This is a genomic window from Aeromonas enterica (genome assembly GCF_054052465.1).
The window spans coordinates 1-57,671 of the sequence record NZ_JBSTYL010000010.1; the positions used below are offsets into that span (position 1 = coordinate 1).

Sequence of the window (57,671 nt, forward strand, 5' to 3'; positions counted from 1 at the left end):
GAAAGGCAGGGGTATCCATGATGGTAGACCTCAAGGAGATGGCCTACTTCAAGATTAGCCTTTCAACACGTAATTGGGACAGAGCCTTTTTATTGGGCGTAGTTGGCCTGATCAGATGGCAAACTCTTCGAGGGATTTACCGTCGGCAACGGCCTTGGCAATGGCGGAAGGCATACGGCCCTGACCGGTCCAAGTTTTCTCAATACCGTTATCCATATAACGGTATTTGGCAGGACGAGGTGCTCGTTTGCCTTTGGCAGCCTTGGCCGGTTCGGCAACTACGGTGTTCACCAATTCGGCCGGATCAATACCGGCGGCCTTCAACATTTCAGCATATTCGTTAATTTTGCGCTGATGTTCTTCACGAGCCTGACGTTCAGCTGCGTCATCTTGCTGGCGTTCAGCAACAATAGCAGAGAGTTTTTCCAACCCTTCTTCCAATTGCTCCAGTGTCAGCTCACGGCAAGCTGCGCGCAAGCTACGGATATTCAGTAGTACTTTCAAAAATTCGTTCATAGTGTCCACCACGCGAGCAAAGGAGTGAATTAAATAAAAAGAGTAATTTTGGGTAATTTATACGGCAGTTTGCTATTAAGTCAAGATAAGCGAATTAATAAATTTAGAGTGAAAATTAAGTGAACTATTTCAAATTCAGGCTGGATTCAGCCATATTGGCCGATATCATACTCGACTGAGTTCTTGGTAGATGAAAATAGCGACAAAATCAAAATGCTTGCACCATTTGACTACCATTTCGCCATTTTAAAACGCCCTGTATGGGGATTTAATCAAAAAACTTGCTATAACGTGTCGGCACGATAAAATGTGCCTTGAATACCTTTAAGTAGAGGCGCGCTGCCTATGACTACTCGTGCGGAGGGTGATGCCTGTGATGCATGAGGAAAGGAGTCAGCGCCGAAGTGGCCAGGCCATCATACCGGGCTGCTGGTTCTGCATCGAACAGGTGCAGGACTGCCATAGTCATCCACTATGGAGCGCTACCTGAAGGGGCTGAGGAGTATAACCTCCCCATGGGTTTTGTTTCTTTATCCTCTCGGTAGATCTCCACCTGCTGTCTTTAGGTGCAAAGAGATCATGGACATCATTCATTACGCCGACTCTGGTTGGTCTGTCATTCCCCCTTTACTGGCCGTCGCTCTGGCGATCATCACCCGTCGCGTCCTGGTGTCGCTGGGGGTAGGTATCGTTGCCGGCAGTCTGCTGCTCAATCAGTTTTCCCCGCTTGATTCCCTGCATTACATGTTGAATACCGTGCTCAAGATCTTCTGGGTCGACGGTGCACTCAATCGTGACAACGTCAATATGCTGTTGTTCATGCTGCTGCTGGGGGGGCTCATCAGCCTGATGAGTGTCTCCGGTGCGACCCGCGCCTTCGCCGAGTGGGCAGAGCGTCGTGCCAAGACCCGCAAGGGTGCCAAGGCGCTCACCGGCATGATGGTGTTTGCCTTCTTCATCGATGACTTCTTCCACAGTCTGTCGGTGGGGGCCATCTGCCGTCCGGTCACCGACCGCTTCCAGATCTCCCGTGCCAAGCTGGCCTATCTGCTGGATTCCACCGCGGCGCCCGTCTGCGTGCTGATGCCCATCTCCTCCTGGGGGGCCTACATCATCGCCCTGGTGGGTGGCATCATGGCGGCGCACGGTCTGACTGATCAAAGCCCCATCTCCGCCTTCGTCGAGATGATCCCGATGAACCTTTACGCCGTGTTCACACTGATCATGGTGCTGGTGGTGATCGCATTCCAGCTCGACATAGGCTCCATGCGTCAGCATGAGCAATGGGCGCTGGAAGGCAAGCTGTGGGACGAGTCCAAGGGCCGCCCCATCGGTCTGGACATGGAGAGCCCGGAAGAGAGCAACGGCGGCATGATCGACATGGTGCTGCCGATCCTGACCCTGACCGTCGCCACCGTCTACTTCATGATCCACTCAGGCGCCGCCGTGCTGAGCGAGAAAGGGCTGCCGTTCAGCGTGCTCGGTTCGTTCGAGCACACCAACGTCGGTTCTTCCCTGGTTTACGGCGCCCTGTGCAGCCTGGTGGTGTCCATCGGGCTGGCCATGCGCCTCAAACTCGGCGCGAAGAACTGGATGAAAGCCGCGCCGCAAGGGATCATGGCCATGCTGCCTGCCATCAACATATTGCTGTTTGCCTGGACTATCGGCGCCGTGGTGCGCGATGTGGAAACCGGCAAGTATTTGGCGTCACTTGCCAACGGCAACCTGCCGGTGGAAGTGCTGCCAGCCGTGGTGTTCGTGCTCTCCTGCGCCATGGCGTTTGCCACCGGCACCAGCTGGGGCACCTTCGGCATCATGCTGCCACTGGCCGGTGACATGGCGGCCGCCAGCGACATCAGCCTGATGCTGCCTATGCTGGCCGCCGTGCTGGCAGGCTCGGTATTTGGCGATCACAGCTCGCCCATCTCGAGCACCAGTATCCTGTCGGCCACGGGGGCAGGGTGCCATCACATCGATCACGTGATGACCCAGCTGCCCTATGCGCTGGCCATCGCCTTCGGTGCCGCGCTCGGTTACCTGGTCATGGGGCTGATGCATTCCGTGCTGGCGGGCTTTACGGTCAGCGGGCTCTGGTTTGTGATCTTCTCCGGTTACCATCTGCGCAAGGCTCGGCTCCATCGAGAGCTGGCCATCGCATAAATAGAACAAGGGGCCCACGGGCCCCTTGGTTTTGGCAGGGGCTTTGGTTAGCATGCGCCCCATAAATTCAGTTTTGGAACAACACCATGGCTTCACTGCACTACAAATTTGCCACCATGAATTCAGGCAAATCCACCCAGCTCATCCAGGCCCACTTCAACTACCTGGAGCGGGGCATGCAGCCCCTGGCCATGACACCGGCTATCGATGACCGCTTCGGCGTGGGGGTGATCAGTGCCCGGGTGGGCTTGGAGCTGAAGGTGGATGTGTTCAGTGACAGCTGCGATCTGTTCGAGATGGTGAAGGCGCGCCATGCCCAGAAGCGTATCGATGTGTTCATCGTCGACGAAGCCCAGTTTCTGACCCGCGAGCAGGTCTACCAGCTGGCGCGCATCGTCGATGAGCAGGATATTCCCGTGATGGCCTACGGCCTCAAGACCGACTTTCGCGGCGAGCTGTTCCCCGGTTCCTACCATCTGCTCTGTCTCGCCGACAAGTTTGAAGAGCTGAAAAGCATCTGCTGGTGCGGCAACAAGGCGCACATGAACTCCCGGGTGAACGCCGCCGGTCAGGTGATGCGGGATGGTGAGCAGGTAGAAATAGGTGGCAACGATCGCTATGTGTCGCTGTGCCGCAAGCACTATCTGGAAGGACGGGCCTACAAGTGATCCGGCCGCGATAAGAGAGAAGGGCGCCAATCTGGCGCCCTTCTTGTTTTCTACTCAGTCGATCTCGATATCCACCGGGGCAATGATGGGATCGGCCACCGGCAGGCGTTGAAACAGCTGGCGAAAATGCTGTTGTACCCGGCCGATATCGACCAGTGACATGCCGGAGGCAAAACCGAACCAGACGTAGAGGCCGGTGAGATCGCGAAACATCGGCGGCAGGTAGCGGGGGGCGGCAATCAGCCCCTCCAGGTAGTGCTGATAGAGCACAGGAATGTCGTCCAGGGTCACCTTGCCGACGAACAGCATGGGCAGGATCTCGGGGACCCCTTCCAGCACGGCGCTGCGGATGAAGTTGACCGTCTCCACGTAACCGCGCACGTAGGAGAGATCCTTGGTAAAGCAGGCGCCTCCATCGACCATGCCGCCACGAAACACCCGTTGGGTGATCTTGTAGGCGTCGTGTTCGCTGGTACCTTGCGCCACAAAATGCTGGAACACCTCGACAAAATCGGCACCTCCCTCGGCCATGTCGATGGCCATCACCCGATCCGAGATGCGCTTGGCTCGATCCGGAAAGGAGCTGAAGGTGAGCGTCTCGATCAAGACCGCCAACCCCTCCTGACAGGCGGTGATACGCGGCGAGCCGGCGCTGAGCCAGGTGGCGTAGGGCTGCTGACGGCCGTTCAAGGTGGTGCCTACGTGCACCCAGCCTTCGTGCACCTCCAGCACCTGCAGATCCAGCTCGGAGAAACGGGCGTGGGAGTTGAGCTTGATGTAATCGCCGCCGGCGGCGGCGTCCGAGACGATGCCATCGCTCAGCTTGACCTGTACCGTGCCGTCGCTGAAATAGCTCGACAGCTTGCCCTGCAGCTTGGCGACTGCCGCTTCCCCTTCAAACTCCTTGGGGTAGGGGCGCACCAGATGACGGGCGCCGGGCAGGGAGAAGATATCGCACAAGCGGGCTCCCAGCTCCTTGAGGGTCTTGCGATCGCCGCGCAGGTGATCGCTGGCCGAGCCATACAGCAGCTGGCTGTAGCGCAAGAAATCAGGTTGCCCGCGTTGGCGCAGCATCTCGATCACCACCATGTACTGATCGACCGTCTCTTGCAGTATGCGGCCCAGATCGTCCTGAGGGCCCAGCCGACGCCGGATCCTGTCCCGCAACTCCTTGAGCTCAAGATACTTGTTGCGGGGATCGAAGCCGAGGGGCAGGGCATCGTAGAAGTGCTGGTCGATGGCGGGCAGCGTTCGCCCCCCGTTGGCCAGAAAATCAGCCTGTAGGTGACGGGGCCATTTGATGGCATCCAGAATGCGAATGGGCTTTTGCAGGGCCAGCAGTTCATCCGACAGGGATTTCAGATGCAGGCGGTACTTTTCTTGGATGGTCATCAGGCCTTCTGTGGGGTGAAGGTGGGGCGAGAATGGCTGAGTATATGCATAGTGTTTGCCAAAAAGAAGCTGGCTCCCTGCTTATCCCGCCACTGCACTTTTGGTTGCCGGAAAATTGGTTTAGACTGCGCCCCTTGATCCTTATCGTGTCGTGGAAATGATGAATATCCCCAGCTCTGAAATGATAATGCGTTGGTTGCAGCAGGCTCGTATCGAGCACTATGTCTGCGATCAGTGTCATGGCATCCATATTGTCTCCCTGCAGTCCGTCGACGGCATCCAGGAGAGCCGGATCTTTGTCGAAGAGGAAGGGCTGCTGTTTTCATCCGAGCTGGAAGTGCGTCCCTCCTCGCTGCTGCCGCTGATGGCCGAACTGGGTCGCCTCAACATGCAGTACCCGTCGCTCAAGGTGTTCCTCGACATTATCGATGACAACCTGCCGCGCCTCATCGTCGGTCACACTGTGTTCACCAAGGCGGGTCTCTCCGTGGAACAGTTCCTGCTGTTCGTCGAAAGCACCACGGCCGCGACCCATGAAGTGGTGTCCGAATGCGAGCGCCTTGGCTTCCTGAACCTGCCCGAGATCCTGGTCGCGCCGGAATGCGTGCACTGATTTGTGCGTTTAATGTGCGAACGATCCGTCAAGCCAAAAAAAGCCGTTGACGCCGGCGGGGCTTTCCCCTAAATTACGCCCCGTTCCAGCGCAACAGCGCAGCGAATCGTGTTGGCTGAACACGTTAAGCAACAGACCAAAATTTGGTGATGTGCCCAGGTGGCTGCCAGCCGATGACATCGGCAAGCAAGCACAAGCACATGACTAAAACAAATTGGTGAGGTGTCCGAGTGGCTGAAGGAGCACGCCTGGAAAGTGTGTATACGGCAACGTATCGAGGGTTCGAATCCCTCCCTCACCGCCAAATAAAGCAAAAGGGCCTGTCGAAAGACAGGCCCTTTTGCTTTTCCCGTGATCGCTGGTGCGACCCGTGTCCAGATCAGGCAAGCGGGCAGGAGCCACTATGCCGGGTAGCCGAGGCAACCCGTTGGGTGATAGCCCGTTGACGGCGGGCGTATCCCGGCCAAATGTCATCTTGAATAACCGACCTTATGGTCGGTTTTTTTGTTTTCAGGTTTGTCATTTTTCACAGCTTGCCGGGGGAAGATACACTCCTTCGCCGAGCGCTGGCGTCATTGTTTGCGGATCTTCTTCTCGTTGCTGCTATCGCAAGCCATGCTGCTATTGAGTCCGGCCACTGGCTGCGCGAGGCGGCCTATGCCAGCCGCGCCTGCGCAGATCATGCATGCAGCTCCGCGACCGTCATGGTGAATCGCAACGGGCTGTCACTCTCGTTTGAATAGGCATGCGGCACATCCGTGCGTGCTACCGCCGAACAGCCCTGACCAATGACCTGGGTGGTTTCAGCCACCATTAGCGTCAATGAGCCAAGCTCGACGTGAAACAGCTCACATGTCCCTGCCGGATGGCCCTGCGAGCTGAACCGCTCACCCGGGTGCATTTCCCAGCGCCACAGCTCGATCATATCGGGCCCGCTGGTGCCGGCCAGCAGGCGGGCGGACCCTCCCTGCGGGCCTGTCCACAGGGTCGGGATCGCCGAAGGTTCAATCAGATGTACGGTCGGCGTGCTGGCCACGTCAACGATGTCCGCCACCGAGAGGCCAAGTGCCGCGGCTATCTTGCACAAGATGGCAATGCTGGGATTCGCCGTCCCCTTTTCTATCTCGACCAGCATACCCTTGCTCACGCCGGCGCGACGTGACAGCTCATCCAGCGAGATTTTTTGCTGTTTTCTATGTTCCTTGAGCCTGCGAGACACGGCTTCGGTGACGGTGTGAACATCGGCGCCCGCACCGGTCAATATGTTGACTTTCTTGGTCATCGGTCATTATCATGAAATAAAATGGTCAATATAAGGATGTTCCATGAAATCAGTTCTGCCGTCAATTGATCCCCGGATTGCCGCACTTGCCCCGGGCTTCAGGGCCTTGAGCATCACAGTGATGGCGGGCGAGATAGTCAACCCGGCCGTTGCCGATGCCGCGTTGGCGCGAGCCTGCCAGTCGCTGCCCGGCGCCCCTGCCGTGTGGGCCGAGGCGCATCTCTCGGCCTGGGCACGGGTGTTCAAAACGTTCGGGGCCAAGCCCCAGCGGACGCCCTGCTCGGCAGATGCCCTGCGCAAACGGGTGCTGCGGGATGGCAGCCTGCCCAGCATCGATCCCATAGTGGATCTCTACAATGCGATCAGCATAGAGTTCGCCATCCCGGTCGGTGGTGAAAACATCGCGGCCTATCATGGCTCACCACAACTGGTCATTGCCGATGGCACCGAGCTGTTTGACACCATGAAGGAGGGGGTGCTGGCGCAAGAACATCCCGAGGCAGGAGAAGTGGTCTGGAGAGACGAGCAAGGGGTGACATGTCGTCGCTGGAACTGGCGTCAGGGGGTGAGAACCCGGCTAGGAGCCGAGGCAAAGCAGATGTGGTTTATCCTGGAAAGTCTGCCAGAAATGCCGCTGGCCGCACTCCATGAGGCGGGGGCCCGGTTGACGGAAGGGCTGCAACTCATGATGCCTGACGCCTTGATCACGCAGACGCTGGTCGGGTTTGATATCGACTAGCCAGAACAAGACTCCGGGATCTGCAGGGATCAACCGGTCCAGGCCCGGGCGGCTGACCATGGGGCGCGTGAGCCAGCCATCACAGGCTCACCCACACCCAGCGCAGTCCGGTTGCGCCGGGAGTTTCCTATATGACGCTATGTCTTGTGTCTAAATGGAGACGAGGGATCCTGTGCTAGGCCGTGACACGCTGGGCGTGGCCTGTATATGAGGGCATAACGGCGTCTGCCAGAGACTGTGTATTGGCGCTGGGCTGGGCACGCGCAACGAACACCCGGGAGGTGAGGCGGGTCAGCAATTCATAGGGGATAGTCCCTATCTTCTCTGCCACCTGTTCCACCGGCAGACCTTCTCCCCACAGGATCACCTCATCCCCGCACTGATCGCTGGCGCGTGGCCCGAGATCGACCGTGATCATGTCCATGGAGACTCGACCGACGATGGGCACCCGGCGGCCATTGACAAGCATGGGTGTCCCCTCGGGAGCCATGCGCGGATAACCGTCACCATAGCCGACAGCGACCACCCCGAGAGTGGTGTCGCGATGAGCCACCCAGTGGGCGCCATATCCTACCGATTCTCCCCGCTTGCACTCTCTGATGGCAATGAGCTGGCTCTTGAGAGTCATGACGGGGCGCAGCCCATGATCGGTGGCCAGTTGACCTCCGAAGGGGGAGGCGCCATAGAGCATGATGCCAGGTCTTATCCAGTCGCTGCGTGAATCCGGCCAGGCCAGGATCCCGGCCGAGTTGGCCATGGCTCTCTCGCCCGGCAGCTGGGCGGTGAGCACCTTGAACGCCTCGATTTGCTGTTGGGTGGCTTGGCTCTCCTGCTCATCGGACTGGCTGAAATGGGTCATGAGATGAAAAGGCTGCACCACGTTCTTGCATCGGCCAAGCCGCTCGACAAAGGCGGGCAGCTCCTGCGCCCTCACGCCCAGCCGGTTCATTCCGGTATCAAGCTTGAGCCAGACCCTGATGGGAGCCGGCAATTTGGCTTGCTCGAGCAGGGCCAACTGCTCCCAGGTGTGCAATGTGGTCTGCAACTCATGGGCTGCCAGCAGAGAAAGCGCCTCGGCCGAGAAGAAGCCACCCAACACCAGAATGGGTTTGGTGATGGCATTTGCACGCAGTACCAGCGCCTCTTCGAGTCGTGCTACCGCATAGGCATCCGCCTGGACCAGAGTGTTGGCGACCTGCAGCAGGCCATGACCATAGGCGTTGGCCTTGAGGACTGCGATGATCTTGCTGTGGGGGGCGTGCCGCCGCACGACGGCAAAATTGTGATGGAGCGCATCGATATCGATACTGGCCGTAACTGTATTCATCATGGGATCGGGTGTCTGCTCGATGAGGATCGGGGTTGGCTGTTTATCTCAATGTTGATCAGCTGGCTTGGGCGCCTTGTGTCGGGTCACCGGAGACCGCGCCACGAATGTTGGTTTATATGCTTTTAAATGTACCGAGATGTTATCAGTTGTTTTTTGTTTGGTAAATTACGTGGGGAGTGAGAGTGGAGTAATGGCATTAATACGGGATATTCTTCTGTGTAAATGTGCTTGCCAACGCTTTGTTTTGCTCCCTATCACGCGATATTTATCACTGGTTACACCCCTCCAAAAGGCAGGGATTAATATGGCGTTTCAGTGAATTGGCGATCGGGCATTATGCGTGTTGATACGTTCTGACAGGGATTGTGGGAGCCGAGACTGGTCGGGTGAAGGCACGGGGGAGGGGAAAAGCAGGGCTGCCGTGAGCATGGCAGCCCTTGTTGGCCTGTTACACCTTGAAGAAACCTATGCCCTGATTGAGCTGATGGATGATGTCGGTCAGCTGGGAGGCATCGTGGTTGACGCTCTCGGCGGCGGCCACGTTCTCCAGCGACATCTGGGTGATCTCCTCGACCGACTGGGCGATCAGCTGGCTGGCGGCAGCCTGCTCATGGAGCATGGAACTGATCTCCTGAATAAGGCCCACCACCTTGCGGGAGCTCTGATCCACCTGGGCCATGGTATCGCTGGAGCTGTCGGTGGTTTCGCGCACTGTGCTCATGCTGTCGGCACACGCATTCATTCCTTTGACCGCGCCCGTGGCTCCCTGTTGGATCGACTTGAGCATCTCGTTGATCTCTTGCGTCGCCTGGGTCGTCCGCGCTGCCAGAGTGCGCACCTCGTCGGCCACCACGGCAAAGCCACGGCCCATGTCACCGGCCCGGGCCGCCTCGATGGCGGCGTTGAGTGCCAGCAGATTGGTCTGATCCGCCACCCCCTGGATCATCACCGAAATCTGGCTGATGCGGGTGATGTCATCGAACAGCCCCTGCACCTGTTTGGCCGAGTCGTTGACGGCGGAGGTGACCCTGAGCACCTCTTGCGAGGCGTGCTTGACCTGCTCTTCCCCGGTATGGGCAATCTCTCCCGATTGCATCACCACGCTGTTGGCCTGGTTGGCGAAGGAGGATAGCTGGGAGACGGAGGTGGTCAGCTCTTCGACTGATGCAGCTGTGTTGGCGGTCGCCAGCGATTGTTGCTGGGAACTGGTGTTGACCTGCTGGGCGGCGGCGACCAGCTGGGAGGAGCTGGCGGTCAACCCTTCGGCGGCATGCTGCATGGTCGAGACTATGTCACGCAAGCTCTGGCGGGTGCTGCTCATGGCTTGCTGCATCTGGGTCAGCTCATCGTGGCCTTCTGTACTGTCCTGGGCCGTGAGATATCCCTGCGCCAGCTGCTTCAGTTCGTTCATGATGCTGGAGAGTGGCTGGTTGATGCTGGTGCTGAGCAGCCAGCCCAGCAGCAGGGAGAGCATCACGGAACCGGCGAGTATGGTGTAGGTGGTGGTGGTGATATCAGTGACGATCACGTCGCTGTCATCATAGGCCTTCTTGCCTATTTCCTGATTGATGTTCACCAGTTTGCTGAGCAGGTCATCGACTACCTGAAAGCTGGCAGCGGCTTCGCCTTTCATCAGTTTGACGGCCGTGTCGTTGTCACTGGCATAGCTGGCGGCCATCGCCTTTTTTGCCACCTCCTTATAGATTGGCCAGGCTCGGTCAAAATCGGCCAGCGCGGCTTTTTCAGGATCGGTCAATTCCGTTGCCCGGTATTTGTTCAGCAACACATTCATCTGTTGTTCGTAGCCATCCATCTGGCTGGTGATCTTGTCCATGCCGGATTGCGTTGGTTCGATGACATAGTCAAATAACGATCGGTTATGGTAGATGGCCTGCATATTGGCATTGGCAATATCCGTAATAGGGAGCAACTGGTTGAGATACATGTCATTGAGCATGTTGTTGACCGTATTCGTATTTTGCTTACCATATAATCCCACTCCGATCAGAATAAGATTCAGCAGCAAAAACGAGACAATAAGCCGAGTCTTGATGGAGATCCGGCGAAGTAAATTGTTCATGGTAGCCTCATGCTTGTTTTATTTGCGTTCCTTGCAGCGATATCAAGACTGCTCTCTCTTATGTCATCTCACCCCTTATTCAGGTGAGTACCACAATATGGTTGATGGCGGCTGCTTATTTGTTTTTGGCCTGCCACTCTGCAAACCATGTTTCAATCTGCTCAACGGGCAACGGGCGGCTGATGTAGTAGCCTTGGGCCAGCTCGCATCCCAGCAGCGCCAGCTGCTGCCAGTCCTCCTCGCTTTCAACACCCTCAGCGACCGTCTTGAGCCCCAGCTTCTGACTCATGACAATGGCTGATGTCAATATAGCCAGCTTCTTCGGACTGTTATGTGCATCGTGAACAAATTCTTTATCTATCTTGATCTCGGTAAAGGGACAGCGAGATAATTGCTTCATGGAGGAGTATCCGGTGCCATAATCATCCATTGCGATGCCGAAACCTCTGAGCCGCAAACGAGCCAGAGTACCCAATGACATGGAAAGGTTGGACATGAAGGTTGTTTCGGTGACTTCAATAATAATGGCATGACAAGGTAGTTGATGTTCCTGAACGATGGCAATCATGTTTTCAACTAATTTATCGGTGAGTAATAAATTGACCGGTAAATTAATTGAGCAACTGATGGGCGTGGATAGACTGGTTAATTTATTGAGCGCGTCACAGGTGGCATGCAGAAAATGATAAAAGAAGTCCAGCGCCAACTGCCCCTCTTCCAGATGATGGACAAAACAGATGGGGGGAATGACACCGTGCTCGGGATGGATCCAGCGCACCAGAGCCTCAAAACCATAGAGGCGGGCGTCGGCCATGATCACCTTGGGCTGCAAAAATGGCACCAGTTGACGGTTGTCCAGCGCCTGTTGCACATCCTCGGTGGTGAAGGCGAGTTGCATCCACTTCTTGTTCTCCCGATGCACCAGCGGATCGCAATGCTGCAACATGTTGTGCAGATCGCTCTGCTTGAGCGGTTTTGACAGGACGCCGATCACTTCCAGGGTGCCAGCGTCGGCAATGGCGTGGATCACGTCCAGCACATCCCGCTCTACGCCACTCATGACCGCGACAAACATCCGGTAGTGGGTATTCTTCTCCAGGTTGCTGATGAGCTCCACCCCGTCCATGCCCGGCATGTTGAGATCGGTCAGCAGCAGATCGATGCGATCCAGTTGCTGCAACTTGTCCAATGCATCCTGACCATCGTGGGCCACATGGATCTGGCCAAATCCCAGTTCCTGCAGCAGGCAGGTTACCTCATACAGTTGGGTACGGGAGTCATCCACCACCATGGCACTGCGGCCTTGCCATTTTTCCAACGACATAATTACACGCCTCGTTGATCCGGACGGCCAAGCGTCTGGGTTATGTGTGTGAGTGACATGATTTCATCCACGCCGCCATGGGCTATGGCCTCTTTGGGCATGCCAAAAACCACGCAACTGCCTTCATCTTGAGCGATGGTGCGGGCCCCGGTGTCGTGCAGCTCTTTCATGCCACGGGCACCGTCGTCCCCCATGCCGGTCATGATGACGCCAAGTGCGTTATGACCTGCGCTCACGGCCACCGAGCGAAACAACACGTCCACCGACGGGCAGTGGCGGGAGACCGGCGGGCCCTCTTTCACCTCGGCCAGATACTGGGTGCCGCTGCGTTGTATCAGCAGGTGCTTGCCCCCCGGCGCTATGATGGCGACGCCCGGCAGCAGGCGATCGCCGGTGACGGCTTCCTTTACCTCCAGCTGGGAGAGGCTGTTGAGTCGTTCGGCAAAGGACGCGGTGAACCGGGCCGGCATGTGCTGGACGATGGCGATCCCCGGGCAGGTGGCAGGCAAGCGGGAGAGCAGGTACTCCAGCGCCTGAGTGCCACCGGTGGAGGTGCCCAGTGCGATGATTTTCTCCGTGGTGCGAAACGAGATCCGCTCGGAAGGCGGGGAGAGCATCTCATCGGCATTGTGGCGCGGAACAACCGCTATCTGGTTGGTCGCGGGCAGCAGATTGCGCAACTTGGCGCTGACGGCGCCTCGTATCTCCTGAATGAAGTCGTTGGCCGACTGCTGCAGGAAACTCTTGATGCCGATGCTGGGCTTGGTAACGATGGAGATGGCGCCCGCCGAGAGGGCCTCCAGAGTGATCATGGCGCCCTCCTCGGTCAGGGAGGAGCAGATGATGACCGGCGTCGGGTGCTCGGTCATGATCTTCTTGAGGAAGGTCAACCCATCCATGCGTGGCATCTCGATGTCGAGGATGATGACATCGGGCCAGCACTTCTTCATCTGTTGCATGGCGAAGATGGGGTCAAAGGCGGCGCCAATGACCTTGATGTCTGTGGTTTTGTCCAGCATCTCGGTCAGCACTTCCCGCACCAGGGCCGAGTCGTCGACGATCAATACCCGTATGGTCATAGCGGATCCTTTGCCGATGGCGGCAGGCGGCGGTAGCGAGAGGGCGCTTCCTGCACCAGGGGAAGATCCTGCTGGCGAATGATCTCGGAGTGGCCGACCAGCAGATAGCCATCTGGTCTGAGCAACTGGCAGATCTGGGACAGGACCCGGGCCTTGGTGGTTTCATTGAAGTAGATGAGGACATTCCTTAAAAAAATCACATCGAAGTGACGTTCCTGATAGTCGCCACACGACAGCAGGTTCAGATTGGCGAAGGAGACTTTTCTGGCGAGCGCCGGTTTGACCCGGATCTTGCCTGCGTATTCGTCATGACCACGCTGAAAATAGCGCAACCACAGATGGGGTGGCACATGCTGGGCACGTTCAGTCGAGTAGACGGCGCGTCGGGCAAAAGGAATGACCCGGGTATTGATGTCGGTGCCGTGGATGCTCCAGCGTTCGTTGATGCCAAACTGCTCGGCCAGCACCATGGCGGCAGAATAAGCCTCCTCGCCGGTGGAGCAGGCCGCTGACCAGACGCGAAGTGGCTGGCTGCGACTGGCGAGCAACTGCTCGGCATGGTGCTTGAGCCAGGTGAAGTGCTGGGTTTCACGAAAAAAATAGGTCTCGTTGGTCGACAGCAGGTTGATGGCGAGTTGGCGTTCCTGAGGGTCGAGGGGCTGGTTTATCCGTTCCCAATAGGCTTGGTAGCTGGTAAGGCGCAACGCCCGCAGGCGCTTGGCGAGCCGGGACTGCACCAGCGCCCGTTTGCAGGGAGCGAGATCTATGCCCGCCGTGTTGAGAATGAAGCGCCGAAACAGATCAAATTCACTCTGGCTGAGGGTCGGGACCAGCTCCGAGGTGAACAGCGGCGCCACCATGTTCATCCGCCTTGCTCTTGCGAGAACAGCTGGCCGGTGGCGGCTTCGGCCATGGCGCTCAGTTCGGCGATGGAGAGGGCCTTGTGCATGTCGAGCAGGATGGCGAACCGCTGATCTATGGTCACGACCCCCTGAATGAAGTCGCCCCGGATGTGGGTACCGAAGGTCGGTGCCGGCTCTATGGTGTCGGTTCGGATCTCCAGCACCTCGCATACCGCATCCAGCAGCATGCCGATCTCCTGCTCCTCCCCGTTGCTGTTGGGCAGGGAGAGAATGGCGACGCAGGTAGTGGACAGCAGCGGGGTCTGTGCCCTGCCAAAGCGAATGGAGAGATCGATCACGGGCACCACGGCCCCCCGCAGGTTGATGATGCCTCGCACGAAGCGCGGCATCATGGGGACCGGGGTCATGCCTTCGAACTCGATGATTTCACGGATGCAGCTTATGTCTACCCCATACAGCTCGCCCTCCAGCATGAAGGTGACGCAATGGAAATGGGAGACAGTGGCGGCAGGAGCAAAGGTATCTCTCATCGGCCGGCTCCTAATAGTTGGTGAACTTGCCGTCGTCGATTTCCCGCTCCAGATCCTCTTCGTGGAAGGGGGGCGTACGGGCAAACCCCTTCTTCGGTTTGGTGCGTCTGGTGGCGGAGTAGGTAGCGCTGTGCAGCGGATGAGGTTGGCGGTTGTTGCCGCCCCTGAGCGTGAATTGCTGCATCAGTTCCTGCAGTTGCAAGGCGGTGGAACTCAGCTCTTCCGAGGTGGAGCTGAGCTCTTCCGCCGAGGCGGCAGAGGCCTGCATGCCATCGCTTATCTGGGTCACGGCTATGTTGATCTGGGAGACGCTGGCCCGTTGCTCGCGGGAGGCGGAGGCTATCTCCTGCACCAGAGTGGCGGTCTGATCGATGCCGGGCAGCATCTCGCGCAACAAAGAACCGGCCTGTTCGGCAACGCTGACGGATCGACCCGCCAGTTCACCTATCTCCTTGGCGGCGGTTTGTGACCGCTCGGCCAGTTTTCTCACCTCGGCGGCGACGGTGGCAAAGCCTTTGCCGTGCTCACCCGCCCTGGCCGCTTCGATGGCGGCATTGATGGCCAGCAGATCGGTTTTGTTGGCAATGTCATTGATGACGGTGATGCGCGAGGCTATCTCCTTCATGGCATGTACCATTTCGCCAACCGCCTTGCCACTGTCGGTGGCGCTGCTGGCGGCCTTGGTCGAGATGTTTTCGGTCACCCTGGCGTTGTCGGCATTCTGGCTGACGGTGGCTGTCATCTCCTCGACCGAGGCGCTGGTCTGTTCGACGCTGGAAGCCAGTTCGGACGAGGTTTGGGAGAGGGCATTGGCGGTGGCGGCGACCTGTTCTGAGGCCGAGCCTATCGCCTCCGACATGGCACCCACCTCGTTGAGGGTATCGGAGAGGCGGTGAGCCATGCTCTTGATCGCATAGAGCAGGCTGCTGGTGTCGTCGGCTTTGAGCACCACAGGGGTAGAGAGATCGCCGTCGGCAACCCGGGCCACCACCTGTACCGTATAGGAAGGGTCTCCCCCCAGCTGGCGCAATATGCTGCGGGTCACCAACAGGGCCAGAACGAAGCAGATGAGAAAGGCGCAGCTGGCAATGGCGATCAAAAGTTGCAGGTTGTCCTGATAGATAGCCTGGCTCTCTTCCAGAGACTGGCCGGCCAGCTCGGCGTTGATCCTGACCAGATCGCTGAGCAGGGCGTCGGCGGCGTCGAAGGCAGGGCGCCCCTTCTCGCCCATCAGCCGGAAGGCGTTACGCTCGGCTTCCCCATCCTGGCCCGGTGTCTGGGCCTGCTTGAGGATCTCGGTGGTGTACTCTTGGTAGGCTGACCAGGCTTGATCGAAGCGGGCCAGCAAGTCCACCTCACGCTGGGTAAGAGAGGTCTTGCGGTAACTGGCCAGAAAGTCCCACATCCCTTTCTCGAATTTGTCGATATTGGTCAGTGCCTGACTCTTGAGGTCGGTATCCACCTCGCCAATGTAGCGATAGAGGGCCCGGTTCTGGTAGACCGCATAGATATTGGCGTTGGCTATGTCCTTGATGGGTAATAGCTGATTGGCGTGCATGTTGGTGACGAGCTGCACCATGGTCTTGGTGGAGTAGTAGCTGGTGAGTGTCAGCACCACCAGCAGCACCATGAGAATGGAAAACGAGAACACCAGCTTTGTTCTGACTTGCAAGTTGTGAAACCAGTCCATGGCTCTACTCCGTAAATCCTGTTAATGACAGTATGGTCTGTGGTCAATGTCTGATGGTGAACAGGGCATCGGCCTGCTGATGAAGCAAATGTTGCTCCCGCCGCCACGCCAGCTGGATGAGCTGGGGCACGTCGAGAATGAGCGCCGGCTGGCCATTGCCCAGAATGGTGGAACCGCTGACGTAACGCAGGGATTTGAACAAGTCTCCCAACGGCTTGATCACCGCCTGTACTTCGCCTATCAGGCGATCCACCACGATACCGGCACGGTTGTCGGCGTAATCGACCATCACCACGAACTCGGGCTCGGTGGCGGCCGGCAGTGCAAACAGTTCGCGCAGGACAATGAAGGGAACCCACTCCCCGCGCACGTTGATCTGGCGACTCTGGCTGTGCAGGGCATTCGGCGGCAGGTCGATGCACTCGACCATCATGTCGAGGGGGATCACCAGGGAGGCGTGATCCACCTCAATCCGGAAGCCGTCGATGATGGCCAGGGTCAGGGGCAGCCTGAGCCGGAAGGTAGTACCCATCCCCAGTCGACTCTCGATGGTGGTTTCGCCGCGCAGAAATTCCAGGTTGCGCTTGACCACGTCGAGCCCGACGCCCCGCCCGGAGAGGTCACTGACATCGGTGGCGGTCGAGAACCCCGGCATGAACAGCAGCTGGAAGATCTCCTGCTCACTGAATACCTTGCCCTCCGGCACCATGCCCTGGGCGTGGGCCTTGGCGAGGATCTTGTCGCGATCTATGCCCCGGCCGTCATCGCTCACTTCCACCACCACGGCACCGGCGTCGTGGTAAGCATTCAGGGTGATCACTCCTTGTGCTGGCTTGCCGGCCGCCAGCCGCACAGCCGGATCTTCGAGGCCGTGATCGGCGGCGTTGCGTACCAGATGCATCAGGGGATCGGTCAGCTTCTCGACCATCGACTTGTCGATGTCGGTGTCGGCGTTGCGGATCTGCAGCTGGATCTCCTTGCCCGTCTGCTGGGAGAGTTCGTGCACCAGTCGCGGGAAACGATTGAAGATCTCGTTGATAGGCACCATGCGCAGGGTCAGTGCATCGTCACGTATCCCCTCCACCAGGGTGTTGACGGTGGCGACTGATTCGATGAGCTCCGCATCCCCCCTGAGCCTGGCCTGCAGTGTGGTGGCCGAGGTGGCGATCACCAGCTCGCCGACTCGGTTGATCAGGCGATCCAGCTTGGCTGCCTCGATCCGGATGTAGTGGCCTTCGGCGCGCAGTTGCGGCTTGGCCTGAACCAGAGGGGCAGGAATGGGGGCCGGCTCGGGCTCCATTGGTGCCGGCGTCGTGGTGGCACAGGGCAAGTCGCCGCTCGCGATACGGGCTGCTTCCGCTTCGGTCAGTGCCTGGGCGGCCACCCAGCGTTGCAGCTGGGCCGAGAGCGGTTCATCCCGCCATGCTGCCAGCCGTTGGCCCTGCTCGGCAAACAGCACCAGATCCTGATGGGGCGTAAGCAAACTGATGAGGCTGGCATGGGCGACAAAGTCGAAGGTACCCAGGATCCGCTCTCTGGGTTCGGCACTGAGCAGGCCTATCTCGTAGCCAAGAAAGCATTCGGTGGGATCGAGCAGTTGCAGCGGCGGCCACTCGTGCCAGACTGGCTGGATGAAGTGGATCTGCCCCAGATTGGCCAGATAGCGGATGAAGGCAAGCAGATCGAAGCCATCCTGATACAGGGCCGGATAGAAGCGCAGGGAGAGGTGCCAGGGACGCAGATCCTGTGGGATGACGGGGGCAGGCGAGGGCATGGCCAGCGGCTGGCTGGGCAGGGTCTGATGACCCTGCAACTGGGAGAGCAGAGCCAGGATCTGCTGGGTTTCGGTCTGCTGCAGTTCGGGATTGTGCTCGGCGCCCTGCAACAGATCGCGCAGTTGATCGTTGCAGGCCAGCAACAGGTTGATCAGGTGTTCATCCAGCGCTATCTCGCCGCTGCGCAGTCGCGCCAGCATATTTTCCATGGCATGGGCGAAGCGCACCAGCATGGTCAGCCCCAGCATGCCCGCCGACCCCTTGATGGTGTGAGCGGTGCGAAACATCAGGTTGTAGGTGTCGGGGTGGGCCGGATAGGTTTCACGATCCAGCAGGGCATGTTCCAGGTTGTCGCATTGCTCATAGGCCTCTTCGAAAAAGAGGGCGCGGGCCTTATTGATGTCCATGAACCGCCCCCTTTGAACCAACGTCTGTCCACAGCCCCAGCTCGGTCAATACGCCGTGGGCGACACACTCATCGCTCGCCAGCAGTTGCAGCCGCTTGCCCTGCTGGCTCGCCTCCTGCTGCAGGATGGCGATGAGCTGGGCGCCACAGCCGTCGAGCACCTCCAGCGGGTTCAAGTCCAGATTCAGGTCGGCAAAGTTGAGCAGGCCGAACAAATCGTCCTGCAGATCCCCGAGTGTCATGATGCTCAGTTCGCCGCTCAGGGTGGCGGTGGGGGGTGTTTGCCGGGTATCGAGTTCCAGACTCATGACAGTCGCTCCCGCGTCATGGTTGCACCACCTTGTAGACATCATCGAGCAGCTTGAGCGGCTCGAACGGTTTGGTCAGCCAGACCCGGGCGCCGGCCTCGAACCCCTCTCGCTTGATCTGAGCGGAGTCTTCCGTGGTCAGCATGATGAAGGGGAGATAGCGGGTCGTCTGCTGTGCCTTGACCCGTCTGAGCAGCGTCATGCCATCCATGCCGGGCATGTTGAGGTCTGAAATAATGAGGTGTACGCGTCGGTTGTCCAGCTGGATGAGGGCAGCCTCGCCATCGCCTGCTTCGATAACGTCAAACCCTGCGCTGCTGAGTGTCATGGTGATGGCCGCCCTGATCCCCACTGAATCATCCACCACCAGTATGGTTTTGCTCATTGGTCATCCTCATCGACTTCATGGACCCTTTGCCCCCAGAGCCAAGGGCAGGGCCCGTGCCGGGCCCAGTGATAATTGTTGTTCAAGAGTCTGATGTTGGAGAGATTTTTTATGTCATCACTGACCAATAGCGGCAAATGGCACCAATTGTGCAAGCCCGGTGCCGCAAGTGGCAGGGTGAGAGGGGCGCGGCCATCTGCAGCACAGGAAGGCTAGTGAGAAACGGGCAGGCGCCGCGTTGGCACCAGTTAATTAATCAAGTGATGGAGTTCTATCTTGAATAGCAGGGCGGATTATATTCTCAAAGCTGATAATAAATATCGTTCGCGCGTTTATTTCGGTTGGTTACATATAATCATACAAATCGGAAAGGTATATATTGTTAGCCTCTTTTGGCGCGGTTAAATAATCCATGGTTGGTAACATAAAGACCATGTCAAATAGTGTGACAACGCTTTCATTCTGATTATTTAACATCACAAATTAACGGATAATTTAAATGAATTTAATTATTAAAAGTGTAAATTTACCCCCTACGGGGTATTTGTTGGCTTTGGTGTGGTTTTGTAAGTCTATGCTACATATGGAGTTTTTAAATTAATTATGATGGGTTTTATATTTGGATAATGTCCCGTCACTTGATGGAGATCAACGCAGGTCAGGGGGGGAGTACTTAGCATTTCCGCTATTAAGCATTTATCAAACAAGTGCTCACTAACGGGAATAAGAAGAATGGTCGAGGATACTTTTTTATCGGCTCATGGAATTAATCGCCGTGACTTTATGAAATTGTGCGCCGGGATGGCCGCAACCCTGGGATTAAGCCAGAATGCCGTGGCCAAGATGGCCACCGCGCTCACCAGCCCCGAGCGGCCGCCGGTGATCTGGATTGGCGCGCAGGAGTGCACGGGTTGCACCGAGTCACTGCTGCGCTCAACCCACCCCACCATCGAAAACCTGATCCTCAACACCATTTCGCTGGAGTACCACGAGGTGCTCTCGGCGGCCTTTGGCCATCAGGCGGAAGAGAACAAGCGCAACGCCATCGAACGCTACAAGGGCAAGTATGTGCTGGTGGTGGATGGTTCCATTCCGCTCAAGGATGGCGGCGTCTACTGCATGGTGGCCGGTGAACCTATCGTCGACCATATTCGCCGCGCCGCCAGTGACGCCGCCGCCGTCATCGCCATCGGTTCCTGCTCTGCCTGGGGCGGGGTGCCTGCCAGCGGTGGCAACCCGACCGGTGCCGTCAGCCTGGAGGAGGCCCTTGGCAATATCGGTACCCCCATCATCAATATTCCCGGCTGCCCGCCCAACCCCCACAACTTCCTCACCACGGTCGCCTACTACATCACCTACGGCAAGCTGCCGGCGCTGGATAGCAAGAAGCGTCCGCTGTTTGCCTATGAGCGGCTCATCCACGAGAACTGCGAGCGCCGCCCGCACTTCGATGCGGGGCGTTTTGCCAAGGAATTTGGCGACGAGGGCCACCGTCAGGGCTGGTGCCTCTACCATCTTGGCTGCAAGGGGCCGGAGACCTACGGCAACTGCTCGACCCTGGAGTTCTGCGACGTGGGCGGCGGCATCTGGCCGGTGGGCATAGGCCATCCCTGCTACGGCTGCAACGAGCAGGGGGTGGGTTTCAGCAAGGGGATCTTCCAGCTCGCCAAGGTCGAAAATCCGACTCCCCGGGTGGAGAAACCCGACGTGGCCATTCAGGAGGGAGGATATATGTCGCCGACGGCCACCGGCCTCATCGGTGGTGCCCTCGGGGTGCTGGTCGGGGTGAGCCTGATGACGGTGCGTGAACTCGGCCGCCAGCAGAAGCGCCACGAAGCCGGGCAGCCCCCATCACGGGAGGAGTGACCGTGAACAGACGCAATTTCCTCAAATTTGCCTCTGCCAGCGCGCTGGCGGCAGGGGCTGTTGCGCCCGGCAGCGCCATGGCGGCGGCCAAGAACAAGCCGCCGATTCCCGGATCGCTCGGCATGTTGTACGACTCCACCCTCTGCGTCGGCTGTCAGGCCTGCGTGGCCGAGTGTCAGCGTCTCAACGGCAACCCGGTCAATCCGGCGGGGGAGCAGACCTGGTCCAACAACGACAAGCTGACCCCCTACACCAACAACATCATTCAGGTGTGGAAGAGCGGCACGGGTGAGCACAAGGATCAGCTGGTGGATGGCTATGCCTACATCAAGAAGCAGTGCATGCACTGCGTCGATCCCAACTGCGTCTCCGTCTGTCCGGTGCAAGCCCTCAAGAAGGATCCCAAGACCGGCATAGTCCACTATGACCCGGACGTCTGCACCGGCTGCCGCTACTGCATGGTGGGCTGCCCGTTCGATGTGCCCAAATACGACTACGACAACCCGTTCGGGGCCATTCACAAGTGCGAGCTCTGCAACCAGAAGGGGCTTGAGCGGATCAATCAGGGCAAGTTGCCCGGCTGTGTCGAGGTGTGCCCCACCGGCGCCGTCATCTTCGGTACTCGTGAGGATCTGATGTCCGAGGCCAGGCGCCGCCTGCTGGCGAGCCCCGGCAGCGAGTATGCCTATCCGCGCCAGACCCTTAACGCCAACGACCCTTATCTGCATGAAGTGCCGAGTTACCAGCCCTACGTCTATGGCGAGAAAGAGGGGGGCGGCACCCAGGTACTGGTGCTGGCCGGGGTGCCTTACACCAAGCTCGACATGCCGGATCTGCCGGAGCTCTCCTCAGGGGCGCGCTCGGAGCATATCCAGCACACCCTCTACAAGGGGATGGTGCTGCCACTGGTGGTGCTGACCGGCCTCTCGGTGCTCATTCGCCGCAACGCCAAGAAGCACGATCAGGCGCACCTTCATGACGAGGACCATGTGCCGGGACAGGGCAAAGAGCCGGGTTCTGACAAGGGAGGCAAGGATCATGAGTAATCACAAGGCACATCCGCTCGGTGGCAAGCTGGTCAGCTGGCCGGTCATGGTGCTGGCGCCCTTCGTCATCCTGTGCGGCATGCTGATCTTGAAGCGCCTCATCTTCGGGCTGGGCTCGGTCACTGATTTGAACGGCGGCTACCCCTGGGGTCTGTGGATCTCGTTTGATCTGCTGATCGGCACCGGTTTTGCCTGCGGCGGCTGGGCACTGGCCTGGGCCGTCTACGTCTTCAACCGGGGCGAGTATCACCCTCTGGTGCGACCGGCTCTGCTGGCGAGCCTGTTCGGCTATTCGCTGGGCGGCCTCTCCATCACCATAGACGTGGGGCGTTACTGGAACCTGCCGTACTTCTACATTCCGGGTTTCTTCAACACCTCCTCTGTGCTGTTCGAGACAGCAGTCTGCATGACCATCTATATCGGGGTGATGGCGCTGGAGTTTGCACCCGTGCTGCTCGAGAAGTTCGGCTGGAAGACCTCCATGGCCCGGCTCAACAAGATCATGTTCTTCATCCTGGCGCTGGGGGCCCTGCTGCCCACCATGCACCAGTCCTCCATGGGATCCCTGATGATAGTGGCGGGAGAGAAGATCCATCCGCTCTGGCAAAGCTACGAGTTGCTGCCGGTCTTCTCCTTGTTGACCGCCTTCATCATGGGCTTCTCCATCGTGGTATTTGAAGGATCTCTGGTGCAGGCAGGGCTGGCGGGGCGCGGTCCCAACGAGAAGTCGCTGTTCTACAAGCTGACCCAGGTGATCGACATCTTCCTGATCCTGTTTGTGGCGCTGCGCTTTGCCGAGATTGTCATCAACGACAAGTCGGAGTACCTCTCTGAGTGGAATCGCTACGCCTTGATGTTCTGGAGCGAGATTGCGCTGATGATCTTCCCGCTGCTGGTGTTCCACTGGGACAAGAGCCGCCGCGATTCGCGCATGTTGTTCCTGGGGGCCCTCAGCATGCTGCTGGGCGCTGCCCTCTGGCGACTGGATTACTCCCTGCTCGCCTTCAACCCCGGCAATGGCTACCACTACTTCCCCTCCGCGGCGGAAGTGCTGATCTCCTTGGGCTTCGTCGCCATCGAGGTGTGTGCCTATTTGCTGTTGATCCGGCTGCTGCCGGTACTGCCATCACTTGAACGTGTTCACCAAGATTATCAGGCCCGAGGGAAAGCCAACGTATGAGCCAACGTATCACCATAGACCCCATCACCCGTATTGAGGGGCACCTGCGTATCGACTGCGAGATCGAAGGCGGCATAGTCACCAAGGCCTGGTCGTCCGGTACCATGTGGCGCGGGATGGAGGAGATCGTCAAGGGCAACGACCCGCGCGATGCCTGGATGATAGTGCAGCGCATCTGCGGGGTATGTACCTCCATTCATGCCATCGCTTCGGTGCGGGCGGTGGAGAACGCCATCGGTGCCAAGGTGCCGGTTAACGCCCAGTACATCCGCAACCTCATCATCGCGGCCCACAACATCCACGATCATATCGTCCACTTCTACCAGCTCTCGGCGCTGGACTGGGTGGACATCACGGCGGCGCTTGAGGCCAACCCGCAAAAGGCGGCGGACATCCTCAAAGGGGTGTCCACCTGGTCCCTCAACAGTGCCGAAGAGCTGACCAAGGTGCAGGACAAGATCCGCGCCCTGGTGGCGAGCGGCCAGCTCGGCATCTTTGCCAACGGTTACTGGGGTCACAAGGCCATGAAGCTGAGCCCGGAGGTGAACCTCATCGCCGTGGCCCACTACCTGCAGGCACTGGAGTGCCAGCGCGATGCCAACCGCATCGTCGCCATCCTCGGCGGCAAGACGCCCCACATCCAGAATCTGGCGGTGGGCGGGGTAGCCAACCCCATCAACCTGGATGCCCCTAGCGTGCTCAACCTGGAGCGGCTGCTCTATGTGAAGAGCTTCATCGACCGGCTCGGCGAGTTCATCGAGCAGGTCTACAAGGTGGATGCCGCCATCATAGCCGCTCACTATCCCGAGTGGCTGAGCCTGGGGCAGGGGGCCAAGCATTACCTGAGCGTGCCCGAGCTTCCCACCGATGCCAAGGGTGGCAGCTTTCTGATGCCGGGTGGCTACATCGAGAACGGCGATCTGGCCGGCTATCGTCCCATCGAGAGCCATCAGGATGCCTGGCTGATGGATGGCATCGCCGAGAGCAACAAGCATGCCTGGTACAAGGATGACGAGCCCCTCAAACCGTGGGAGGGCAAAACCGAGCCCAACTACACCGGCTGGCAGGATGACGGCAAATACTCCTGGGTCAAATCCCCCACCTTCTACGGCAAGGTGGTGGAGGTGGGGCCGCTCGCAGACTTGCTGGTGAAGCTCGCCGCCAAGCACCCGGAGACGGTGGCGCACTTCGACCAGTTGAACGGCATCTACAAGGCGCTGACCGGCTCTGCCATCAAGACCGAACAGCTGCACTCCACCATGGGCCGCATCATAGGCCGCGCGGTACGCTGCTGTGTGCTCAAAGACACCTTGTCTCATCAGTGGAAGGCGCTGGTGGACAACATCGGCAAGGGGGATTTCAGCGCCTACATCAAGACCGAAATCCCGGCGGACAAGGAGTTTCGCGGGGTGGGCTTCGAGGAGGCGCCGCGCGGCATGCTCTCCCACTGGATCGTCATCAAGGAGGGCAAGATCGCCAACTATCAGGCGGTGGTGCCATCGACCTGGAACTCGGGCCCGCGCAACTTCAACGACGAACCCGGTCCTTACGAGCAGGCGCTGGTGGGCACGCCGGTGGCGGATCCCGCCAAACCGCTGGAGGTGGTGCGCACCATCCACTCGTTCGATCCCTGCATGTCCTGCGCGGTGCACGTGGTGGATACCCAGAATGGCGAAGTGACCCAGGTGAAGGTGCTGTGATGAACACCTTGATCCTGGGGGTCGGCAACCTCTTGCTGAGTGACGAGGCGGTCGGGGTGCGCCTCGTCGAGGCGCTGGGGCGCGAATACCGTTTCGCCCCCGGCATCGATCTGCTGGACGGCGGTACCGCCGGCATGGAGCTGCTGGAAGCCATGGCCAGTCGTGACCACATCATACTGGCGGACGCGGTGCGCAGCGGTAACCCGCCGGGCACTGTGGTGACCCTGCAGGGCGAGGAGATCCCGACCCTGTTTGGCCGCAAGATCTCCCCGCATCAGCTGGGGCTGGCGGACGTGCTCTCGGCGCTGCACATGACGGGGGAGTCGCCAAAGCGGCTCACCCTGATAGGGGTGGAACCTGAATCACTCGAGCCCCGCATTGGCCTCACCCCGGTGGTGGCGGCGGCCATGGGAGAGGCGAAGGATAGGATCTTGACCCTGCTGGCCAGCGTCGGCGCCCCCGCCATTGCGCTTTCCGAACAGGAAAAGGCAAAACAGGAGCAGGAGGGCCTATGGCGCAGTCCCATTTGAGCGAGGCTGATGCCGTGCAGGAACGCGTGCAGGAGTTCATGGGTTTTGCCACCAATCCCGCGCCCCTGCTGGTGGCCCAGTATGAGCGGATTGCCCGGGAGCAGATGCAGGGGTTGCCCTTCTACCACGCCACCATGCCCATAGTGGCCGAGTGCGTGCTGTTTGAGGGGCAGTGGCTCGGTTGCGTGCTTACCCCCTGGATGCTGAGCCTGGTGGTGCTGCCGGGGCCGGATCAATGTTGGCCCGTGCGCAGCAGCAGCGATCGGCTCGCCCTGCAGCTCCCCTGCGGCAACATGACCTTCATGGTGGGCGAACTGCCCGAGACGGGGCAGTTGCTGGCCTGCTCCCTGATGTCGCCGCTCGATCCGCACCTTGGTGCCGATGAGGGGCGCTCGCTGGTGAGCAGCACCCTCAAGATGCTGCACTCCTTGCCTGTGCAGCAAGGCGCCGCCGGCGTGGATCTGGGGCGCAGACGGCTGTTTGGTGCCCGTCGTGGCCAACCGGCATAGCTGCTAGGTTTCACGCGAAATCAAGTTTAGAATAGGGGCCCGTTTTGGCCCCTCACTCGCTTCTTCGTCTGGCGTTTTTCTTCGAGGTGAGTGGTACAAACGAACAAGGAATCTTATGACCATTCAATGCCATGGCCGCCGCAAGGGTGTGCCTGTCGTCGCGGCCATCCTGCTGGCCCTGCTCTCGGGCGGACTCTCTCATTCGGCACTGGCAGCCCAGCCGGTTCCTGCCGAACTCAAGCTCGCCATCGGCGCCGAACCTACCGAAGGGTTTGACCCCCTGCTTGGTTGGAGTCACGGCAGCTACCTGCTGCTGCACAGCCCGCTGCTCAAGCAGAACGCAGACCTCAGTTGGCAGAATGTGCTCACCCAATCTGTGACCCCGAACAAGGATGGCAAGGGGTGGCTCATCCGCCTCAAGCCGGATCTGAAATTCTCCAACGGCGCGCCGCTCACCGCCGAAGACGTCGCCTTTACCTACAAGAGCGCGGCCAGGGGCGGCGGCAAGATCGACATGGGCAACTTTGTCTCGGCCAAGGTGGTCTCGCCCACCGAGGTTGCCATAGTCTTAAGCGCCCCCCAGAGCACCTTCGTCAATGTGCTGGGCTCCTTGGGCATAGTGTCAAAGCGGGATTACGATCCCAAGGCGTATGCCCAAAAGCCTGTCGGTGCCGGCCCTTACCGGCTGGTGAGTTTCCTGCCCGGCCAGCAACTGGTGGTGGAGGCTAACCCCCATTACGCCGGCGGCAACAATGACTTCAAACGGCTGGTGTTTGTCTTTATCGACGAAGAGAGTGCCTATGCCGCCGCCCAGAGCAGCCAGCTCGATCTGGTGCGCATCCCCCCGTCGCTGGCCCCCACTGTGCCTGCCTCACTCAAGCTCTGGGTTCGGCCAAGCGTGGAGAACCGCGGCATCGTCTTCCCCATTCCTGCAGCAGGTAAAAAGGACGCCAAGGGTTATGCCATCGGCAACGACGTGACTTCCGATGTGGCGGTGCGCCGCGCCATCAACTACGCCATCGACCGCAAGCTGCTGGCCGATCAGCTGCTGGAGGGGCACGCCATCCCTGCCTACAGCGCGGTGGAAGGCTTGCCCTGGCAAAGCAAATCTACCGCCTTCAAGGACGGCGATGCCGCCCATGCCAACGCCCTGCTCGACAAGGCGGGCTGGAAGATGGGCAGTGACGGCATTCGCCACAAGGGTGACTTGCGCGCCGTCTTTACCCTCTGGTACACCAGTGGCGACAGTACCCGCCGGGATCTGGCGGAAGCGGTGCGCGCCATGCTCAAACCCATCGGTCTCGATGTGAGCCTCAGGTCCGGTAGCTGGGAGCAGGTGGAGCGCGAGATGCACGCCAATCCGGTGCTGATGGGGTGGGGGAGTCTGGATCCCATGGAGCTTTATCACCACTACCAGAGCGGTGCCGGCGGCGTTGAGTTCTACAACCCCGGCTACTACAGCAACCCTGTGGTGGATGGCCATCTCAAACAGGCGCTGGATGCCCCGAACTGGCAGGCGGCCGTGCCCTTCTGGCAGCAGGTGGAGTGGGATGGCAAGACAGGCGCCGGAGTGCAGGGGGATGCCGCCTGGGCCTGGTTGCTCAATGTGCAGCACACCTATCTCGCCAACCGCTGCATCGACCTTGGCAAGGGGGCGCCGGAGATCCACGGTAGCTGGTCTTTGCTCAACAACCTCTCTGACTGGCGGTGGACGTGCCGCTAAGTTCGCCCTTGAGCACGTCAGGTTACATCTTGCTAAAAGCTCTGCTGCGTCTGGCAGGGCTCTTGTGTCTGGTCTCTGTCGCCACCTTTGTGCTGCTCAGCTACTCCCCCATCGATCCCATCAAGGCCTATATCGGCAACGATCTGCTCCACGTGCCGCCCGAGCAGTACGCCCGCATCGCCGCCCGCTGGGGGCTGGATCAGCCGCTCTGGCTGCGTTACTGGCACTGGTTCGGCCAGGTACTCAGGGGGGATCTCGGTTACTCCATGCTCTACAACGCGCCTGTGGCTCAGGTGATAGGCAGCCGCTTTGCTGCCTCCTTCCTGCTGCTGGCGGGCGCCTGGCTGCTCTCCGGCTTTTTCGGCATTTTGCTTGGGCTCTGCGCCGGTCGCTATCTCAACCGCTGGCCCGATCGCCTTATCTGCCGCTTTGCTTACTTGCTCGCCTCCCTGCCCACCTTCTGGGTCGGCCTCTTGCTACTCGCCCTGTTTGCGGTGCACTGGCCGCTGCTGCCGGTCTGCTGCGCCTGGACGCCGGGCCTCTCTGCCGATGAAGCGGACTGGCTGATGCGATTGCGCCATCTGCTGCTGCCGGTGACCACGTTGGCGTTGCTCGGGGTGGGCAATATCGCCCTGCATACCCGGGGGCGGGTGGCCGAGGTGCTGGCGAGCGACTTTATCCGCTACGCCCGCGCCCAGGGGGATGGTGGCTGGCCCATGCTGCGCTTCCATGTGTTGCGCCACGCCCTGACCCCGGCGCTCTGCCTGCAGTTTGCCTCCCTCGGTGAGCTGATTGGCGGATCCCTGTTGGCGGAGAAGGTCTTCTCTTATCCGGGGCTCGGGCAGGCGACCGTGGATGCTGGGTTGCGGGGGGATATCCCCCTGCTGATGGGCATAGTGCTCTTCTGCACCCTGCTGGTCTTTATTGGCAATACGGTGGCCAGTGTGCTGCTGGCGCGCATCAATCGGGGTTGGGAGGGTGAGCATGCTGTTTAATCCGCTCCCCTTAATATTGAGGCTGGCCGTGGCCCTGATCGGGCTGGCGCTGCTGGCCGCCTACGGCTGGAGCCTCTCTCATCAGGATGTGCCCATGGATCTGCTGGCCCGCCAGCAGCCGCCCTCGCTGGTCCACTGGTTCGGTACCGATCAGATGGGGCGGGATCTCTGGCTGCGGGCATTTCAGGGCACCCTCACCAGTCTGGAGCTGGGGATCAGCACGGCCCTGTGCAGCGGCCTGTTGGCCATGGTGGCGGCAAGCCTCTCGCTCATCCATCCCAGATGCGATGTGGCGGTGCGCCTCGTGATCGACGCCATGCTGGCGCTGCCCCATATGCTGCTGCTGATCCTTATCTGCTTTACCGTGGGGGGCGGCATGCGCGGGGTGATCCTGGCGGTGGCGCTCACCCACTGGCCCAAGCTGGCGCTCATCCTCTGTGCGGAGGCGCGGCGGATCGCCTGCAGCGACTACGTGGTGCTGGCTCGCTGTCAGGGGATGGGGGCGCTGCGTCGCTGGCGCACCCACCTGCTGCCGGGGCTCTTGCCCCAGTGGTTTATCGGTACCTTGCTGATGTTTCCCCATGCGGTGCTGCACAGTGCCGCCTTGAGCTTTCTCGGCTTTGGTCTGGCGGCCCACGAGGCCTCCCTTGGCCTGCTGCTGGCCGATGCGCTGCGTTATCTGGCCGGTGGCGGCTGGTGGCTGGCCCTCTTCCCCGGCCTGATGTTGCTGCTGCTGGTGTTGCTGTTTGATCAGGCTACCCGCGCCCTGCAGCAGCTCTGTTTTGGGGGTGAAGCATGCTGATATTTGAAACCGCCATCTGGCGTCAGCACAGGCTGGCGCCGCTGTTCGATCAGGTTACTCGCGCGCCTTGCAACAGCGGCTGTGGCACAGGAGTGAAGCATGCTGAGTTTTGACCAGGTGACCATAGAGGCCGCCCACTACTCCTGGCTGGGGCGGCGCAGTTGGCAGCCTTTGCTGACCGATATCAGCCTGCAACTGGCGCCGGGGGAGATAGTGGCGCTGGTGGGGGGGAGCGGCGAGGGCAAGAGCCTGCTGCTGCAAAGCGCCCTGACTCTGCTGCCGGACAACCTGCGGATGCGCGGCACCATTTCCCTCGATGGCACGCCCCTGTGCGACGCCAGCCGTGCCCGCCTGCGCGGCCACACCCTCTGCTATGTGCCGCAGGGGGTGAGCGCCCTCAATCCGCTGCTGACGGTGGAGCGCCAGCTGGGCCGAGCGGCTCGTCTGTGTGGCCAGAACGGTTCTCGCGAGCGGCTCGGCGAGCAGTTGTTACGCTACCAGTTGCCCGCTACCACCCTGGACAGATACCCGCGCCAGCTCTCCGGCGGCATGGCCAAGCGCATTCTGGCCTGCACCGCAGCGCTCGGCGGCGCCCGTTACATTCTGGCGGACGAGATCACCGCCTGGCTCGACGAAGGGCTGGCCTGCCTGCTGCTCGGCCAGTTGCGTGAATTGGCCAATCAGGGCAGCGGTATCCTCTGGGTCACCCACGATCTGGCGCTGGCGGCCCGCTTTGCCGATCGCATAGTCGCGTTGCATCAGGGCCAAGTGAGCGACACCTTGAGCTGCCACCATCTGCGGCAGGGGCAGGGGAGCGAGATGCTCCGCGCCCACTGGCAGGCGCTGCCGGAGTTCAACGCGCTCTTCTCTGCGCCGGAGGTTTCTTGATGTTGGTATTTCTGAGACTAGCCGTGTGCTGCGGGGCAGACATTCAGTGGCAGGCGCTGCCGGAGTTCAACGCACTCTTCTCTGTACCGGAGGTTTCATAATGTTGGAACTACGAAATCTCACCATCGCGCAGGGGGAACGTCCCCTCTGGCAGGGGTTGTCGCTGACGGTGAAAGCGGGCGAGCGGCTCGGCATCTCTGCGCCTAGCGGTTATGGCAAAACCACGCTGGGGCGGGTATTGGCGGGTTGGAAGTCGGTTGGGGGAAATGGAGAAATCCTGCTGGATGGGCAGCCGTTGGCCGAACTGTTGAAGGGCTACAACCCAATCCAGCTGGTGCCCCAGCACCCGGAACTGACCTTCAATCCCTATCGCACCACAGGGCAGGCGCTCTGGGATGTGTGGCGCCCCGATGATGCCATGCTGGCCCGCTTTATGGTCAAGCCCGAGTGGCTTGAGCGCAAGCCAGGCCAGCTCTCCGGTGGTGAGTTGGCCCGCATCGCGCTGCTGCGCGCCCTCGATCCCCGCACCCGTCTGCTGATTGCCGACGAGGTGACCGCCCAGCTGGATCCGCAAATTCAGCGCCAGCTCTGGCAGGAGTTGATGCGCGAATGCGAGCAGCGCGGGCTTGGCATGCTTGTCTTCAGTCACCAGCAGGCGCTGCTGCGCCAGATCTGTCATCGGGTGCTGCGCTTTGGTGAGATGCAGCCTGAGACTATGGTGCTGGCCGAAAGCGCGGCCTGATAGTTTGCTCCCCTCATCCCCAGCCCTTCTCCCGCAAGGGGAGAAGGGAGCAGAAGGTGCCATCTCACCACGCTCAGGGTTTAGGGTTTGGAAAATCTTGGGGTTTGAAAATATGGCTGGTTGTTATGCTCGAAGCCCCCCTGAGGCGTTTGAGGGAGTCGTATAGTTGCAGCATGCTGTCGGCATCCACGAACCGGTTCCCTCTCTCTGGGGAGAGGGCCAGGGTGAGGGGACGCGAGTGTGGGACGCTGGCCACTCTGGATAGATAACACGGCGGACAAGGTACTCAGATAAAAAAGAGGGAGGCATCAGCCTCCCTCTCTTGCTATCCGCCGTTGGTGACGGCATTTAACCGGTTTTGGTTCAGGCCGTGGCCAGCCAGTTCAGCCAGGCATCCATTCCTTCGCCTGTGGTGGCGCTGACCTGGATCACCTGGATATAGGGGTTGACCCGCTTGGCGTTCTCGATGCAGCGGGCCACGTCAAAGCTGACGTAGGGCAGCAGATCGATCTTGTTGATCACCATCAGCTGGGCGGCGGCAAACATGTCCGGGTATTTCAGCGGCTTCTCTTCCCCCTCGGTGACCGAGAGGATCGCCACCTTGTACTTCTCGCCGAGATCGAAGCTGGCGGGGCAGACCAGATTGCCCACGTTCTCGATAAAGAGGATGCCCCCTTCATTGGCAGGCAGCTGGTGGCAGGCGTCGTGGACCATCTTGGCGTCCAGATGGCAGCCCTTGCCGGTGTTGATCTGCACGGCAGGGACGCCGGTGGCGCGAATGCGATCCGCATCGGCGCTGGTCTGCTGATCTCCTTCGATCACGGCGCAAGGGCGTTTGTCAGCCAGCTGGCGCAGGGTTTCGCACAGCAAGGTGGTCTTGCCTGAACCCGGGCTCGATACCAGATTGAGTACCAGCTGGGCCGCTTCGTCGAAGTGTTCGCGGTTGTGGGCCGCCAGCGCGTTGTTCTTGGCCAGCACATCCATCTCGATGGCGATCAGCTGGCGCTGCCCCATGCCGGGGACCGACATTCCCGCTTCCCCTTTGCCGTAGTGCAGATCACCCTGCTGATGGTCATGGTCATGGTCATGGCTGTGATCATGGGAATGCGCGTGGGAATGACCGTGGTCATGAGAGTGGCCATGTTCATGATGATGGTCGTGGGGGTGATCATGGAGGTGATCATGACCCTCGTGGCTTATGGGAGCCCGCACTCCGTGGTAGTGGTGATGGACATCCCCCTGATGGTGGTAGTGGTGGTGAATGATCAGGGTGCGCGGCGCACTCTGCTCGTGGTCATGATGGTGATGGGCGTCATGAGCATGATGATGGTTGTGTTTATGGCCATGTTCATGGTGGTGCTCGTGAGTGTGCTCATGGTCATGATCGTGGGAGTGGGCATGGTCGTGATCATCTTCATGGCCGGCGATCCGCGCCTGGCCGCATCCGCATACGCTACACATATCAACTTACCTCGATGTCGGTGATGCGCAGGCTGTTCCCTTGCGCGACTCGTAATTTGTATCCGCCACACTCGGGGCAGGCTTGCCCGCGCTCGGTGAGGGTGACCGTCTTGTTGCAGTCGTAACACCAGGCTTCGGCCGCCTGGTGTTGAAAGTACAGTTGGGCCCCTTCGACGGCGGTGCCCTTGGCGGCGGCCTCGAAACAGAAGGCAATGGTGTCCGGGTCGACGCAGGAGAAGCTGCCGACCTCGAGCCAGAGGGCTGTCACCTTGTTAAAGCCCCGCTGGGTGGCCTGTTCGGCCGCCAGATCGATGGCGGCCATGGCCAGAGACATTTCGTGCATGGTGGCTCCTTAACCGATATGGGGAGAAGCTGTGACTCCTCCCTGTAATTGACCGAACGGCATGGCCGCTCAACAGATCCGCGGGAGCAGTTCCCCCTGCGGCAGCTCCAGATAACGGCGGCTGCCCCAGGGGTTATTGAGGATCACCTTGTGGCGATCGCTCGCCTGCACCACGCCGATCTGGCTGGCGGCGGGGTTGAATTGGCGCAAGATGCCCAGCGCGTCCTGCGCCTGTTCGGCAGGCAGGGCCAGCACCATGGTTCCCTCATTGGCGAGATCATGGGGCTCGAAACCGTAGAGCTCGCACAGGCCGCGCACCGGATCGCAGACCGGAATGGCGGACTCATCCAGCTCGATACCCACTTGGGAGGCTGTGCTCCACTCGTTGAGCACGGCCGCAAGGCCACCGCGGGTGGCATCGCGCAGGGCGTGAGGGGTAATGCCAGCTTTTAGCAGCGCTTCTACCTGCGGCCAGAGGGTGGTGCAGTCGCTTTTCAGATCAGACCCCAGTTGCAGGGCGTCGCGGGCCATCAGGATACAGGCGCCGTGGCTGCCGATATCCCGCGACACCAGAATGGCGTCACCGGCCTTGAGGTTACGCACCGAGATGCCCCGGCTCTGTTCGGGCAGCGGAAAGGTGCCGACCCCGCTGGTGTTGATAAAGATCTTGTCGGCCGCCCCCTTGGGCACCACCTTGGTGTCGCCGCAGACGATGCGGGCGCCGCTCTTGGCAAGCTCTGCCGCCATTGATTCGACGATGCGAGTGAGGTCCGAGTAGGGGAACCCCTCCTCGATGATAAAACTGCAGCTCAAATACTCGGGCTTGGCTCCCATCATGGCGAGATCGTTGACCGTGCCGGCGATGGCCAGCTTGCCGATATCGCCCCCCTCGAAGAAGAGCGGCGAGACGGTAAAGCTGTCTGTGGTGAAGGCAACGGGGCCGTTTACCGGCAGCAGGGCGGCATCTTCACCGCGCAGCAGGATCTCGTTGCCAAAGTGGCGAAAGAAGAGCTGGTTGATCAGCTGGTTCATTTCTACACCGCCGCCGCCGTGGCTTAACTGAATTTCTCTCATTGGATCCCCATATATCGGTAGTAGGCATTGCAGGCCCCTTCGGAGCTGACCATGCAGCTGCCCATGGGCTGGGTCGGGGTGCAGCCCCGGCCAAAGACTTTGCACTGGTTCGGTTTGGCCAGGCCGCGCAGGATATCGGCGCACTGGCACGCCTTGTGGTCATCGATGGGGGTCTGATCAAGCTGGAAGTGGCGCTCCGCATCGCGCTTGGCAAAGGCATCGCGCAGGCGCAGGGCGGAGGCGTTGATATCCCCCAGACCTCGCCAGCGAAAGTGCTCGCGGGTCTCGAAAAAGCGCTCAACCAGCCGCTGGGCGGCTTTATTGCCGCTGGCGGTGACGGCGCGGCTGTACTGCACCTCCAGCGCGTAGCGACCCTCCACCTTCTGGCGTACCATCATCAGCAGCGCCTCCATCACATCCACCGGCTCGAAGCCACTCACCACCACAGGCACCTGATAACGATCGACGATGGGCAGGTAGATATCGGCGCCTGTGATGACGCTGACGTGGGAGGGGCCGATAAAGGCGTTCACCTTGGCGACCCCGTCGGCCATCACAGCGTGAATGGCGGGCGGCACCAGCACATGGTTGATATGAAACAGCAGGTTCTCGACCCCTTGCTCTTCTGCGGCAGCCAAAAGCGCCGCAGTCATCGGGGTGGAGGTTTCGAAACCGATGGCGAAGAAGACCAAGGTTTTGTCCGGGTTCTCACGGGCGATACGCAGCGCATCGAGGGGATCATAGACCGGGCGGATATCGCTCCCCTTGGCACGCTGTTGGGCCAGTGTGCCCTTGGAGCCCGGCACCCGGATCATGTCACCCAGGGTGACCAGAATAACGTTCGGTTGACTCGCCAGCTCGATGGCCTGATCGATACGCTCTTTGGGCATGATGCAGACCGGGCAGCCGGGGCCGTGGACGAACTCGATGCTGGCCGGCAGCAGCTGGTGCAGGCCGTACTTCATGATGGTGTGGGTATGGCCGCCACACACCTCCATCACCCGCAGCGGTTCGGGGAGTAATTTGGCCAGTTCGGTGATCTGGGCGGCTAGGGCGCGGATCACCTCGGGCTGACGAAAGCCCTGAAAGAGATCATTGAGGGTCAGCATGGCAAAATATCCTGTTTTGGCATCAGGGCCACCATCTGGCGGAAGCTCTCGAGGCTGGCCTGCGCCTCCTCTTCGTCAATCTTGCTCATCACAAAGCCAATGTGGAGCAGCACATAGTCGCCCACCTGGAGGGGCTCTTCGAGCAGCATGCAGCTGACGCGCCGCTGCACCCCCAGGGTGTCGACGGTGACGCAGTTATCTTCGGGGTGCAGCTGCACCACCTGAGAGGGGATGGATAGACACATGGATTTCAGGACTCCGACAAGGTGGCACAGCCGGTGGTGACAGGCTGGTGCGTGGCAATATGGTGGATGGCAAACCAGAGCTGACCGGCGGCGATGCCACCGTCATTGAGCGGCAGGGTTTCGCTGGTCAATACCTGCCGACCGGCCGCTTCGAGAGTGGGCACCAGCTGGTCCATCAGCACCCGGTTTTGAAAGACACCGCCCCCGAGCGCCACCGGATAGCCGGGGAGGCGCTCGGCCAGGGCGATGACCAGATTGCTGATGGCGCGGATAAAACCGGCGGCCAGGCTGGCGGTGGAGGTGCCTTGGCGTCGCTCGCTGACAAGGGTATTGATGAGCTCGGCCCACTCGATCTGCAGTGGTCCCTCTGCGCTCTGGTGCAGGCCAAAGGCGAGGGGGAAGGGCTGCTCATCTGGGGAAAGCTGCAAGGCGGATGCTTCCAGCAGGAGCCCCGCTTCGCCTTCGTAATCCGGGGTATCGATCACCCCCAACAGCGCCGCCACCACATCGAACAGCCGACCGATGGAGCTGGTGTAGGGGGCGTTGCGACCGAGATGCCAGAGCTGGTGCAGGTTGCTGATCCGCTTAAGGGGCAGTTGCTTGATCAACGGAATATCGAGGGCGCTGATCTGCTCAGGACTGTGCGATTCAAACAGCAGCCCCAGTAGCTGACGTACTGGCTCGCGAATCGCCGCCTCGCCGCCGATCAGCTTGAAGGGGGCGAGGTGGGCAACCCGCTCAAATCCCTGAACGTCTGCGATCAGCAGCTCGCCGCCCCAGAGTGTGCCGTCATCGCCAAGGCCGGTGCCATCGAAGGCAACACCCAGCACCGGGCCAGTGATGTCGTGCTCGGCCATCACCCCCAGCAGGTGGGCGTGATGGTGCTGCACCTCGAGGTGGGTGGCACCCTGATCCTGGCAATAGCTTTTGGCCCACTGGTGGCTGAGGTAGCCGGGGTGGCGATCCGAGACCAGCAGTTCTGGCTTGAGATCGTAAAGTTCGCGAAAGGTCGCCAGGGTTTGCTCGAAGTGCTCCTGCATTGGCAGGCTGTGCAGATCGCCGATATAGGGGCTGTAGATGCGCTGGCGGCCGAAGGCGAGCGCCAGCTGGTTCTTCTGCTGCGCCCCGACCGCCAGCAGCGGCCCCTTGACCGCCTCTTGCAGGCTGGGAGTGCAGGGGGCATAGCCCCGGGCCAGCCGCAACGTCTGGCGTCGCCCGCCTGCCCACTGCACCAGACTGTCGTCGCAGGGGTGCAGGATGGGGCGGTTGTGATCCAGGATGCCGTCAATCTCGCTGCCGAGTTCCCTGACCACCGCCTCGCACTCGATAAGGATCGGGCTGCCGCGACCATTGGCGCTGGTGGCCACCAGCGGCATGGCGCAGGCATCCAGCAGCAGCTGATGGAGCGGGGTATAGGGGAGCATGATGCCAAGGTATGGGATGCCGGGGGCTATCCCCTCGGCCAGCGGCGCGGTTGTCTGTTGGGATTCTGACGGCCGATCATCGTTTTTGCGCTTGCGCAGCAAGGTGATGGGTCTGGCCTGAGAGGCGAGCAGTTTCCACTCCGCCTCGCCGCCGGTGACATGCACTTTGGCCTCGGCAAGGGAGCCCATCATCACCGCCAGCGGCTTGCGCGCGCGCCGCTTGAGCGTTCGTAATCTGGCCACACTCTGTTCATTGCGGGCATCGCATATCAGGTGATAACCCCCCATGCCCTTGACCGCAATCAGCGCCCCCGCCTGCAGTGCGCTTGCAGCAGCCTGCAGGGCATTCTCGCGCTCGGCCAGGGCATCGCCGCGGCCGCTGCGCCAGCTGAGGTGGGGCCCGCACTCGGGGCAGCTCACCGGCTGGGCGTGGTAGCGTCTGTCCAGCGGGTTTTCATAGGCCGCCGCACAGCGCGGGCACATGGCAAAGCCCGCCATGGCGGTGTGGGGCCGATCGTAGGGGAGGCGGCGGATAATGGTGTAGCGCGGGCCGCAGTGGGTGCAGTTGGTAAAGGGGTAGTGGTGGTGGCGATCTGCGGGATTGGCCACATCGTTGGCGCACGCCTCGCACATCCCCTGATCCGGCGAGATGGCGACCGTGGCGGCGCTCTGCTGCTGGCTGGCTTTAATTCGAAACTGGCCATGAAATTGGCCATCAAAGTCGGGATCATGAGCGAAGGGCAGTTCCCGCTCGCTGAAATGATCGATGCGGCTCAGCGGCGGCGCCAGTTCCCGCAGTTCGCGGGCAAAGCTGGCCAGCTGCTCGGGGGAGCCCTCAGCACCTATGGTGACGCCATTGGCGTCGTTCAGCACATAACCGGCAAGGCCGTGGCGCAGTGCCAGCCCATAGACGAAGGGGCGAAAGCCGACCCCCTGCACGATACCGTCGATATGAAATTCGCAGCGCAGCCGGTTGGCGACCGGATTGGAAGAGCCTGAGGGGGCGATGGTGGCGCTCATGCCGGCTCCATCTCATCTTGAGTCTGCGGCAAACGCAGCACCCGGCGCTCGTTCTCCTCGCGCCGTACCCAGCCATCCATCTCCATGCGCAGGCAGAACGGAATGGCGTATTTACGCGACAAACCGGTGATCTCCTTGAGGGATGCCATGTCGATCAGATCTCCCACCTGCTGGCCCGCCAGCACGGCGGCGACCATCTGGTTGTAAAGGGCTGCGTCGTAGTAGATGGGGCCATCGAGCTGCACCAGATACTTGAGTCGCGCCAGATTGCGCAGCTGCTTTTGCAGAGCGCCTTTTTGCTGCAAGCCCTGCTGCAGGGCGGCGGGCAGCTTGCGGGTGATAAAGGGGTCCAGCGCTACGCCGCCGGGGCCCAGTTTACCGGGCTCGTACCCCTCCTTGCCTTGATCTCGCACCACCTTGAGCACCAGCTGTGCCTCTTCCCCCAAATCATCTTCCGACTCGCCACTGCCCGGCTGCCACTTGTCATGGTGCAGGCGAACAAGCTGCTCGCTCTTGAGCTGCTGGAGCAGGGCTTGAGTGACCGGCAGGGCGATGCCAAAGCGGGTCGCCAGCTCGGCGGCACTGAGCGGTTCGCTGGCCAGCGTAGCGAGCAGCTGGTCGCGGCTTTGTGCCAGCCAGTGGTTGTCCAGCAGCCAGTCACCGAGGGGAGTGACCTGCTCTGGCCGCTGGTCAAAGCGGCTGGTCAGCACATAGCCATTGAGCCCCAGCTGCAGGGTGGCCGGGTTGTAGTGCTCGAGTTCTTCAGGGAGCTCGCCCAGCAGGGTGTGCAGCGCCTTGCGTCTGGCGGGGTGGATGTCGCCGCACCAGACGATGCGGGCGCCGTGCAGCAGTTCGCTGCTGCCGTGGCGAATGATGGCGAGTGGCTGGCCAAAGAAGCAGGGGATGGGGCTGGTAAAGATCAGCCGCGCCAGCCGGGTGTCTTTTATTGGCACAAAACGGGCACGGCCATGCCAGCTGCCGAGGGCCACTTCGACCTCGCGGTTGCGCTGTTCCCGGATGCTGCCGCCGACCTCACTTAGCCGCACGATCAGATGAGTCGCTGCCTCGCACTGGCCCGCAGCGCTGGTGAGGCAGTGACCGCGGGCCACCTCCTTGTGGGGCACTTTTTTAAGACCCACAGCCACCCGACAGACGGCGCCAATTTCATCGACGCTCTGGTGATAGGCCTGCAGGGTGCGCACCTGCACTTCCCGAGCGGCGGGGTAGAGGCGCAGCTTGTCCCCCACCTTGAGGCAGCCCTGCTGCAGGGTGCCGGTGAGCACGGTGCCGGTGCCGTTGGCGGTAAAGACTCGGTCTACATACAGTCGCGGGGCACTCTGCTCGCGGGCAGCGTGTGAGGCTGGCAGATCGGCAAGCTGGCGCACAATGGCGGCGTGCAGGGCCGCCATATTCTCACCGTTTTTGGCGCTGACGCTGACGATATCGGGCACCATGCCGCTCTCGTCCATCACCCGCTCCAGCAGGCTCTCTTCAAGGAGTGCCAGTTCATCGGGCGTTACCAGATCGCACTTGTTGATGCAGACCAAGAGGCGCGGCACCCCCATCGCCTTGAGCAGGCGCAGGTGATCGCCGGTCATCGGCATCCACCCCTCGTCGGCGGCAATCACCAGCAGCACCAGATCCAGACTCCAGAGCCCCGCCACCATATTGCGGATATAGCGCTCGTGGCCGGGCACGTCGATGACGCCTATGGTGTTGTCCTGACCGTCGTCGAAGTGGGCAAAGCCGAGATCCTGGGTCATGCCGATGGCCTGCTCGTGGGCGCGGGCAGTGGTGATGCCGGTGAGGGCCTTGATCAGCAGGGTCTTGCCGTGATCCACGTGACCGGCAAGACCGATAACGGCGCGATAGGAAGTCATGGGATCAAGGCTCCTCGGTCGCATTTGTTGCATTGAACGGGGCGGGGAGCAACAACTCCCTGAGCTGGGCGATCAGCAGTTCCATCTCGGTCGGCAGCAGGGTCGCCATATTGAGCAGCACCTTCTGCTGGCGCACGGTGGCGATGACCGGCACCGGCAGTTCGCGCAAATCATCGAGCAGCTGCTGGGCTGGACGCGGGTCGGTGCACTCCAGCGCAGGCGCCGGATAAAACTCGTCCGGCAATGTGCCGCCACCCACCACCAGCTGGGCGGGGACCGGCACAAAGCAGTCGGGCAGGGCGGCCATCAGCTGGGAGGCTCTCGCCTGCATGGTGGCCGGGTTGCTCAAAGTCCGTTGGGCGATACCCTCGCCGACGGGGGATTTGTTGAGCTTGTGAATGAGCAGGCGTTCGAGCAGGGAGTAGACGATGCGGCTCGGGCGGAAGGTGCGCATCATGGGGTGTTTTTCCAGCCGCTTGATAAGGTCGCTGCGGCCGCTGATGATGCCCGCTTGAGGGCCTCCCAAGAGCTTGTCGCCGGAGTAGCAGACCAGATCCGCCCCCGCTTTGATGTACTGGCGCACCGAGGTTTCGTCCGGCGCAAACTCCTCGGTGGTCAGGCCCGAGCCCTGATCCACCGCCAGCACCACGTGTTCGGGCAGGGCGCGGGCCACCTCGCCAATATCGGGGGATTCGGTAAAGCCGCGAATGGCGAAATTGGATCTGTGTACCATCAGCACCAGTGCGGTCTGATCGGTGATGGCATCGAGGTAATCTTTGGCGGTAGTGATGTTGGTGGTGCCCACCTCCACCAGTTTGGCGCCGGAGAGGGCCAGAATATCGGGAATGCGAAAGCCGCCGCCAATCTGGATCTGCTCGCCCCGCGAGACGATCACCTCGCGCCCCTTTGCCACCTCCTGCAGTAGCAAGAAGAGGGAGGCGGCGTTGTTGTTGACCACCAGCGAATCCTCGGCCTGGGTGAGGCAGCCGAGCAGGGGGGCAATCAGCCCCTTGCGCCCGCCGCGCTTGCCGGTGGCGAGATCCAGCTCCAGATTGTTGTAACCGGTGTTGAGGTCGCGCACCTCGTCCCACAGCTCGTGACTTAACGGCGAGCGACCCAGATTGGTGTGCACCAGGGTGCCGGTGGCGTTGATCACCCGGGTCTGACGCTGGCGCAACTGCTGTCGGCAGCGCTTGGCAATCAGCACCTCGATCTGCTCGGGGGCAACCCCATGCTGGCGAAAATCTTCGCTCTGACGCAGTTCGCTCAGGGTGTCGCGCACCGCCTGGGTTACCAGCGGGCGGCTCAGCGCATCGATAAACCCAGCGAGAAAGGGTTGCTGCAGTAGCTGTTCCACTTGCGGCAGACGGCGCGTTGGTTGCTGGCTGGGCTGTTGCTCTGAATCTGGCTGTGAATCGTCGGCAGCCGGACCTGATGTGGGCTGGCGGTGGGGGATGGCTGGCGCGTGAGACGGGTTCGTCATGGGATTACCAGTGCAGTGCGTGGGTTCGGGATGCGCACCGGTTTGCCGATAGAGAGGCCGAGCTGACGGGTTATGGCACTGCTGGCGATTTGCGGATGACTGCAAACTGGGTGCATCAATGAGCGGGTATAAATTAATGCTGCATCGATGCTGATAAATTAATTTTTGGCCAGCGAGATAACCTGACTTCGGATTATATTGGCAAGCGGAAAGCGCCTTTTTCTAAGGTATTCTTTCAAACATATTGAACAAGCGATGAAAATAACATCCAGGCCGAAAAATTCAGCGGGAGAGTATTTGTTCAATAGATAAATTTGGCGGAAGAGGCAGGAATCGAACCTGCCAAAGCCTTCTCGGCTCACATCGGTTTTGAAGACCGAGGAGGCCACCAGACCCCATCAACTTCCGTGATGGCCGCCATTTTGTGGCAAATTTCTGTGACTGGCAACGCTTTTTTTGTGATAAAAAATCGAGGGTTAGCAATTTTTTGAAAAATTCAAAGAACCTTGTTTTATATCAAGTTCAGCACAATTAGCCCGATGTTTTAATTTAACATCGGGCCTCGATCACATTGCCGGAATCCTTGGTCAATAACGGTCGTTAACAACTCTATAAATAGTTATCGCTCGGCGTTGGCAATATTCCACTGATCCAGTCGCTCTATTAACAAGCTGGTATCTTTGGCGGCATCAAGATGCTGATAAAGATAATCCATCGCCTCGCTCACCATCTCGGTCATCGGGAAGGAGAAGGCGACGATGGCCGGTTGTACCCCGACAAAGATCACCTCGGGGACAAAGGTCTTGAGCTCGTCGATCAGGAAATTGAGCGGCATATTGTGAGTCGAGAAGATAAACATCTCGGCGATGGTCTCGGGGGGGATCACCTGCAGGGTTCCCGCCTTCTCGCCGATCTCGGCGGCATCCACCAGCAGAACCCGCTCCGGTTGCAGCTCCCGCACCTTGTAGACCACATTTTCCGGCGCGATGCCGCCGTCAATATGGATCCAGCCGGACAGGGGGGCGGCTTGCAGTTTGTCGGCAAGATAGGGGCCGGCACCGTCGTCCCCCATCATGGCATTGCCCACGGTCAACACGAGATTGCAGCCCATCAGCGGCTCCTTACCATCAGGTACATATGGGGGCCGTTAAAGAGGGCGGTGAGCTGCTCCATAAAGGTATTGGTCCAGCCCAGCTCCTGCTCATCGAGCACGCCTTCGGCTTTGCGCAGTCGATCGAAGGCGCAGGCCAGCATATGGCAGTGCTCGCGATAGATGGTGATCTCGCCAAAGGTGAGAAACCCCTCCATCTTGCGGCGCGCTTCGCTCCCCTCTGGCAGCTTGGCTACCCAGTCGCGATAACCGGTCAGCGAGCAGACCAGGTCTGCTCGCAGGCAATCGACAATGCCGAGGTGGTGGCCGATGGCGAGGCTGTAGTACATCACCTCTTTGGCTTCCTCGGGGACGTTGAACTGCTCGTCGACGAACTTGCGCGAGAGGCGGTAGAAAAAAACCTCGTCAGCCATGCACCGCCTCTCCCTTGCCGGCCGCCCGGTTGAGGCAGGCGTTTGCGAGGTTGTTGACGATCTCCGCCAGGCGCGGATCGTCGTGCTGATCGAGGTAGCTCTGGATGCGCAGATCCACATCCTGCTGGGTCGCACCTTCGAGCAGGGCCATGAATTCGTCGGCGATGATCCGCCCCTGCCGGTAACCGGCCATGCGGCGCGCTTCGCGTTCGATCATCACCCGGATTTCATTGGGGATGCCGGTGTGGCGCAGTTCGACCCGCTCACCCGGTTGCACCTCGTGGCTGGTGGCTTTGAGTTTCTGCTCAAGCAGACCGAGCGCCACGGCAAAGCCATAAATGGTAGCCGCCGGTGTCGGAGGGCAGCCGGGGATATAGACATCTACCGGCACGATTTTGTCGGTGCCGCCCCATACGCAGTAGAGGTCGTGGAAGATGCCACCGTCACAGCCGCAGGCGCCGTAGGCGATGCAGATCTTGGGATCGGGCGCCGCCTCGTAGGCGCGCAGGGCCGGCACCCGCATCGCCCGGGTCACCGCGCCGGTAAAGAGCAGGATGTCGGCGTGGCGGGGGGAGGCGACCACCTTGATGCCGAAACGCTCGGCATCAAACAGCGGGGTGATGGTGGCGAAGATCTCGATTTCGCAGGCGTTGCAGCCGCCGCAATCGACCCGGTAGACATAGGCCGAGCGGCGAATGTCTTTGAGCAGGGTCTTCTTGAGTTTGGTGATCTCGGGATCCTGTGCCAGCGGCACGGCGCGGGTATGGGCATGGCCGACAACCGGTTCTATGCCTTTGATCTTGCTCATCACATCCACTCCTTTTGTGCGGCCATCGGTGTGGCTATCGGTGTGATCAGGGCCGAGTCAGGCTGGCTCAGCATGCTCTGTTTTCGTTTACAGTCGGGGCAGTGGTGTAGTCGCTCCGGGGTCGCCAGCGGCGTGCCTGCCTGCTTGAGGGTGTCCTCCACCAGCGCCACCAGCTTGCTCGGGGCAAAGTAGGTGCCGCACAGGGTGCAGGGGGCCAGCGCGAAGCGGGCCTCCTCATAGAGATCCGCCTTGTTGGTTACCGCCAGTTCGAACTCGGGGGAAAGGGCGATGGCGCGGGTCGGGCAGACCTCTTCGCAGCGGCCGCAGAAGATGCAGCGCGCCATGGAGATCTCCCAGCGGCGTTCGCCGGTCTCCATGTCCACTTCCATCACCAGCGCGTTGGCCGGGCAGGCCTTGGTGCAGGCCGCGCAGGCGATGCACTGATCCGCCTGATATTTCGGTTTGCCGCGAAAATCCCGGTTCACCTCGTAAGGGGCGAAGGGGTATTTGGCGGTCGGGGTGCCCGCCTGGAGTATGGTCTTGAACAGCTTGATCATGATGACCCCTTATTTCAGCGGAGAGTTTTTGCGGTCGATGCCGTAACGCTCGATCTCCTTGTAGGAGACCACGGTGGACTTGCCCTTCCTGGGGTCGACCAGGGTGACCCGGTCGGTGCAGGAGTAGCAGGGATCCAGGCTGCCGATGATCAGCGGCGCATCAGCCACGGTATTGCCGCGCAGCATGTAGCGCAGGGCTGGCCAGTTGGCGTAGGTGGCGGCGCGGCAGCGCCAGCGGAACAGCTTCTGGTTATCCCCGGTCATGCTCCAGTGGACGTTCTCGCCACGGGGCGCTTCGGTAAAGCCCAGCGCAAACTTGCCCGGCTGGTAGGTGAAGCCTTCGGTGAGCAGCGGCCCCTCCGGCAGGTGCTCAAGGCCAAACTCAATCATGTCGAGGGAGTCGTAGAGCTCGTGGATGCGCACCAGTACCCGGGACTGCACATCGCAACCCGCCAGGGTCTGGATCTCCATCGGCAGCTCGCGATAGGCAGCAAAGTCGTGGACCCGGCGCACGTCGCGCTTGAAGCCACTCGCCCGCACCATGGGGCCGACGCAGCTGAAATCGCGGGCAATTTGCGGATCGAGACGACCTATCCCCACCAGACGGGAAGATATGTTGGCGGTGTCGAGCAGCATGGCCACCAAGGGTTTGAGCTCGTCACGCAGTTCGCGCACCAGCTGGGCGCCCTTGATGCGATCTTCCTTGAAGATGTCCCGGCGCACCCCGCCAATCAGGTTGAGGCCGTAGGTCTTGCGCGCACCGGTCAGCAGCTCGGCCAGGGTCATGGATTTCTCCCGCACCCGGAAGAACTGCATGAAGCCGGTGTCGAAACCGGTGAAGTGGCTCGACAGGCCGATGTTGAGGATATGGCTGTGCAGGCGCTCCACCTCCAGCAGCACGGCGCGGATCATCTTGGCCCGCTCCGGCACCACAATGCCCATGGCGTTCTCCACCGAGGTGGTGTAGGCGACGCTGTGGGTAAAGCCGCAGATGCCGCAGACCCGGTCGGTCAGAAACGCCACTTCGTTGTAACCCATGCGGGTTTCCGCCAGTTTCTCCATGCCACGATGGACATAGAAGAGGCGGTAGTCGGCATCTATGATGTCTTCCCCATCGACGAACAGACGAAAGTGCCCCGGTTCGTCCGAGGTGATGTGCAGCGGGCCGACCGGCACGATGCGGTTGGCCTCATTGCCCAGCTCGTTGACGAAGGGGTAGGTCTCTGTGTCCGTGGTGGGCATGGGGCGCTGGCGATAATCCATGGCGTCCTTGCGCAGGGGGTGGATATCCTCCGGCCAGTCATCCGGCAGCACCAGACGACGTTCGTCCGGCAGGCCGACGGCGCGCAGGCCATACATGTCGCGGATCTCCCGCTCACCCCATACCGCCGCCGGAATGGTCGGGGTGATGGAGGGGTACTCCTGCTCTATGGCGTTGACCAGCACCTTGACGGTGATCCAGCTCTTGGTGTCGCCCTCCATGGAGAAGACGTGGTAGACGGCGAAGTGGCCGTTCAGGCTGCGTTCGTCATTGGCAAACGAGACCGAGAGCCAGCCTCCCTGCTTGTGGAAGATCAGGCTGGTGAGGGCCACCAGATCGGTGGGCTTGACGGTCAGGGTAGCCTGATCGGCGGTCTGCCACTGCTCGTCGATGATGGCGTGGGGCAGTTGCGCTCGCAGTTGCTGGATGTAGTCGCAACCGATGCGATCCGAAATGGCGATGGTCATGCAGTTCTCACTTTATGTTCGGGAATGAGCAATCGGAAAAGGTGAAATCGAAAAAAGCAGCTGTGATGGCGGGCATGACTTATACCCCGACCAGATAGGCGAGCAGCGCCAGCAGTGCCAGCCCCAGGCCATAGCGGGTGAGCTTGTGGGTGCGCACGAACTGGGTGCGGGCCATGGAATTCTCGATAATGCCCGCAAGTCCAAATGTCACCAGCAGCTTGCAGAGCAGGATCAGGGCTGCCAGCGCCAGTGCGGGCAGACTCCAGTTGGCCGCCTTGCCGAAGGGGAGGAAAATAACTAGGAAGAGCTGCACCACCACCAGTTGCTTGAGGCCCATGCTGAGCTTGAGCAGGGCCAGGCCCGCACCGGAATACTCGGTGAGCGGTCCTTCTTGCAGCTCCTGTTCGGCTTCGGCGCAGTCAAAGGGCAGCTTGCCCATCTCCACAAACACCGCGAAGGCGCAGGCGGCACCGGCCAAGAGGGTTGCGATCGGCGCAGCCAGCGGCTGGTTGGCCACATAGCTGCTGATGTTGCCGAGATCCGAGCTGCCTACCATCATCGCCATGATGAAGCAGGCGAGTACCAGAATGGGCTCCACCAGAATGCCAAGGGTCAGTTCACGGCGGGCACCGATCCCTGCAAACATGCTGCCGCTGTCGAGCCCCGCGAGGGAGAAGAAGAAGCGGAAGATGGCGAACAGATAGATGTCGGTGATGAGATCCCCGGCGATGGGGAAGGGGGACTCGTGAGTCAGGGTCGGCAGCGCCATCCCTACCAGCAACAGGGCGGCGATCAGCAACGCAGGCATCAGGTTGAAGAGGATACCGGCAGGCTCGGGGGTCACCTCTTGGCGGCGCAGGAGCTTGGCGATATCACGGTAATCCTGCAGCAGGCCCGGCCCCTGACGGGAGTGCATCTTGGCTCGTAGCACCCGGTTGAAACCGGTGGCGAGCGGGGCCAGCGCCAGCATGGCGATGGCCTGGGTCAGGGCGAGGGCAACCATGCCCCAGCTCGGCATTTCAAGAACAGGCATATCAGACTCCTACAGCCATCAGGATAAAGAGCGCCAGCACCACGCCATGGAGGATCCAGCCAGTGTTGCCGGGGGCGTCACTCACCCCGTGCAGGGCGCTGGCCAGATCAAGCTGCGGTTGCTTGCGATAGAGCGGCGCGCAGAGCTGGCGCAAGGTGTGGGTGACACCACCGGAGGTGAGGCTCATGCGCTCCTCATAGGCGTAACCACAGGCCCACGGGGTACCGGCGTGACGACGACCGAGCTTGGGCCCCTTGAAGATGGCCAATACCAGCAGCGGAATGAGGAACAGACCCAGCAAGGTGATGGCAATAACGGGCGGGGAGAGGATCGCTTGACTGCTATCCAGCGGCAGCAGGGTGGCGCCGGTGGCCACGTTCATTTGGCTGCTTACCAAGGCTTGGCCATAGCTGGCGATATGGGGGGCAATCCAGGGGGCGCCCAGACCCAGCACCAGACAGACCGCAGCCAGCAGCAGGGTGCCTGCCACCATGGCGCCCGGCACTTCGCGGGCGTGGCTCGCCTTTTCGCTGCGCGGTGCGCCGCAGAAGCAGATGCCATACACCTTGACGAAACACATCACCGCCATGGCGCCGGTCACCGCCAGCATCACTACCGCGAGCGGCGCGACGACAGAAGTGCCGAGTTTGGTCATGGACAGCAGTGCCTGATAGATAAACCACTCGCTGACAAAGCCGTTCAGCGGTGGCAGCGCCGAGATGGCCATGGCACCGATCAGGAACGCCAACGCAGTCCAGGGCATCAGTTTGGCTAGGCCCCCCATCTTGTCCATGTCGCGGGTGTGCAGGCGGAACATCACAGAGCCGGTACCCATAAAGAGCAGGCTCTTGAAGATGGCGTGGTTGAGCAGGTGATAGAGGGCGCCGAGCAGCCCCAGCACCACCAGCGCCGGTTGCTGGTTGGCGATGCCGATCATGCCGATGCCCATCCCCATCAGGATGATGCCGATGTTCTCCACCGTGTGGTAGGCGAGCAGCCGCTTGAGGTCATGCTCGGCCAGCGCAAACAGCACCCCGAGCACCGCCGAGCAGGCACCGAAGATCAGCACCACATAGCCCCACCAGAGCTGGCTGGCGCCGAGAAAATCGATGCTGACCCGCAAGATGCCAAACAGACCCAGCTTGACCATCACGCCGGACATCAGCGCCGATATATGGGAGGGGGCGACTGGCTCGGCCACCGGCAGCCAGCCGTGCAGCGGCACGAAACCGGCGCGCAGGCCAAAGCCGCAGAAGCTGAGCAGGAACACCAGGGATGCCAGGGCGCCCGCCAGATGGTGCTCGCGCAGCGCGGCAAACTCCAGCGAGCCGCTTTCGCGGCAGAGCAGCCAGAAGGCTACCAGCACCAGCGCCATGCCGATATGGTTCATCACCAAGTAGAGACGGCTCTGTTTGGCAGCATCCGGGTTGGTCTTGACCAGCCAGTAGGTGGTGAGGGTCACCAGCTCGTAGCAGAGCAAGAAACCGAGCGCATTGTCGGCCAGCACCATGCCCACCATGGCAAACAGGAAGAGGTTCATCAGTGCGCCGATGGCCACATCGCCCTTGCCCTGATATTCGCGGATATAGGCAAAGGAGTAGAGCGCAACGGCGACGCCGACGGTGCTGATCACCAGCAGCATCAGCGCGGAGAGCATGTCGAGGTGAACCGAGCCCAGCAGCCAGAGCTGGCCGTCGACGGGGGCGCCTTGGGCAAAGATCTGGATGGCGGCGACCAGACCCGCGAGCGAGCCCAGCAGGGCAAAGCCACTGTTGAGGCGGTTGGCCAGTGCGGGCAGCTTTTGCAGCAGCAAACCGGCGGCAGCGCCCAGCAAAAAGAGCAGGAGCGTGGCCATAACAAGGGGGGACAACATCAGCGAACTCCCTCTGTGGTGGATAAATCGGATGCAGGGAGCGCCGTGGCAGGCGCCGAGAAGGCAGAGGCCCCTTGCGGGTTGGTGTCGGCCGCTTGCTGGCGACGGATACGGGCGGCGCGTTCGGTGTCGCCGTCATTGACCAGCTTCAGCGCCTGGGAGGGGCAGGCACCGACACAGGCGGGGCCTTCGGCGCGAAACTCGCACAGGTCGCACTTGACCGCGATGCTGCGCACGCCCGGCTCCCAGCTCAGCAGATCCTCGCCAAAGCAGCGCAGGCCGGCAGAGGTGGAGGGGTTGCTGGAGCGGATGGTACAGGGGATATAGGTGTCGTAACTGGTGGCCACGGCCACCGGGCGGCTGCCGCCGCTCTGAATGGCGCCAAAGGGGCAGGCCACGGCGCAGAGATTGCAGCCGATGCAGAGCGACTCGTTGAGTTGCACGCAATCGCCGGTCTGGCGAATTGCCTCGACCGGGCACACCTTGATGCAGGGGGCATCGTCACAGTGACGGCACTGAACCGGCATGGTCGCCTGCTCATGTCGCATAACGGTTAAACGGGGGGCTTGTTGCAAACCTTGCGCCTTGTGAACCGTGCTGCAGGCCGCCATACAGGTGCCACAGCCGATACACAGCTTGGGGTCAGCGATAACGAAGCGGTTCATAGCCTACCTTGTCGTGTCGCGAACGGAGAGAATAGGGGCAGGATGGCAAAATGCGGGCCAGATTGACTATTGGCGTAAAATTGATCTCAAGTTGTTGTTTTTAAATCACTTTAAATTTCGTATCGAGCCGTGGCTAGGATGCTGCACAGTGTCGAATTGTGACGTTCGTCACTTGTGACGAAGGGGGGAGAGGTTTCGTCACCCCCGGAAACGCGGTATGAGTAGGGTGCAAAGAACGAAATAAATTGCACCGCTCGCCGTGGTTTGCACCCTTCTCCCCTCGCGGGAGAAGGGCTGGGGATGAGGGGGAAAAATGCCCCCGTGGTTAACGGCAAAAAGAGAGGGAGGCCAATGCCTCCCTCTCTTTTGCTGGTGTTCTTTATGCCATCAAATATCCACCTGCGAGCCCAGCTCGATCACCCGGTTGGGCGGGATCTCGAACTGATCCGGCGCGCGCAGGGCGTTGCGCTGCAGCAGCATAAACAGCTTGCCGCGCAGGTAGAGGTACCAGGGGCGCTCCTTCATTATCAGTGACTCGTGGGCCATAAAGAACGAGGTTTCCATCATGCGGCAGCTCAAGCCCTCGGCGTTGCAGCGGTGGAAGATCTCCTCCATGTTGGGGGTCTCGCGCCAGCCGTAGCTGGCCACCACCCGCCAGAAGGTGGGGGAGAGCTGCTCGATGCAGACCCGGCGCACGTTGTGGACGTAGGGCACGTCCTCCACCCGCAGGGTGAGCAGGATTATCCGCTCGTGCAGCACCTTGTTGTGCTTGAGGTTGTGGAGCAGCGCATGGGGGATCACATTGACCACCCGCGACATATAGACGGCTGTGCCCGCCACCCGGGTCGGCGGGGATTTTTCCAGCGAGGCGATCATGGGCTCCAGCGAATTGCCGTGCTCGTTCAGGCGGCGAATGAGCTGGAAGCGCTCGCTCTTCCAGCTGGTCATCAGGGTGAACATGACGGCGCCCAGGGTGAGCGGCAGCCAGCCACCGGAGAAGATCTTGCCCAGGTTGGCGGCAAACAGCGGCACGTCGATGGCCAGCAGCAGGGCGAACAGGGCAGCCACCAGATAGGTGGGCCAGTGCCAGCTGTTCTTGGCCACGGAGCAGAAGAGGATGGAGGTGAGCACCATGGTGCCGGTCACGGCGATGCCGTAGGCCGCTGCCAGATTGCTGGAGTGCTCGAAGCTCATGATGACGATCACCACAGAGATATAGAGCATCCAGTTGATGACGGGAATATAGATCTGGCCGGACTCCTGCTCGGAGGTGTGGACGATGCGGATGGGTGAGAGATAACCGAGCCGCACCGCCTGCCGGGTGAGGGAGAAGACCCCGGAGATCACCGCCTGGGAGGCGATCACGGTCGCCATGGTCGCCAGCACCAGCAGCGGTAGCAACGCCCATTTGGGGGCGAGCAGGAAGAAGGGGTTGGCGATGGCCGCCGGGTTGTCCAGCAGCAGGGCGCCTTGCCCGAAGTAGTTGAGCACCAGGGAGGGCAGCACCACCACAAACCAGGCGAGCCGTATCGGGTTCTTGCCAAAGTGACCCATGTCGGCGTAGAGCGCCTCCACCCCTGTGATGGCCAGCACCACGGCGCCGAGGGCAAAAAACGAGGTGGTCTGGTACTCGGCAAAGAAGCGCAGCGCCCAGATGGGGTTCAGCGCCCCCAACACCTCGGGATTCTGGATGATGCTGCGCAGCCCCAGCACGGCCAGGGTCAGAAACCAGGTGAGCATGATGGGGGCAAACAGCTTGCCCACCATGGCGGTGCCATGTTTTTGAATGGCAAACAGCAGGGTCAGCACCAGCACCGAGAGCGGCACTATATAGGGGTCGAGGGAGGGGGCCATCAGGCTCAAGCCCTCAATGGCCGACATCACCGACATGGCCGGGGTGATCACCACCTCCCCATAGAAGAAGCTGCCGCCAATCAGCCCGAGGATGATCAATACCGGCGTCCAGCGGGGAGAGGCGTTGCGGGTGGCCAGCGACATCAGGGTGAGAATGCCCCCTTCACCGGCGTTGTCGGCCCGCATCACGAAGGAGAGGTACTTGACCGAGACCACCAGGATCAGCAGCCAGAAGATGAGGGAGAGAAATCCCAGGATGGCGGCGGGTTCGGCCCCGATCCCGAATTGACCCGACAGGCACTCTCGCAGGGTATAGAGGGGGCTGGTGCCGATATCACCATAGACCACGCCAATCGCCGCCAGCGTGACGCCGGACAGGGCTTGTTTGTTATCACAGCTCATGAGGTTATCTTGTTACACGTTTGCCAAAGCACAAGGGCCCGAACGATCAGGAAAAATCCTGATATTCAATCGGGATAGTATTAAGAAATTGCGATGGGAAAGGGAGCTAACTGGATATAAAGGGGCTCATTATGGGACACAGTCTGTTCATCTGCCGTTAAGCGTATGATGACACACCCATCGTGGGTTTATGCTCTGGTATAAATAATCAAAAGGGACTTTTGAACGAAATTATTAATTATCCATTGATTGAAATAACCCGTCGGGATGCGTACAAGCGTTTGTTTTCTCTGAGTATCCATGTTGGTCAGAGTTTTCAATCAGACTGGCTGAAAAATAGACGATAAAATGCTGACCAATAAATTGATGGTGCTGTGGGTAAAGAGGTCGAAATTGGGTGGCGATAGAGTCTTTATTTGGTGGGGCAGGGCTGGAAGGAGAAAGGAAGTGGCCACAACAGTAGCCACTATCAAGTAAAATGAGAGAGGATATATACGTAGGGTGCAATGAACGAAGTGAATTGCACCGATAATTAAATGAAGAGCAGAGGTGCAATGCGTTGCGCTTATTGCACCCTACAGTATTAAACTTGGATTCTTAGCCTATAGAGGCTATCGTCAAGATTCTTCTATGGAGTAAAAATCAACAGTGATCCCTGCTTCGATAAACATATCGTATGCGGTTTTTCCACTTCTATCCCACTTAGAGTCACTGTTACCTGGTTGCAACGCAACAATCCGTTTAATTCCTGCCTGTATTATTGAACCGGCACATCGTGCACATATTGGTTTTCCCCAGACATAGATTGTGGAGCCAAATGCCCGTGAACCTGCAGCAATAATAGCATTTACTTCGGCATGAACTACTAACTCCAATTTTATTTCTTGGTCATTTAGTCTTTCTGCTGAGTCTTCTATACCCATTGGAAATCCATTATATCCAATAGAAATATCACCTCCCTTTTTTGTGAACAGAACTGCACCAACTTGCGCATTTGGGTCTTTTGACCATGTCGATACATGCTTTGATAATTCACAAAACCGTTGATCCCATTTATTCATAGGACTACTTGAAAACATGAGTTTCATTGATTTTATCCTTTGAGGTTGGAAAAACTATAATCGCCGTTTTCTTGATTTATATCATTCATGAAATCGGTATAGGAGTAATTTCTTGGGAAATATGAAAAAGATTTTAAGTAGTAATAGTCTTCAGCACTCATAAAGGCCTTGGATATTTCTTTCGATATTCTTAATGAATCATAATAAGTGATTTCTTTACTGAGATTTAAATGTGTTATTCCTATTTGGTTCATAGGAAGTGCATCGGCACCTAGGCTAGATAGCATCTTGATGAAATCTTTTTTATTATCATCCCAACCAAATGCTATAACGGGGCCAACAGAAACACCTTTAATTAATTTTTTATGCTTTTCTAACCAATCATATGTCTCACTGATGGTGGATTTATTTTCACCTGCGAAGAGCATTATGTTAATTTTTACGTCTATCTTTGATTCATTAAGGGTATGTAGTAGTTCAGATGCCCTATCTAAATATTCAGTAGGTCTATTAGTTTTTTGCATTCTTTCTAGTTGTATAGGTGACGCACTTTCCAAACCCAAGTCTAATACTTTCAATCCAGACTCAGCTAATAATGGAATAATATCTTTTCTCAAAGTATCGACTCTTGATTCTGCTCTCCATTCAAAAAAACATGAATTAATATTTTGTTGTTCAATTAACTTTTTTGTCCATGTTGCATTAGGTTGGAAAAGAGAAGCTTCAAAATAAACATTCATTTTATTAAGATTGTCATGTAACAGTATATTTTTAGCTTCTCCTATTATTATTTTTGGATCTTTGGGTGCAAGTAATATTTCATTTCTTTCTTGGCAGAAGCTGCATCCTCTACCACAGCCTCTAGATACTTCAATTGCTGCTTGATAAAGATGTCTTCTATGTAAAATTGTGTAATCTAAGCAAGAATATGATGACTGGCTATCATTTATATTTAGAATTTCAGTAATAGCTCCCTCACCTAGTCCATCAATGATCGAACCAACTTCTGGTAATTCTCTGTGAAGTAACTCAGCTTGTCCATCAATAACCCATCTCCCCCCTAAAACGAGACGTACAGAGGGGAATTTTGATTTTAATCTCTCCGTAAATTCTTTTAACCATGATAGGGCATAAAAACTAGGCATGGAGATAAATACGGGTTTTTTTGTATATCCTATACCGAGGGTTATACACTCATTTAAAAAATCATCAGGGCTTGAAAAATTTCCATGAAGTAATATAGGATTAAAGCCAGACTTTTTGGCAATGGATGCCAATCCTAGTAACCCATAGTTTAAATATAAATTTCTTTTGTTAATTATATTTGGTGACTTTTTTACATCTTTTTGGCCTGCACTAATGAAAAATAAATCATGCATTTTAATTTTCTTACTATAAAGTTACAGTTATAGGTTATCTACAAGAGCCATTTTTCCCATCGGTTCTACAGCTAATCAGTCTAGTGAATGGCGAATTGGATGCTCTTATAATATATTCCTGATTACATTCAGGACAGTAATACTCTTCTAGTTCTTCATGGCCTATTTGACCAGAGACAATAACCTTGAATAAAGCACCACAATGGCATGTTTGTACGAAATTTTCTTTTTCATAACAATTATGTGGATTATTCATTGCTTCCTCTTTTATGGATGCTATCCATTGTTATTCTAACTTCGTACATACAATTTTTATAAATCAGCTCTATTGGAGCTTTATTTTCAAGTGAGCATAATACCCAATTGAGTAGAAAGAAAAACTAATAAAGGAGTAATACCTGCCGTAGATCAACAAACTTGTCATTTGTTGGGTTGTTTTTGCTCGGCCATGGCTGTATGAAGTTGGGCGTGTGGATAGTAAAAACAAACAACTGACCGCACCAGAATCTCTCTAATGGCGATGTTTTCGTTTTCTAAACGCATCGAACTCACTGGTAACGCACCGCTGATCAGGTGCCGTTTATCCCCCGCTTATTAAGCGGGGCAGGGGCCTGTCAGCCGGTGTCGAGCTCGTCACTTTTGTCGTGTCGATCACAGTTCTGCGAGTCGCTCGTCATCGTCACCAGTCCGAAAATCTCACTTCTGCATTCTGATTAACCCTTTATTTTCAGTTGCTTGCGAATTTTATTTCGTTCGCTCCCGCTTTTGGTCTGATAAATGCTTTGTGGGTGAGCCGGCTGCGTCGTCGGTGTGCGAGTGTGGGCCCCCTGGGCGATGACACTTGGGCATGCCGGGTGATGCCAGTGCGGCAGTAACGAAACATTTAGGATCCCTCTCTATGAACAGCTTCGTGATTGCAGATCCCAGTCTTTGTATTGGGTGTCGTACCTGTGAAGTGGCCTGCGCCGTGTCACACCAGTCAACGTCCTGCACGGGTACCGTTGAGCGGGAGAGCGGCCTGCGTCTTGCCATCGAGGATGGACATCTGGTCTCCAAGGACAGCTATTTCCAGCCGCGCCTGAAGGTGATCGTGGGCAGCAAGGTGACCACGCCTGTGCTCTGCCGCCAATGTGAAGACAAGCCTTGTGCTGTGGCCTGCCCCAACAATGCCATTGTCAGCGAGGATGGTTGCGTCAAGGTGCTGCAGGCGCGCTGCATCGGCTGCAAATCCTGCGTGGTGGCCTGTCCTTACGGTGCCATGGCGGTGGTGGTGAAAGAGGTGGCCCCCAAAGCCGATGCGCTGTTCAAGCGCCCGCAGACCAAGGCGCAAGCCTTGAAGTGCGATCTCTGCCGTCATCGCGAGGCGGGCCCGGCCTGTGTCGAGGTGTGCCCGACCCAGGCGCTGCGCTTGGTGACCCCGGAATCCCTTGGCGAGCTGAACCGCCAGAAGCAGCTGGCCAGTGCCGAGGCGATGGCGGCCTGCCAGCGCCAGCCGGTGTTGGCACAAGGGTAATGCATTGGATGGCGTGCGCAGGCCCTTGCTGGCCACCGCTTGCGCCTCTGTGCTCTCTACCCCTGACAAGCCATTTTCGTTAAAGGTCTTTTATCGTTAACAGCCTTTTACCGTTAACAAACAAGAGTGTGAGTCATGAAAAAAGTCATTACCGTCTGCCCCTATTGCGGCACTGGTTGCAAGATCAACCTGCTGGTTGAAAACGACAAGGTGGTGGGGGCCGAAGGCGCCAACGGCCGGACCAACGAGGGGCAGCTCTGCCTCAAGGGTTATTACGGTTGGGATTTTCTCAACGACACCAACCTGCTGACCCCCCGTCTCAAGAGCCCTATGATCCGCCGCGAGCGCGGTGGCAAGCTCGAATCCGTCTCCTGGGATGAGGCGATCGACTTTGCCAGCAGCCGTCTGGCTGCCATCAAGGCGAAGTACGGTGCCGACGCCATCATGACCACAGGCTCGGCCCGTGGCCCTGGCAACGAAGCCAACTATGTGATGCAAAAATTTGCCCGCGCTGTGCTGGGGACGAACAACGTCGACCACTGCGCGAGGGTGTGACACGCACCCTCAGTCTCCGGTCTGGAGACAACTGTAGGCAACGGCGCCATGAGCAACGCCATTCCCGAAATTCAAGAGACCAAGTGCCTGCTGGTGTTTGGTTACAACGCTGCTGACTCTCACCCCATCGTCGCCCGCCATATTCTCAAGGCGAAGGCGAACGGGGCCAAGGTGATTGTGTGTGATCCCCGCATGGTGGAGACCGCCCGCATCGCCGATCAGTGGCTGCCGCTCAAAAACGGCTCCAACATGGCGCTGGTCAACGCCTTCGGCAACGTGCTGATCGCCGAGAACCTCTATGACAAGGCGTTCGTCGCCAACTACACCGAGGGGTTTGAGACCTACAAGGCGCTGGTAGCCAAGTACACCCCGGAATACGTGGAGGGGATCACCGGCCTTAAAGCCGCCGATATCCGCGCCGCCATTCGCACCTATGCCGCCTCGCCTGCGTCCATGATCCTGTGGGGCATGGGGGTGACCCAGTACGGTCAGGCGGTGGACGTGGTCAAGGGGCTCGCCGGGATTGCGCTGCTGACCGGCAACTTCGGTCGCCGTGGCACCGGCTGCGGCCCGGTGCGCGGCCAGAACAACGTGCAGGGCACCTGCGACATGGGGATGCTGCCCCACCAGTTCCCGGGCTATCAGTCCGTGGCCGATCCCGTCATCAGTGCCAAGTTTGCCAAGGCCTGGGGCGTGGAGTCGCTTTCCCAGAAACCGGGTTATCGCCTGACCGAGCTCAGCCACAAGGTCGAAGAGGGCAAGTGCAAGGCCTTCTATATCTTTGGCGAAGATCCGGCCCAGACCGAGGCCGACCTGGCCCAGTTCAGGCGCACCCTGGGTGGCATGGATCTGGTGATAGTGCAGGACATCTTCATGACCCAGACCGCCGAGATGGCGGATGTGATCCTGCCCGCCACCAGTTGGGGCGAGCACGAGGGGGTTTACAGCTCGGCGGATCGCGGCTTCCAGCGCTTCTACAAGGCGGTGACACCCCCCGAGAACGTGAAACCCGACTGGGCCATCTTCTCGCTGATGGCCACCGCCATGGGCTATCCCATGGAGTACCGGGATACCAACCAGATCTGGGACGAGATGCGCGCCCTTTGCCCGCTCTATACCGGGGTCAGCTATGACAAGATGGCGGATCTCAAGAGCGTGCAGTGGCCCTGTCCGACCGAGGATCACCCGGGCACCAGCACATTGTTCGAGGGCAATGTGTTCACCACCCCGAGTGGCAAGGGCCAGCTGATTGCCTCCGAGTGGCGGGCACCGCTGGAGCAGCCTTGTGCCGAGTATCCGCTGGTGCTCTCCACAGTGCGGGAGGTGGGTCACTACTCCTGCCGCTCCATGACAGGCAACTGCTCTGCGCTGCAGACCCTGGCCGATGAGCCCGGCTATGTGCAGATCCACCCGAGCGATGCGAAAAAGCTTGGGGTGAAGGATCAGGCGCTGGTCTGGATCTCGTCGCGACGCGGCAAGGTGATCACCCGGGCCAACTACAACGAGCGGGTCAACGCCGGTGTGGTCTACATGACCTACCAGTGGTGGATCGGGGCGTG

At 59.4% G+C, this 57,671-nt stretch carries 50 protein-coding genes, 2 tRNA genes and 1 riboswitch (1 of these 53 running past the window's edge); of the genes, 19 read left to right on the forward strand and 33 right to left on the reverse strand.

The annotated features are described in order from the left end of the window. Positions 1-111: 111 nt before the first annotated feature. Entirely contained in the window at positions 112-516 is a 405-nt protein-coding gene (locus ACW5XD_RS12295; RefSeq protein WP_456495123.1) for an H-NS family histone-like protein, read from the reverse strand. 321 nt (positions 517-837) lie between these two features. Beyond that, a riboswitch (Lysine riboswitch) is annotated at positions 838-1,009 on the forward strand. A gap of 86 nt (positions 1,010-1,095) precedes the next feature. Between ACW5XD_RS12295 and ACW5XD_RS12300 the strand changes: the two genes are divergently transcribed. Next, positions 1,096-2,676 (forward strand): Na+/H+ antiporter NhaC family protein, encoded by a 1,581-nt coding sequence (locus tag ACW5XD_RS12300; protein WP_456495124.1) that lies wholly within the window; start codon positions 1,096-1,098, stop codon positions 2,674-2,676. A gap of 86 nt (positions 2,677-2,762) precedes the next feature. Beyond that, the gene (locus ACW5XD_RS12305) at positions 2,763-3,344 is read left to right on the forward strand and encodes a thymidine kinase (RefSeq protein WP_456495125.1); all 582 of its coding nucleotides are present in this window, start codon (positions 2,763-2,765) and stop codon (positions 3,342-3,344) included. Positions 3,345-3,398: 54 nt separating this feature from the next. Here ACW5XD_RS12305 and ACW5XD_RS12310 read toward each other — a convergent pair whose 3' ends face one another. Beyond that, positions 3,399-4,736 (reverse strand): flavohemoglobin expression-modulating QEGLA motif protein, encoded by a 1,338-nt coding sequence (locus tag ACW5XD_RS12310; protein WP_456495126.1) that lies wholly within the window; start codon positions 4,734-4,736, stop codon positions 3,399-3,401. 157 nt (positions 4,737-4,893) lie between these two features. Here ACW5XD_RS12310 and ACW5XD_RS12315 point away from each other — a divergent pair, with 157 nt between their 5' ends. After that, entirely contained in the window at positions 4,894-5,349 is a 456-nt protein-coding gene (locus ACW5XD_RS12315; protein WP_084214039.1) for a type III secretion system chaperone family protein, read from the forward strand. 216 nt (positions 5,350-5,565) lie between these two features. Next, a tRNA-Ser gene (locus ACW5XD_RS12320) sits at positions 5,566-5,653 on the forward strand. A 375-nt stretch (positions 5,654-6,028) separates the two neighbouring features. Here ACW5XD_RS12320 and ACW5XD_RS12325 read toward each other — a convergent pair. Beyond that, positions 6,029-6,631, reverse strand: a complete 603-nt coding sequence (locus ACW5XD_RS12325; RefSeq protein WP_456495127.1) for an XRE family transcriptional regulator — start codon at positions 6,629-6,631, stop codon at positions 6,029-6,031. Positions 6,632-6,674: 43 nt separating this feature from the next. On the opposite strand from ACW5XD_RS12325, the gene ACW5XD_RS12330 reads away from it, so the two are divergent. Continuing rightward, positions 6,675-7,370 carry a B3/B4 domain-containing protein gene (locus tag ACW5XD_RS12330; protein ID WP_456495128.1) on the forward strand — a complete coding sequence of 232 codons (696 nt, stop codon included), beginning with the start codon at positions 6,675-6,677 and terminating at the stop codon, positions 7,368-7,370. Between the two features lie 175 nt (positions 7,371-7,545). Here ACW5XD_RS12330 and alr read toward each other — a convergent pair whose 3' ends face one another. The 10 genes from alr to ACW5XD_RS12380 all read right to left on the reverse strand — a co-directional run bounded on the left by alr (position 7,546) and on the right by ACW5XD_RS12380 (position 19,140). Then, positions 7,546-8,700, reverse strand: coding sequence for an alanine racemase (gene alr / locus ACW5XD_RS12335; protein ID WP_456495129.1), 1,155 nt, complete (start codon positions 8,698-8,700; stop codon positions 7,546-7,548). 448 nt (positions 8,701-9,148) lie between these two features. Further along, a complete protein-coding gene (locus ACW5XD_RS12340) occupies positions 9,149-10,780 on the reverse strand; it encodes a methyl-accepting chemotaxis protein (protein WP_456495130.1) in 1,632 nt (543 codons plus the stop codon). A gap of 115 nt (positions 10,781-10,895) precedes the next feature. Next, positions 10,896-12,104, reverse strand: a complete 1,209-nt coding sequence (locus tag ACW5XD_RS12345) for an EAL domain-containing response regulator (RefSeq protein ID WP_456495131.1) — start codon at positions 12,102-12,104, stop codon at positions 10,896-10,898. Positions 12,105-12,106: 2 nt separating this feature from the next. Next, positions 12,107-13,183, reverse strand: coding sequence for a protein-glutamate methylesterase/protein-glutamine glutaminase (locus tag ACW5XD_RS12350; protein WP_456495132.1), 1,077 nt, complete (start codon positions 13,181-13,183; stop codon positions 12,107-12,109). Then, complete coding sequence (locus ACW5XD_RS12355) at positions 13,180-14,049, reverse strand: CheR family methyltransferase (RefSeq protein WP_456495133.1); 870 nt, start codon at positions 14,047-14,049, stop codon at positions 13,180-13,182. Before ACW5XD_RS12355 ends, ACW5XD_RS12350 begins: the two co-directional genes overlap by 4 nt. Then, complete coding sequence (locus tag ACW5XD_RS12360; RefSeq protein WP_456495134.1) at positions 14,046-14,576, reverse strand: chemotaxis protein CheW; 531 nt, start codon at positions 14,574-14,576, stop codon at positions 14,046-14,048. The genes ACW5XD_RS12355 and ACW5XD_RS12360 overlap by 4 nt, the downstream gene beginning before the upstream one ends. A gap of 10 nt (positions 14,577-14,586) precedes the next feature. Beyond that, complete coding sequence (locus tag ACW5XD_RS12365; RefSeq protein WP_456495135.1) at positions 14,587-16,266, reverse strand: methyl-accepting chemotaxis protein; 1,680 nt, start codon at positions 16,264-16,266, stop codon at positions 14,587-14,589. A 43-nt stretch (positions 16,267-16,309) separates the two neighbouring features. After that, a complete protein-coding gene (locus tag ACW5XD_RS12370; protein WP_456495136.1) occupies positions 16,310-18,448 on the reverse strand; it encodes a chemotaxis protein CheA in 2,139 nt (712 codons plus the stop codon). Then, positions 18,435-18,755 carry an STAS domain-containing protein gene (locus ACW5XD_RS12375; protein WP_456495137.1) on the reverse strand — a complete coding sequence of 107 codons (321 nt, stop codon included), beginning with the start codon at positions 18,753-18,755 and terminating at the stop codon, positions 18,435-18,437. Before ACW5XD_RS12375 ends, ACW5XD_RS12370 begins: the two co-directional genes overlap by 14 nt. Before the next feature lie 16 nt (positions 18,756-18,771). Beyond that, on the reverse strand, positions 18,772-19,140 hold the full coding sequence (locus ACW5XD_RS12380; RefSeq protein WP_456495138.1) for a response regulator: 369 nt from the start codon (positions 19,138-19,140) through the stop codon (positions 18,772-18,774). Between the two features lie 732 nt (positions 19,141-19,872). Here ACW5XD_RS12380 and hybO point away from each other — a divergent pair. The 11 genes from hybO to ACW5XD_RS12435 all read left to right on the forward strand — a co-directional run bounded on the left by hybO (position 19,873) and on the right by ACW5XD_RS12435 (position 31,121). Further along, complete coding sequence (hybO, locus tag ACW5XD_RS12385; protein WP_456495139.1) at positions 19,873-21,006, forward strand: hydrogenase 2 small subunit; 1,134 nt, start codon at positions 19,873-19,875, stop codon at positions 21,004-21,006. A 2-nt stretch (positions 21,007-21,008) separates the two neighbouring features. Beyond that, positions 21,009-22,052: a hydrogenase 2 operon protein HybA gene (gene hybA / locus ACW5XD_RS12390; RefSeq protein WP_456495140.1), complete on the forward strand. Its 1,044-nt coding sequence runs from the start codon at positions 21,009-21,011 to the stop codon at positions 22,050-22,052. Further along, positions 22,045-23,232: a Ni/Fe-hydrogenase cytochrome b subunit gene (gene hybB / locus ACW5XD_RS12395; protein WP_456495141.1), complete on the forward strand. Its 1,188-nt coding sequence runs from the start codon at positions 22,045-22,047 to the stop codon at positions 23,230-23,232. The genes hybA and hybB overlap by 8 nt, the downstream gene beginning before the upstream one ends. Next, the gene (hybC, locus tag ACW5XD_RS12400) at positions 23,229-24,932 is read left to right on the forward strand and encodes a hydrogenase 2 large subunit (RefSeq protein WP_456495142.1); all 1,704 of its coding nucleotides are present in this window, start codon (positions 23,229-23,231) and stop codon (positions 24,930-24,932) included. The genes hybB and hybC overlap by 4 nt, the downstream gene beginning before the upstream one ends. Then, positions 24,932-25,462, forward strand: a complete 531-nt coding sequence (locus ACW5XD_RS12405; protein ID WP_456495143.1) for a HyaD/HybD family hydrogenase maturation endopeptidase — start codon at positions 24,932-24,934, stop codon at positions 25,460-25,462. Before hybC ends, ACW5XD_RS12405 begins: the two co-directional genes overlap by 1 nt. Further along, the gene (gene hybE, locus ACW5XD_RS12410) at positions 25,444-25,971 is read left to right on the forward strand and encodes a hydrogenase-2 assembly chaperone (RefSeq protein WP_043136585.1); all 528 of its coding nucleotides are present in this window, start codon (positions 25,444-25,446) and stop codon (positions 25,969-25,971) included. Before ACW5XD_RS12405 ends, hybE begins: the two co-directional genes overlap by 19 nt. A gap of 115 nt (positions 25,972-26,086) precedes the next feature. Then, a complete protein-coding gene (locus ACW5XD_RS12415) occupies positions 26,087-27,694 on the forward strand; it encodes an ABC transporter substrate-binding protein (protein WP_456495144.1) in 1,608 nt (535 codons plus the stop codon). Beyond that, positions 27,679-28,689: an ABC transporter permease gene (locus ACW5XD_RS12420; RefSeq protein ID WP_456495145.1), complete on the forward strand. Its 1,011-nt coding sequence runs from the start codon at positions 27,679-27,681 to the stop codon at positions 28,687-28,689. Before ACW5XD_RS12415 ends, ACW5XD_RS12420 begins: the two co-directional genes overlap by 16 nt. Further along, complete coding sequence (locus ACW5XD_RS12425; RefSeq protein WP_456495146.1) at positions 28,679-29,491, forward strand: ABC transporter permease; 813 nt, start codon at positions 28,679-28,681, stop codon at positions 29,489-29,491. The genes ACW5XD_RS12420 and ACW5XD_RS12425 overlap by 11 nt, the downstream gene beginning before the upstream one ends. Before the next feature lie 99 nt (positions 29,492-29,590). Beyond that, on the forward strand, positions 29,591-30,379 hold the full coding sequence (locus ACW5XD_RS12430) for an ATP-binding cassette domain-containing protein (protein ID WP_456495147.1): 789 nt from the start codon (positions 29,591-29,593) through the stop codon (positions 30,377-30,379). A gap of 100 nt (positions 30,380-30,479) precedes the next feature. Beyond that, entirely contained in the window at positions 30,480-31,121 is a 642-nt protein-coding gene (locus ACW5XD_RS12435) for an ATP-binding cassette domain-containing protein (protein ID WP_456495148.1), read from the forward strand. Positions 31,122-31,484: 363 nt separating this feature from the next. Here the strand turns inward: ACW5XD_RS12435 and hypB are convergent, their stop codons facing one another. Further along, positions 31,485-32,321: a hydrogenase nickel incorporation protein HypB gene (gene hypB, locus ACW5XD_RS12440; RefSeq protein WP_456495229.1), complete on the reverse strand. Its 837-nt coding sequence runs from the start codon at positions 32,319-32,321 to the stop codon at positions 31,485-31,487. Between hypB and ACW5XD_RS12445 the strand changes: the two genes are divergently transcribed. Then, positions 32,202-32,606, forward strand: a complete 405-nt coding sequence (locus tag ACW5XD_RS12445) for a hypothetical protein (RefSeq protein ID WP_456495149.1) — start codon at positions 32,202-32,204, stop codon at positions 32,604-32,606. The genes hypB and ACW5XD_RS12445 overlap by 120 nt on opposite strands. On the opposite strand, the gene hypA is transcribed toward ACW5XD_RS12445, so the two are convergent. The 19 genes from hypA to ACW5XD_RS12540 form a co-directional block, all read right to left on the reverse strand. Continuing rightward, positions 32,584-32,925, reverse strand: coding sequence for a hydrogenase maturation nickel metallochaperone HypA (gene hypA / locus ACW5XD_RS12450; RefSeq protein ID WP_456495150.1), 342 nt, complete (start codon positions 32,923-32,925; stop codon positions 32,584-32,586). The two genes, ACW5XD_RS12445 and hypA, sit on opposite strands and share 23 nt — an antisense overlap. Positions 32,926-32,994: 69 nt before the next feature. After that, a complete protein-coding gene (gene hypE, locus ACW5XD_RS12455; RefSeq protein ID WP_456495151.1) occupies positions 32,995-33,999 on the reverse strand; it encodes a hydrogenase expression/formation protein HypE in 1,005 nt (334 codons plus the stop codon). After that, a complete protein-coding gene (gene hypD, locus ACW5XD_RS12460; RefSeq protein WP_456495152.1) occupies positions 33,996-35,108 on the reverse strand; it encodes a hydrogenase formation protein HypD in 1,113 nt (370 codons plus the stop codon). Before hypD ends, hypE begins: the two co-directional genes overlap by 4 nt. Then, positions 35,102-35,353 carry a HypC/HybG/HupF family hydrogenase formation chaperone gene (locus tag ACW5XD_RS12465; protein WP_040065728.1) on the reverse strand — a complete coding sequence of 84 codons (252 nt, stop codon included), beginning with the start codon at positions 35,351-35,353 and terminating at the stop codon, positions 35,102-35,104. The genes hypD and ACW5XD_RS12465 overlap by 7 nt, the downstream gene beginning before the upstream one ends. A gap of 5 nt (positions 35,354-35,358) precedes the next feature. Then, positions 35,359-37,797, reverse strand: coding sequence for a carbamoyltransferase HypF (gene hypF, locus ACW5XD_RS12470; RefSeq protein ID WP_456495153.1), 2,439 nt, complete (start codon positions 37,795-37,797; stop codon positions 35,359-35,361). Beyond that, complete coding sequence (selB, locus tag ACW5XD_RS12475; protein ID WP_456495154.1) at positions 37,794-39,677, reverse strand: selenocysteine-specific translation elongation factor; 1,884 nt, start codon at positions 39,675-39,677, stop codon at positions 37,794-37,796. The genes hypF and selB overlap by 4 nt, the downstream gene beginning before the upstream one ends. A gap of 4 nt (positions 39,678-39,681) precedes the next feature. After that, positions 39,682-41,160, reverse strand: coding sequence for an L-seryl-tRNA(Sec) selenium transferase (gene selA, locus ACW5XD_RS12480; protein WP_456495155.1), 1,479 nt, complete (start codon positions 41,158-41,160; stop codon positions 39,682-39,684). Positions 41,161-41,475: 315 nt separating this feature from the next. Then, positions 41,476-41,567: transfer RNA gene (locus ACW5XD_RS12485), tRNA-Sec, on the reverse strand. A gap of 212 nt (positions 41,568-41,779) precedes the next feature. Continuing rightward, positions 41,780-42,271 carry a hydrogenase maturation peptidase HycI gene (gene hycI / locus ACW5XD_RS12490; RefSeq protein WP_456495156.1) on the reverse strand — a complete coding sequence of 164 codons (492 nt, stop codon included), beginning with the start codon at positions 42,269-42,271 and terminating at the stop codon, positions 41,780-41,782. Further along, positions 42,271-42,684, reverse strand: a complete 414-nt coding sequence (locus ACW5XD_RS12495) for a formate hydrogenlyase maturation HycH family protein (RefSeq protein WP_456495157.1) — start codon at positions 42,682-42,684, stop codon at positions 42,271-42,273. The genes hycI and ACW5XD_RS12495 overlap by 1 nt, the downstream gene beginning before the upstream one ends. Next, a complete protein-coding gene (locus tag ACW5XD_RS12500) occupies positions 42,677-43,492 on the reverse strand; it encodes an NADH-quinone oxidoreductase subunit B family protein (RefSeq protein WP_005301886.1) in 816 nt (271 codons plus the stop codon). The genes ACW5XD_RS12495 and ACW5XD_RS12500 overlap by 8 nt, the downstream gene beginning before the upstream one ends. Continuing rightward, positions 43,492-44,049 carry a formate hydrogenlyase complex iron-sulfur subunit gene (locus ACW5XD_RS12505; RefSeq protein ID WP_456495158.1) on the reverse strand — a complete coding sequence of 186 codons (558 nt, stop codon included), beginning with the start codon at positions 44,047-44,049 and terminating at the stop codon, positions 43,492-43,494. The genes ACW5XD_RS12500 and ACW5XD_RS12505 overlap by 1 nt, the downstream gene beginning before the upstream one ends. 9 nt (positions 44,050-44,058) lie before the next feature. Next, positions 44,059-45,777 (reverse strand): hydrogenase large subunit, encoded by a 1,719-nt coding sequence (locus ACW5XD_RS12510; RefSeq protein WP_456495159.1) that lies wholly within the window; start codon positions 45,775-45,777, stop codon positions 44,059-44,061. Positions 45,778-45,856: 79 nt separating this feature from the next. Then, a complete protein-coding gene (locus ACW5XD_RS12515) occupies positions 45,857-46,810 on the reverse strand; it encodes a respiratory chain complex I subunit 1 family protein (RefSeq protein ID WP_456495160.1) in 954 nt (317 codons plus the stop codon). 1 nt (position 46,811) lies between these two features. Further along, positions 46,812-48,683 carry a hydrogenase 4 subunit B gene (gene hyfB / locus ACW5XD_RS12520; RefSeq protein ID WP_456495161.1) on the reverse strand — a complete coding sequence of 624 codons (1,872 nt, stop codon included), beginning with the start codon at positions 48,681-48,683 and terminating at the stop codon, positions 46,812-46,814. Further along, complete coding sequence (locus ACW5XD_RS12525) at positions 48,683-49,348, reverse strand: 4Fe-4S dicluster domain-containing protein (RefSeq protein ID WP_456495162.1); 666 nt, start codon at positions 49,346-49,348, stop codon at positions 48,683-48,685. Before ACW5XD_RS12525 ends, hyfB begins: the two co-directional genes overlap by 1 nt. A gap of 387 nt (positions 49,349-49,735) precedes the next feature. After that, the gene (gene kup / locus ACW5XD_RS12530) at positions 49,736-51,604 is read right to left on the reverse strand and encodes a low affinity potassium transporter Kup (RefSeq protein ID WP_456495163.1); all 1,869 of its coding nucleotides are present in this window, start codon (positions 51,602-51,604) and stop codon (positions 49,736-49,738) included. Between the two features lie 617 nt (positions 51,605-52,221). Continuing rightward, complete coding sequence (locus ACW5XD_RS12535) at positions 52,222-52,692, reverse strand: deoxycytidylate deaminase (protein ID WP_456495164.1); 471 nt, start codon at positions 52,690-52,692, stop codon at positions 52,222-52,224. 5 nt (positions 52,693-52,697) lie between these two features. Further along, a complete protein-coding gene (locus ACW5XD_RS12540) occupies positions 52,698-54,044 on the reverse strand; it encodes a B12-binding domain-containing radical SAM protein (RefSeq protein WP_456495165.1) in 1,347 nt (448 codons plus the stop codon). A gap of 898 nt (positions 54,045-54,942) precedes the next feature. On the opposite strand from ACW5XD_RS12540, the gene ACW5XD_RS12545 reads away from it, so the two are divergent. Next, entirely contained in the window at positions 54,943-55,557 is a 615-nt protein-coding gene (locus ACW5XD_RS12545; RefSeq protein WP_456495166.1) for a 4Fe-4S dicluster domain-containing protein, read from the forward strand. A 135-nt stretch (positions 55,558-55,692) separates the two neighbouring features. After that, positions 55,693-57,671: the 5' portion of a formate dehydrogenase subunit alpha gene (gene fdhF, locus ACW5XD_RS12550; RefSeq protein ID WP_456495167.1), read on the forward strand. Its footprint extends 166 nt past the window's final position; the window shows 1,979 of its 2,145 coding nt (coding positions 1-1,979); it begins with the start codon at positions 55,693-55,695; its stop codon lies off the right edge, out of view.

Coding starts and splice junctions, on each gene's coding strand:
- ACW5XD_RS12355 (WP_456495133.1), bottom strand. CDS start 14,049: ATGAACATGGTGGCGCCGCTGTTCACCTCGGAGCTGGTCCCGACCCTC.
- ACW5XD_RS12405 (WP_456495143.1), top strand. CDS start 24,932: ATGAACACCTTGATCCTGGGGGTCGGCAACCTCTTGCTGAGTGACGAG.
- ACW5XD_RS12415 (WP_456495144.1), top strand. CDS start 26,087: ATGACCATTCAATGCCATGGCCGCCGCAAGGGTGTGCCTGTCGTCGCG.
- ACW5XD_RS12545 (WP_456495166.1), top strand. CDS start 54,943: ATGAACAGCTTCGTGATTGCAGATCCCAGTCTTTGTATTGGGTGTCGT.
- ACW5XD_RS12345 (WP_456495131.1), bottom strand. CDS start 12,104: ATGTCGTTGGAAAAATGGCAAGGCCGCAGTGCCATGGTGGTGGATGAC.
- ACW5XD_RS12540 (WP_456495165.1), bottom strand. CDS start 54,044: ATGCATGATTTATTTTTCATTAGTGCAGGCCAAAAAGATGTAAAAAAG.
- ACW5XD_RS12495 (WP_456495157.1), bottom strand. CDS start 42,684: ATGGCTGACGAGGTTTTTTTCTACCGCCTCTCGCGCAAGTTCGTCGAC.
- ACW5XD_RS12380 (WP_456495138.1), bottom strand. CDS start 19,140: ATGAGCAAAACCATACTGGTGGTGGATGATTCAGTGGGGATCAGGGCG.
- ACW5XD_RS12300 (WP_456495124.1), top strand. CDS start 1,096: ATGGACATCATTCATTACGCCGACTCTGGTTGGTCTGTCATTCCCCCT.
- hybE (WP_043136585.1), top strand. CDS start 25,444: ATGGCGCAGTCCCATTTGAGCGAGGCTGATGCCGTGCAGGAACGCGTG.
- ACW5XD_RS12515 (WP_456495160.1), bottom strand. CDS start 46,810: ATGCCTGTTCTTGAAATGCCGAGCTGGGGCATGGTTGCCCTCGCCCTG.
- hyfB (WP_456495161.1), bottom strand. CDS start 48,683: ATGTTGTCCCCCCTTGTTATGGCCACGCTCCTGCTCTTTTTGCTGGGC.
- hypD (WP_456495152.1), bottom strand. CDS start 35,108: ATGCTGACCCTCAATGATCTCTTTCAGGGCTTTCGTCAGCCCGAGGTG.
- ACW5XD_RS12505 (WP_456495158.1), bottom strand. CDS start 44,049: ATGATCAAGCTGTTCAAGACCATACTCCAGGCGGGCACCCCGACCGCC.
- hycI (WP_456495156.1), bottom strand. CDS start 42,271: ATGGGCTGCAATCTCGTGTTGACCGTGGGCAATGCCATGATGGGGGAC.
- ACW5XD_RS12465 (WP_040065728.1), bottom strand. CDS start 35,353: ATGTGTCTATCCATCCCCTCTCAGGTGGTGCAGCTGCACCCCGAAGAT.
- alr (WP_456495129.1), bottom strand. CDS start 8,700: ATGATGAATACAGTTACGGCCAGTATCGATATCGATGCGCTCCATCAC.
- hypF (WP_456495153.1), bottom strand. CDS start 37,797: ATGAGCGCCACCATCGCCCCCTCAGGCTCTTCCAATCCGGTCGCCAAC.
- ACW5XD_RS12315 (WP_084214039.1), top strand. CDS start 4,894: ATGATGAATATCCCCAGCTCTGAAATGATAATGCGTTGGTTGCAGCAG.
- hypE (WP_456495151.1), bottom strand. CDS start 33,999: ATGAGAGAAATTCAGTTAAGCCACGGCGGCGGCGGTGTAGAAATGAAC.
- ACW5XD_RS12360 (WP_456495134.1), bottom strand. CDS start 14,576: ATGAGAGATACCTTTGCTCCTGCCGCCACTGTCTCCCATTTCCATTGC.
- ACW5XD_RS12310 (WP_456495126.1), bottom strand. CDS start 4,736: ATGACCATCCAAGAAAAGTACCGCCTGCATCTGAAATCCCTGTCGGAT.
- ACW5XD_RS12340 (WP_456495130.1), bottom strand. CDS start 10,780: ATGAACAATTTACTTCGCCGGATCTCCATCAAGACTCGGCTTATTGTC.
- ACW5XD_RS12430 (WP_456495147.1), top strand. CDS start 29,591: ATGCTGAGTTTTGACCAGGTGACCATAGAGGCCGCCCACTACTCCTGG.
- ACW5XD_RS12295 (WP_456495123.1), bottom strand. CDS start 516: ATGAACGAATTTTTGAAAGTACTACTGAATATCCGTAGCTTGCGCGCA.
- ACW5XD_RS12535 (WP_456495164.1), bottom strand. CDS start 52,692: ATGAAACTCATGTTTTCAAGTAGTCCTATGAATAAATGGGATCAACGG.
- ACW5XD_RS12365 (WP_456495135.1), bottom strand. CDS start 16,266: ATGGACTGGTTTCACAACTTGCAAGTCAGAACAAAGCTGGTGTTCTCG.
- ACW5XD_RS12500 (WP_005301886.1), bottom strand. CDS start 43,492: ATGAGCAAGATCAAAGGCATAGAACCGGTTGTCGGCCATGCCCATACC.
- selB (WP_456495154.1), bottom strand. CDS start 39,677: ATGACTTCCTATCGCGCCGTTATCGGTCTTGCCGGTCACGTGGATCAC.
- ACW5XD_RS12350 (WP_456495132.1), bottom strand. CDS start 13,183: ATGACCATACGGGTATTGATCGTCGACGACTCGGCCCTGGTGCGGGAA.
- ACW5XD_RS12425 (WP_456495146.1), top strand. CDS start 28,679: ATGCTGTTTAATCCGCTCCCCTTAATATTGAGGCTGGCCGTGGCCCTG.
- kup (WP_456495163.1), bottom strand. CDS start 51,604: ATGAGCTGTGATAACAAACAAGCCCTGTCCGGCGTCACGCTGGCGGCG.
- ACW5XD_RS12330 (WP_456495128.1), top strand. CDS start 6,675: ATGAAATCAGTTCTGCCGTCAATTGATCCCCGGATTGCCGCACTTGCC.
- hybC (WP_456495142.1), top strand. CDS start 23,229: ATGAGCCAACGTATCACCATAGACCCCATCACCCGTATTGAGGGGCAC.
- hybB (WP_456495141.1), top strand. CDS start 22,045: ATGAGTAATCACAAGGCACATCCGCTCGGTGGCAAGCTGGTCAGCTGG.
- selA (WP_456495155.1), bottom strand. CDS start 41,160: ATGACGAACCCGTCTCACGCGCCAGCCATCCCCCACCGCCAGCCCACA.
- ACW5XD_RS12445 (WP_456495149.1), top strand. CDS start 32,202: ATGGTCATGGCTGTGATCATGGGAATGCGCGTGGGAATGACCGTGGTC.
- hybO (WP_456495139.1), top strand. CDS start 19,873: ATGGTCGAGGATACTTTTTTATCGGCTCATGGAATTAATCGCCGTGAC.
- ACW5XD_RS12525 (WP_456495162.1), bottom strand. CDS start 49,348: ATGAACCGCTTCGTTATCGCTGACCCCAAGCTGTGTATCGGCTGTGGC.
- ACW5XD_RS12325 (WP_456495127.1), bottom strand. CDS start 6,631: ATGACCAAGAAAGTCAACATATTGACCGGTGCGGGCGCCGATGTTCAC.
- ACW5XD_RS12510 (WP_456495159.1), bottom strand. CDS start 45,777: ATGACCATCGCCATTTCGGATCGCATCGGTTGCGACTACATCCAGCAA.
- hypA (WP_456495150.1), bottom strand. CDS start 32,925: ATGCACGAAATGTCTCTGGCCATGGCCGCCATCGATCTGGCGGCCGAA.
- ACW5XD_RS12375 (WP_456495137.1), bottom strand. CDS start 18,755: ATGAGTCTGGAACTCGATACCCGGCAAACACCCCCCACCGCCACCCTG.
- ACW5XD_RS12370 (WP_456495136.1), bottom strand. CDS start 18,448: ATGGACATCAATAAGGCCCGCGCCCTCTTTTTCGAAGAGGCCTATGAG.
- ACW5XD_RS12305 (WP_456495125.1), top strand. CDS start 2,763: ATGGCTTCACTGCACTACAAATTTGCCACCATGAATTCAGGCAAATCC.
- ACW5XD_RS12435 (WP_456495148.1), top strand. CDS start 30,480: ATGTTGGAACTACGAAATCTCACCATCGCGCAGGGGGAACGTCCCCTC.